The 55,870-nt window shown below is 61.4% G+C and carries 57 protein-coding genes and 2 tRNA genes (1 of these 59 cut by a window edge); 31 read left to right on the top strand and 28 right to left on the bottom strand.

The window, feature by feature from the left end:
* Positions 1-645: the 3' end of a DUF4179 domain-containing protein gene (locus B5F28_RS10315; RefSeq protein ID WP_087295814.1), read on the top strand. 804 nt of this gene lie to the left of the window's left edge; the window shows 645 of its 1,449 coding nt (coding positions 805-1,449); its start codon lies off the left edge, out of view; its stop codon occupies positions 643-645.
* Between the two features lie 151 nt (positions 646-796).
* Here the strand turns inward: B5F28_RS10315 and gmk are convergent, their stop codons facing one another.
* The 3 genes from gmk to B5F28_RS10300 all read right to left on the bottom strand — a co-directional run bounded on the left by gmk (position 797) and on the right by B5F28_RS10300 (position 3,692).
* Positions 797-1,489, bottom strand: coding sequence for a guanylate kinase (gene gmk, locus B5F28_RS10310; RefSeq protein ID WP_087295813.1), 693 nt, complete (start codon positions 1,487-1,489; stop codon positions 797-799).
* Positions 1,490-1,639: 150 nt separating this feature from the next.
* The gene (locus B5F28_RS10305; RefSeq protein ID WP_087295812.1) at positions 1,640-2,110 is read right to left on the bottom strand and encodes an NUDIX hydrolase; all 471 of its coding nucleotides are present in this window, start codon (positions 2,108-2,110) and stop codon (positions 1,640-1,642) included.
* 52 nt (positions 2,111-2,162) lie between these two features.
* A complete protein-coding gene (locus B5F28_RS10300; RefSeq protein WP_087295811.1) occupies positions 2,163-3,692 on the bottom strand; it encodes a YifB family Mg chelatase-like AAA ATPase in 1,530 nt (509 codons plus the stop codon).
* Between the two features lie 231 nt (positions 3,693-3,923).
* On the opposite strand from B5F28_RS10300, the gene B5F28_RS10295 reads away from it, so the two are divergent.
* Positions 3,924-5,636 carry a phospho-sugar mutase gene (locus B5F28_RS10295; protein ID WP_087295810.1) on the top strand — a complete coding sequence of 571 codons (1,713 nt, stop codon included), beginning with the start codon at positions 3,924-3,926 and terminating at the stop codon, positions 5,634-5,636.
* 82 nt (positions 5,637-5,718) lie between these two features.
* Here the strand turns inward: B5F28_RS10295 and asnB (B5F28_RS10290) are convergent, their stop codons facing one another.
* Together asnB (B5F28_RS10290) and B5F28_RS10285 are read right to left on the bottom strand one after the other, a co-directional pair.
* Complete coding sequence (asnB, locus tag B5F28_RS10290; RefSeq protein WP_087295809.1) at positions 5,719-7,572, bottom strand: asparagine synthase (glutamine-hydrolyzing); 1,854 nt, start codon at positions 7,570-7,572, stop codon at positions 5,719-5,721.
* A 21-nt stretch (positions 7,573-7,593) separates the two neighbouring features.
* Entirely contained in the window at positions 7,594-8,814 is a 1,221-nt protein-coding gene (locus tag B5F28_RS10285) for a carboxylate--amine ligase (RefSeq protein ID WP_087295808.1), read from the bottom strand.
* Between the two features lie 188 nt (positions 8,815-9,002).
* Between B5F28_RS10285 and asnB (B5F28_RS10280) the strand changes: the two genes are divergently transcribed.
* The 9 genes from asnB (B5F28_RS10280) to B5F28_RS10245 all read left to right on the top strand — a co-directional run bounded on the left by asnB (B5F28_RS10280) (position 9,003) and on the right by B5F28_RS10245 (position 19,766).
* Complete coding sequence (gene asnB, locus B5F28_RS10280) at positions 9,003-10,835, top strand: asparagine synthase (glutamine-hydrolyzing) (RefSeq protein ID WP_087295807.1); 1,833 nt, start codon at positions 9,003-9,005, stop codon at positions 10,833-10,835.
* A gap of 130 nt (positions 10,836-10,965) precedes the next feature.
* Positions 10,966-12,444 (top strand): UDP-N-acetylmuramoyl-L-alanyl-D-glutamate--2,6-diaminopimelate ligase, encoded by a 1,479-nt coding sequence (locus B5F28_RS10275; protein ID WP_087295806.1) that lies wholly within the window; start codon positions 10,966-10,968, stop codon positions 12,442-12,444.
* A 91-nt stretch (positions 12,445-12,535) separates the two neighbouring features.
* Complete coding sequence (locus B5F28_RS10270; protein WP_087295805.1) at positions 12,536-14,293, top strand: Hsp70 family protein; 1,758 nt, start codon at positions 12,536-12,538, stop codon at positions 14,291-14,293.
* The gene (locus tag B5F28_RS10265) at positions 14,290-15,273 is read left to right on the top strand and encodes a J domain-containing protein (protein ID WP_087295804.1); all 984 of its coding nucleotides are present in this window, start codon (positions 14,290-14,292) and stop codon (positions 15,271-15,273) included. Before B5F28_RS10270 ends, B5F28_RS10265 begins: the two co-directional genes overlap by 4 nt.
* A gap of 56 nt (positions 15,274-15,329) precedes the next feature.
* Complete coding sequence (locus B5F28_RS10260) at positions 15,330-16,730, top strand: peptidoglycan D,D-transpeptidase FtsI family protein (protein WP_247643468.1); 1,401 nt, start codon at positions 15,330-15,332, stop codon at positions 16,728-16,730.
* On the top strand, positions 16,727-16,861 hold the full coding sequence (locus B5F28_RS15310; RefSeq protein ID WP_275532620.1) for a hypothetical protein: 135 nt from the start codon (positions 16,727-16,729) through the stop codon (positions 16,859-16,861). The genes B5F28_RS10260 and B5F28_RS15310 overlap by 4 nt, the downstream gene beginning before the upstream one ends.
* Positions 16,858-18,366, top strand: coding sequence for a recombinase family protein (locus B5F28_RS10255; RefSeq protein WP_087295803.1), 1,509 nt, complete (start codon positions 16,858-16,860; stop codon positions 18,364-18,366). The genes B5F28_RS15310 and B5F28_RS10255 overlap by 4 nt, the downstream gene beginning before the upstream one ends.
* A 108-nt stretch (positions 18,367-18,474) precedes the next feature.
* Positions 18,475-19,170: a hypothetical protein gene (locus tag B5F28_RS10250; protein WP_087295802.1), complete on the top strand. Its 696-nt coding sequence runs from the start codon at positions 18,475-18,477 to the stop codon at positions 19,168-19,170.
* Positions 19,171-19,217: 47 nt separating this feature from the next.
* Positions 19,218-19,766 (top strand): hypothetical protein, encoded by a 549-nt coding sequence (locus B5F28_RS10245; protein ID WP_087295801.1) that lies wholly within the window; start codon positions 19,218-19,220, stop codon positions 19,764-19,766.
* Between the two features lie 118 nt (positions 19,767-19,884).
* Here B5F28_RS10245 and B5F28_RS10240 read toward each other — a convergent pair whose 3' ends face one another.
* A complete protein-coding gene (locus tag B5F28_RS10240) occupies positions 19,885-20,232 on the bottom strand; it encodes a helix-turn-helix domain-containing protein (RefSeq protein WP_087295800.1) in 348 nt (115 codons plus the stop codon).
* Positions 20,233-20,404: 172 nt separating this feature from the next.
* Between B5F28_RS10240 and B5F28_RS10235 the strand changes: the two genes are divergently transcribed.
* The 15 genes from B5F28_RS10235 (at position 20,405) to B5F28_RS10165 (ending at position 34,820) form a co-directional block, all read left to right on the top strand.
* Entirely contained in the window at positions 20,405-21,406 is a 1,002-nt protein-coding gene (locus B5F28_RS10235) for a helix-turn-helix transcriptional regulator (RefSeq protein ID WP_247643467.1), read from the top strand.
* A gap of 59 nt (positions 21,407-21,465) precedes the next feature.
* A complete protein-coding gene (locus tag B5F28_RS10230) occupies positions 21,466-22,206 on the top strand; it encodes a copper homeostasis protein CutC (RefSeq protein WP_087295798.1) in 741 nt (246 codons plus the stop codon).
* A 263-nt stretch (positions 22,207-22,469) separates the two neighbouring features.
* Positions 22,470-23,303, top strand: coding sequence for a PRD domain-containing protein (locus tag B5F28_RS10225; RefSeq protein ID WP_087295797.1), 834 nt, complete (start codon positions 22,470-22,472; stop codon positions 23,301-23,303).
* 93 nt (positions 23,304-23,396) lie between these two features.
* Positions 23,397-23,891, top strand: coding sequence for a PTS sugar transporter subunit IIA (locus B5F28_RS10220; protein ID WP_087295796.1), 495 nt, complete (start codon positions 23,397-23,399; stop codon positions 23,889-23,891).
* 18 nt (positions 23,892-23,909) lie between these two features.
* Positions 23,910-25,523 carry a phosphoenolpyruvate--protein phosphotransferase gene (gene ptsP, locus B5F28_RS10215; protein ID WP_087295795.1) on the top strand — a complete coding sequence of 538 codons (1,614 nt, stop codon included), beginning with the start codon at positions 23,910-23,912 and terminating at the stop codon, positions 25,521-25,523.
* Between the two features lie 4 nt (positions 25,524-25,527).
* Entirely contained in the window at positions 25,528-25,785 is a 258-nt protein-coding gene (locus tag B5F28_RS10210; protein ID WP_087295794.1) for an HPr family phosphocarrier protein, read from the top strand.
* Positions 25,786-25,891: 106 nt separating this feature from the next.
* Positions 25,892-27,334, top strand: coding sequence for an N-acetylglucosamine-specific PTS transporter subunit IIBC (gene nagE / locus B5F28_RS10205; protein ID WP_087295793.1), 1,443 nt, complete (start codon positions 25,892-25,894; stop codon positions 27,332-27,334).
* Between the two features lie 258 nt (positions 27,335-27,592).
* Positions 27,593-27,799, top strand: coding sequence for a 4Fe-4S binding protein (locus tag B5F28_RS10200; RefSeq protein WP_087295792.1), 207 nt, complete (start codon positions 27,593-27,595; stop codon positions 27,797-27,799).
* Positions 27,796-28,446 (top strand): 4Fe-4S binding protein, encoded by a 651-nt coding sequence (locus B5F28_RS10195; RefSeq protein WP_087295791.1) that lies wholly within the window; start codon positions 27,796-27,798, stop codon positions 28,444-28,446. The genes B5F28_RS10200 and B5F28_RS10195 overlap by 4 nt, the downstream gene beginning before the upstream one ends.
* A gap of 3 nt (positions 28,447-28,449) precedes the next feature.
* Entirely contained in the window at positions 28,450-28,743 is a 294-nt protein-coding gene (locus B5F28_RS10190) for an ArsR/SmtB family transcription factor (RefSeq protein WP_087295790.1), read from the top strand.
* 81 nt (positions 28,744-28,824) lie between these two features.
* Positions 28,825-29,763, top strand: coding sequence for a penicillin-binding transpeptidase domain-containing protein (locus B5F28_RS10185; protein ID WP_087295789.1), 939 nt, complete (start codon positions 28,825-28,827; stop codon positions 29,761-29,763).
* Between the two features lie 154 nt (positions 29,764-29,917).
* The gene (locus B5F28_RS10180; protein WP_087295835.1) at positions 29,918-31,012 is read left to right on the top strand and encodes an FtsW/RodA/SpoVE family cell cycle protein; all 1,095 of its coding nucleotides are present in this window, start codon (positions 29,918-29,920) and stop codon (positions 31,010-31,012) included.
* A gap of 111 nt (positions 31,013-31,123) precedes the next feature.
* Positions 31,124-32,401, top strand: a complete 1,278-nt coding sequence (locus B5F28_RS10175; protein ID WP_087295788.1) for a UDP-N-acetylglucosamine 1-carboxyvinyltransferase — start codon at positions 31,124-31,126, stop codon at positions 32,399-32,401.
* A gap of 190 nt (positions 32,402-32,591) precedes the next feature.
* The gene (ftsZ, locus tag B5F28_RS10170; protein ID WP_087295787.1) at positions 32,592-33,752 is read left to right on the top strand and encodes a cell division protein FtsZ; all 1,161 of its coding nucleotides are present in this window, start codon (positions 32,592-32,594) and stop codon (positions 33,750-33,752) included.
* Between the two features lie 84 nt (positions 33,753-33,836).
* A complete protein-coding gene (locus tag B5F28_RS10165) occupies positions 33,837-34,820 on the top strand; it encodes a coiled-coil domain-containing protein (RefSeq protein WP_087295786.1) in 984 nt (327 codons plus the stop codon).
* Positions 34,821-34,888: 68 nt separating this feature from the next.
* Here B5F28_RS10165 and B5F28_RS10160 read toward each other — a convergent pair whose 3' ends face one another.
* From B5F28_RS10160 to B5F28_RS10150, 3 genes are all read right to left on the bottom strand, one after another.
* Positions 34,889-35,467: a hydrolase gene (locus tag B5F28_RS10160; RefSeq protein ID WP_087295785.1), complete on the bottom strand. Its 579-nt coding sequence runs from the start codon at positions 35,465-35,467 to the stop codon at positions 34,889-34,891.
* Positions 35,467-35,688, bottom strand: coding sequence for a YdbC family protein (locus tag B5F28_RS10155; RefSeq protein WP_058967105.1), 222 nt, complete (start codon positions 35,686-35,688; stop codon positions 35,467-35,469). The genes B5F28_RS10160 and B5F28_RS10155 overlap by 1 nt, the downstream gene beginning before the upstream one ends.
* 143 nt (positions 35,689-35,831) lie before the next feature.
* Positions 35,832-36,062: a hypothetical protein gene (locus B5F28_RS10150; RefSeq protein ID WP_087295784.1), complete on the bottom strand. Its 231-nt coding sequence runs from the start codon at positions 36,060-36,062 to the stop codon at positions 35,832-35,834.
* Between the two features lie 120 nt (positions 36,063-36,182).
* Between B5F28_RS10150 and B5F28_RS10145 the strand changes: the two genes are divergently transcribed.
* Both B5F28_RS10145 and B5F28_RS10140 read left to right on the top strand, forming a co-directional pair.
* Complete coding sequence (locus B5F28_RS10145; protein WP_087295783.1) at positions 36,183-36,836, top strand: DUF3267 domain-containing protein; 654 nt, start codon at positions 36,183-36,185, stop codon at positions 36,834-36,836.
* Between the two features lie 20 nt (positions 36,837-36,856).
* Positions 36,857-37,225 carry a nuclear transport factor 2 family protein gene (locus B5F28_RS10140; RefSeq protein ID WP_087295782.1) on the top strand — a complete coding sequence of 123 codons (369 nt, stop codon included), beginning with the start codon at positions 36,857-36,859 and terminating at the stop codon, positions 37,223-37,225.
* 123 nt (positions 37,226-37,348) lie between these two features.
* Here B5F28_RS10140 and B5F28_RS10135 read toward each other — a convergent pair whose 3' ends face one another.
* Positions 37,349-37,972, bottom strand: coding sequence for a TetR/AcrR family transcriptional regulator (locus B5F28_RS10135; RefSeq protein ID WP_087295781.1), 624 nt, complete (start codon positions 37,970-37,972; stop codon positions 37,349-37,351).
* 48 nt (positions 37,973-38,020) lie between these two features.
* Entirely contained in the window at positions 38,021-38,374 is a 354-nt protein-coding gene (locus tag B5F28_RS10130; RefSeq protein ID WP_087295780.1) for a dihydropteridine reductase, read from the bottom strand.
* A 416-nt stretch (positions 38,375-38,790) separates the two neighbouring features.
* Between B5F28_RS10130 and B5F28_RS10125 the strand changes: the two genes are divergently transcribed.
* Positions 38,791-39,795 carry a tetratricopeptide repeat protein gene (locus B5F28_RS10125; RefSeq protein ID WP_087295779.1) on the top strand — a complete coding sequence of 335 codons (1,005 nt, stop codon included), beginning with the start codon at positions 38,791-38,793 and terminating at the stop codon, positions 39,793-39,795.
* A 47-nt stretch (positions 39,796-39,842) separates the two neighbouring features.
* Here the strand turns inward: B5F28_RS10125 and B5F28_RS10120 are convergent.
* From B5F28_RS10120 to B5F28_RS10040, 17 genes are all read right to left on the bottom strand, one after another.
* Positions 39,843-39,918: transfer RNA gene (locus B5F28_RS10120), tRNA-Pro, on the bottom strand.
* Positions 39,919-39,958: 40 nt separating this feature from the next.
* A tRNA-Gln gene (locus tag B5F28_RS10115) sits at positions 39,959-40,032 on the bottom strand.
* Positions 40,033-40,187: 155 nt separating this feature from the next.
* Positions 40,188-41,039, bottom strand: a complete 852-nt coding sequence (locus B5F28_RS10110) for an NAD(P)/FAD-dependent oxidoreductase (RefSeq protein WP_087295778.1) — start codon at positions 41,037-41,039, stop codon at positions 40,188-40,190.
* A 136-nt stretch (positions 41,040-41,175) separates the two neighbouring features.
* Positions 41,176-41,427: a sporulation transcriptional regulator SpoIIID gene (locus B5F28_RS10105; RefSeq protein ID WP_087295777.1), complete on the bottom strand. Its 252-nt coding sequence runs from the start codon at positions 41,425-41,427 to the stop codon at positions 41,176-41,178.
* A 115-nt stretch (positions 41,428-41,542) separates the two neighbouring features.
* Complete coding sequence (locus B5F28_RS10100; protein WP_087295776.1) at positions 41,543-43,414, bottom strand: heavy metal translocating P-type ATPase; 1,872 nt, start codon at positions 43,412-43,414, stop codon at positions 41,543-41,545.
* A 54-nt stretch (positions 43,415-43,468) separates the two neighbouring features.
* Positions 43,469-43,684 (bottom strand): cation transporter, encoded by a 216-nt coding sequence (locus tag B5F28_RS10095; RefSeq protein ID WP_087295775.1) that lies wholly within the window; start codon positions 43,682-43,684, stop codon positions 43,469-43,471.
* Positions 43,685-43,738: 54 nt separating this feature from the next.
* Positions 43,739-44,119 (bottom strand): ArsR/SmtB family transcription factor, encoded by a 381-nt coding sequence (locus B5F28_RS10090; RefSeq protein WP_087183320.1) that lies wholly within the window; start codon positions 44,117-44,119, stop codon positions 43,739-43,741.
* Positions 44,120-44,148: 29 nt separating this feature from the next.
* Positions 44,149-45,702: an O-antigen ligase family protein gene (locus tag B5F28_RS10085; protein WP_158097577.1), complete on the bottom strand. Its 1,554-nt coding sequence runs from the start codon at positions 45,700-45,702 to the stop codon at positions 44,149-44,151.
* A gap of 238 nt (positions 45,703-45,940) precedes the next feature.
* On the bottom strand, positions 45,941-46,363 hold the full coding sequence (locus B5F28_RS10080; protein WP_087295773.1) for an arsenate reductase ArsC: 423 nt from the start codon (positions 46,361-46,363) through the stop codon (positions 45,941-45,943).
* 3 nt (positions 46,364-46,366) lie between these two features.
* Complete coding sequence (locus tag B5F28_RS10075) at positions 46,367-46,705, bottom strand: thioredoxin family protein (protein ID WP_087295772.1); 339 nt, start codon at positions 46,703-46,705, stop codon at positions 46,367-46,369.
* An 18-nt stretch (positions 46,706-46,723) separates the two neighbouring features.
* Complete coding sequence (locus tag B5F28_RS10070) at positions 46,724-47,722, bottom strand: permease (RefSeq protein WP_481808395.1); 999 nt, start codon at positions 47,720-47,722, stop codon at positions 46,724-46,726.
* On the bottom strand, positions 47,719-48,018 hold the full coding sequence (locus tag B5F28_RS10065; RefSeq protein ID WP_087295770.1) for an ArsR/SmtB family transcription factor: 300 nt from the start codon (positions 48,016-48,018) through the stop codon (positions 47,719-47,721). Before B5F28_RS10065 ends, B5F28_RS10070 begins: the two co-directional genes overlap by 4 nt.
* Before the next feature lie 514 nt (positions 48,019-48,532).
* Complete coding sequence (gene lepA / locus B5F28_RS10060) at positions 48,533-50,338, bottom strand: translation elongation factor 4 (RefSeq protein WP_087295769.1); 1,806 nt, start codon at positions 50,336-50,338, stop codon at positions 48,533-48,535.
* 26 nt (positions 50,339-50,364) lie between these two features.
* Complete coding sequence (locus B5F28_RS10055; protein WP_087295768.1) at positions 50,365-51,903, bottom strand: glycosyltransferase family protein; 1,539 nt, start codon at positions 51,901-51,903, stop codon at positions 50,365-50,367.
* The gene (locus tag B5F28_RS10050) at positions 51,900-52,451 is read right to left on the bottom strand and encodes a cysteine hydrolase family protein (protein ID WP_087295767.1); all 552 of its coding nucleotides are present in this window, start codon (positions 52,449-52,451) and stop codon (positions 51,900-51,902) included. The genes B5F28_RS10055 and B5F28_RS10050 overlap by 4 nt, the downstream gene beginning before the upstream one ends.
* A 35-nt stretch (positions 52,452-52,486) precedes the next feature.
* Positions 52,487-53,665: an alanine racemase gene (gene alr / locus B5F28_RS10045; protein WP_087295766.1), complete on the bottom strand. Its 1,179-nt coding sequence runs from the start codon at positions 53,663-53,665 to the stop codon at positions 52,487-52,489.
* A gap of 45 nt (positions 53,666-53,710) precedes the next feature.
* A complete protein-coding gene (locus B5F28_RS10040) occupies positions 53,711-54,439 on the bottom strand; it encodes a tRNA 2-thiocytidine biosynthesis TtcA family protein (RefSeq protein WP_087295765.1) in 729 nt (242 codons plus the stop codon).
* 443 nt (positions 54,440-54,882) lie between these two features.
* Between B5F28_RS10040 and rplM the strand changes: the two genes are divergently transcribed.
* Complete coding sequence (gene rplM / locus B5F28_RS10035) at positions 54,883-55,311, top strand: 50S ribosomal protein L13 (protein ID WP_087295764.1); 429 nt, start codon at positions 54,883-54,885, stop codon at positions 55,309-55,311.
* Between the two features lie 16 nt (positions 55,312-55,327).
* On the top strand, positions 55,328-55,726 hold the full coding sequence (gene rpsI / locus B5F28_RS10030) for a 30S ribosomal protein S9 (RefSeq protein ID WP_058967081.1): 399 nt from the start codon (positions 55,328-55,330) through the stop codon (positions 55,724-55,726).
* Positions 55,727-55,870 lie beyond the last annotated feature (144 nt).

Below are 55,870 nucleotides of genomic sequence, written 5' to 3'. Positions count from 1 at the left end.
GGCGTGGACTGGGCCAGTGTGGCCGCCGCCGCCAAGATCGGCAACCAGCTGCACATTCAGTACAATACCGACAGTGTGCTGGGCGGTGTGAACAGCATTGGCTTCCGTTTGCAGGACGCCTCGGGTCAGATTCTGGACCTGCCGGTTCTGGAGCTGAACATCGGTCCCCGCACCGAGCTGAGTCAGGAGCTGTATTATACCGCCACCAATGAATATGTGCTCTTTTTGCCCGAGGACCGGGATGTGAGCGACATGGAGCTGGTCTACAGCGGCACCACCTATGAGTCCCTGACTCAGGGCGAGTGGTCCACCACCTTCCGGATGGAGCAGGTGAAGGAGCGGCTGCAGAGCAAGCTGAATCTGGACCTGGGCGGCTGGAGCGTGGAGAGCGTGACCATCTCCCCGGTGGCGCTTACCGTGCGCGGCAGCGGCGATATGTGGGATATGGGCAGCGAGATGCCCATGCCGGAAATCACCATCCAGCTGCAGGACGGCACCCAGGTGGAGACCTCCGCCGCCGGTACCTCGGTTTCCGATGAGGGCGTGACACTGAACAGCATGTTCAACGAGATCCTGGATCTTTCCCAGGTGAAGTCGGTTACCCTGAACGGCGAAGCGCTGGATATGGAATACATCACCGAGTAAAATCAAAATCCGCCGGGAAGGCCTGAATGCAGGCACTTCCCGGCGGATTTTTTGTGCAGAGTGGGCAATCGACAGCGGGCAGTTGGCATAGAGAAAGCCCCCGGAAACCTCCGGGGGCTTTCTTATGTGTTGCGGGAAATGACAGAGAAGCTTAGTCCCGGCCGATGGAGAGGATCTCGTCCGCCAGATCGGACTGGGGTGCCAGCTCGCTCTCGATGTAGCTTTCCAGGAAGGCGCGCATGCTGTTGCGGCTGTAACGGTTGCCGTGGATGATCTGGCCCAGGCGGCGCACGGTCTTTTCTACGGTATCATTGATCAGAATGTAATCATACTGACCGGCGCACAGAACCTCTTCCTGTGCGGTTTCCAGCTCAGAGCGGATCTTCTCCTCGGTCTTGGTGGCATCCGAGCGCAGGCGGCGCTCCAGCTCCTCCCAGGAGGGAGGCATGATGAAGATCAGGGTAGCATCCGGGCAGAGGGTGCGGATCTTGGTGGCGCCCACCACATCCACATCCAGAATCACGTTGCGACCCGCCCGGCGCAGCTTTTCCACTGCGTTCTTGGGGGTGCCATAGCCGTTCTGGCCCCGGTAGACATATTCCAGCAGCTGCTGGGAACGGATCAGCTGCTCGAACTCCTGATGAGACACAAAGTAGTGGTCCTCGCCGTCCTCTTCATCCGGCCGGGGGGGCCGGGTGGTCACGGAAACACATTTGCAGGCATTGGGATGCTCTGCAATGTAGTTGGTGATGACGGTGCTCTTGCCTACGCCGCTGGGACCGGAAATGATGACCAGCTGACCATACTCCGCGATTTTATCAAAATAAGTTTTCTCAACGCTCATAACTGAAAGCAACCACCTTTCCAAATAATGTGCAGGGGACCTGTTACCTTCATTATGGTACGTTTTGTGTTAAAAGTCAATAAAAAATGAAAGGATATACGGAAAAGTTTTCGATAACTTACACAACAACCTGTTTTGATTAAAAAATGGTCACAGCGCTAGCGTCCGGCCGTTCAGAACCGCCCCGGCAAGCGCTTCGCCCCGGTAGATCAGCTTGAGCAGAAAGAAGGGCTCCTCCTTCGTCAGCAGCTCCAGAAAGACCCGGTCGCCCTCCCAGAGCCGCAGTGCGGGCACATCCTCCTTTTTCACCCAGGCCAGCTCGCCCTCGTCGCAGTCGGCGAGCTGGCCCTCAAAGCCGTCCGCTGTGAACAGATGCATGTACTCGGTGGGCCATTCGTCGGATACAAAGGTCACGATGCCCCGGCAGCGCCAGCGGGTGAGGGTCAGGCCGGTCTCCTCCTTTACCTCACGCACCAGGCATTCGTCCGGGCTTTCGTTTTCCTCAAACTTGCCGCCCACGCCGATCCATTTGCCGGCGTTGGGGTCCTGGTGCTTTTTTACCCGATGAAGCATCAGGTAGCAGCCGTTCTGTTCAATGTAGCAAAGGGTAGTGTTTTTCATGGGTTCTCCTTATTTTGCCTGAGCCTTTCGGCGCGAATGATGCGGTGCGGCTTTATTTGTCGTACCAGTATTTCCGGTCCAGGCTGCGGTACTGCAGCGCTTCGGCCACATGAGCCGCTCCGATGGTTTTGCTGCCGGAAAGATCGGCAATGGTGCGGCTCACCTTTAAAATGCGGTCGTGGGCCCGGGCGGAGAGCCCCAGCCGGTCAAAGGCAGCCCGCAGGGTGGCGGCGGCTGCGTCGTCCAGGCGGCAGACCTGCCGCAGGGCCCGGCTGGGCAGATGGGCGTTGCAGGTCACACCGGTGGTCTCGAACCGGGCCAGCTGCACCGCACGGGCAGCCAGTACACGCTCCAGAATGGCGGCGCTGCATTCGCCCGGCTCCTCGGCGCTCAGTTCGTCGTAGGCCACGGGGCTTACATCCACGTGCAGGTCGATCCGGTCCAGCAGCGGGCCGGAGATCCGCTGGCGGTACCGCTCCACCGCGCTGGGCGGGCAGGTACAGGGCCGGGTGGGATGGCCGAAATACCCGCACTTGCAAGGGTTCATGGCGGCAACCAGCATGAAGCGGCTGGGGTAGGTGGCGCTGCCGGAGGCCCGGCTCACGGTGACCACCCCGTCCTCCAGGGGCTGGCGCAGCACCTCCAGAGCATCCCGGTGGAATTCCGGCAGCTCATCCAGAAACAGCACCCCATTGTGGGCAAGGCTCACCTCGCCGGGGCGGATCTGTGCGCCGCCGCCCGCCAGGGCAGGGGCGCTCACGCTGTGGTGCGGGCTGCGGAAGGGTCGCTGGGTCAAAAGGCCGCTGTTTCCGGGCAGCAGCCCGGCCACCGAATAGATCTTGGTGCACTCCACCGCCTCGGGGCGGGTGAGGGGAGGCAGGATGCCCGGCAGGCGGCGGGCCAGCATGGATTTGCCGGTGCCCGGCGGGCCGATGAGCAGCACGTTGTGACCGCCCGCGGCGGCGATCTCCAGCGCGCGCCGGGCCATCAGCTGGCCGCGCACATCGGAAAAGTCCAGCCCGTCGGTGTGTCCCTGGCCCGAGAAGGGCGGGCAGACCGCGGCGGTCAGCTGCGCTTCGCCCCGCAGATGGTCCGCCACCTGACGGGCGGTGTCGGCGCCGTAAACCGTCAGGCCCTCGGCCGTGGCCGCCTCGGCGGCATTTTCGGTGGGCACGAACAGCTCGGTCACCCCGTATTCCGCCGCCGCCAGCGCCATGGGCAGAATGCCCTGCACCGGCCGCAGCGCGCCGTCCAGCGACAGTTCCCCGATAAAGGCCTGGTGCGCCCCGGGCGCGGGCAGCTGCCCGGCGGCACACAGCAGAGCCAGAAATACCGGCAGGTCGTAAAGAGGGCCGGTTTTGCGCACGTCTGCCGGGGCCAGGTTCACGGTAATCCGGCTGGAGGGCCAGGAAAAGCCCAGGTTCTTCACCGCGCTGCGCACCCGGTCCGCCGCCTCCTTGACCGCGCTGTCAGGCAGACCCACAATGGAAAGCTGGGGCAATCCGCCGCTGATATCCGCTTCCGCCGTGACGGCGAAGCCTGCCAAGCCCCGCACGCCAAAGCTGTTCACTTTTGCAAACATGCCATCCGCTCCGTTTTTTCAAAAATTTCAGTTCCTTTTTAGTATACTTCCAGCGGGAGAAATGCACAAGGCGCAGCTTCTGTGAAGAATGCGGCATTTTAAAGTGATTAACTTGTTTGCTTGCACAAAAACAAACGGCTCGATTGACTTTTCGAACAGACTCCATTAGAATAAAGATGATAGATACTTTATACAAAAAGTGTCGAAATAAACAAAAAGCAGGTGTGTGCAATGTATAAAAATGAGTACGAGCGCTGGCTGGCGTTTGATCTGGACGACCCGGATCTGAAGCCCGAGCTGGAAAGCGTGAAGGATGACGACGAGGCCATCAAGGACCGGTTCGCCGTGTCGCTGAAGTTCGGTACCGCCGGTCTGCGCGGCGTGATCGGCGCGGGCACCAACCGGATGAATGTGTATGTGGTGCGTCAGGCAACCCAGGGCCTGGCCAACTGGGTCAAGACCCAGGGCGGCACCCAGACCGTGGCCATCAGCTACGACAGCCGCATCAAGAGCGATGTGTTTGCCAAGGCTGCTGCCGAGGTGCTGGCCGCCAACGGCGTGAAGGTGCGCATCTACAAGGCACTGATGCCGGTTCCCGCACTCAGCTTTGCCACCCGTTACTACAACTGCAACGCGGGCATCATGGTCACCGCCAGCCACAACCCCGCCAAGTACAACGGCTACAAGGCCTACGGCCCGGACGGCTGCCAGATGACCGACGAGGCCGCCGATGTGGTCTACGCCGAGATCCAGAAGACCGATGTGCTCAGCGGCGCCAAGACCATGTCCTTTGAGGAGGGCATGGCTGCCGGTCTGATCGAGTATGTGGGTGAGGATTGCTACGAGGCCCTGTACCAGGCCATCGAGAGCCGCAGCGTGCGGCCCGGCCTGTGCAAGACCGCCGGTCTGAAGCTGGTCTACAGCCCGCTGAACGGCAGCGGCCTGGTTCCCGTGACCCGTGTTCTGGGCGACATCGGCATCACCGATATCACCATCGTGCCCGAGCAGAAGGACCCGGACGGCAACTTCCCCACCTGCCCCTATCCCAACCCGGAGATCTTCGAGGCTCTGCGTCTGGGTCTGGAGCTGGCCGAGAAGTCCGGTGCGGACTTGATGCTGGCCACCGACCCGGATGCCGACCGCGTGGGCATCGCCGTGCGCTGCAAGGACGGCAGCTATGAGCTGCTGAGCGGCAACGAGGTGGGCGTGCTGCTGCTGGACTACATCTGCAAGGCCCGCATCGAAAACGGCACCATGCCCAAGGACCCCGTTATGGTCAAGAGCATCGTGTCCACCCCGCTGGCGGACGTGGTTGCCGCCCACTACGGCGTGGAGTGCCGCAACGTGCTCACCGGCTTCAAGTGGATCGGCGACCAGATCGCCCGTCTGGAGGCCGCCGGGCAGGTGGAGCGCTTTATCTTCGGCTTCGAGGAGAGCTACGGCTACCTGGCAGGCAGCTACGTGCGGGATAAGGACGCCATCATCGGCAGCATGCTGATCTGCGAGATGGCCGCCTACTACCGCAGCATCGGCTCCTCCATCAAGGAAGAGCTGGACCGCATCTACGCGGAATACGGCCGCTACCTGAACAAGGTGGACAGCTACGAGTTCCCGGGCCTGTCCGGCATGGACAAGATGGCCGGCATCATGCAGAAGCTGCGCCAGGAGCCCCCGACGGAGTTTGCAGGCTACAAGGTGGTTACCGTGTCCGACTACCAGACCGGCACCCGCACCGAACTGGCCACCGGCAAGACCGAGACCATCGATCTGCCCGCGTCCAACGTGCTGATCTACGCTCTGGAAGGCGGCGCCACTGTGGTGGTTCGTCCCTCCGGCACCGAGCCCAAGATCAAGACCTACTTCACCACCCTGGGCAAGGACCTGGAAGAGGCTCAGGCCCAGAAGGATGCCCTGGCCGAGGCCCTCAAGCCCATCCTGGCCTGAGTGAAACGACAGTAAAACACATAGAAAAATCCCCGAGGAGCGATCCTCGGGGATTTTTTTGCATGTGATTGGAAGGGGAAAATCAGCGCAGCACGAAGAACTGCTCGTACCACAGAATGAAGCTGTAGAAGCTCCAGATCTGGGTCATGCCGCCGTTCTTGCCGCTCTTGTGCTCGTCCAGCAGGCGCAGCAGCTCGGGCACATTGAAGAACTTTTCGGCCACCTCGCCCTCGAACTTCTCCCGCACCATCTGGTAGTACTTGTCCTGCCGCAGCCAGTCGTTCAGCGGCACCGGGAAGCCCAGCTTCTTGCGCTTGGCCACACTCTCCGGCAGCTGCTTGAGGGCCGCACGGCGCAGCGCGATCTTGGTTTCGGTCTTGCTGGACCGGTACCGGGCGGGGATGGAGAGCGCCAGCTCCAGCATCTCCTTGTCCAGGAAGGGCACCCGCAGCTCCAGGCTGTTGGCCATGCTCATCCGGTCCGCCTTCAGCAGGATGTCGTAGAGCATCCAGGTGTGGATGTCCACCCACTGCAGCTGGGTGGGCTCGTCCAGACCGGCAGAGGCGTCAAAGTAAGGCTTGAAGAACTCCTCAGGGGTCTTCTTGTGGTACTGCTTTTTCAGGTACTTGTCTCGCTCGGCGGGGGTGGCGAACACGTAATTGGCCCGCATGCACCGCTGCCAGGGCTCCTTGGCGCCCCGCATCAGGAAGTTTTTGCCCTTGAAGTCCGGCAGAACACCGGCCACCGCGTCCGCGGCCTTGCGCAGGAGACGGGGGGTCTTGTGCTCGTACTCCTCAAAGTGATGGGCCGCGCAGTACAGCGGATAGCCGCCGAACAGCTCGTCGGCGCCCTCGCCGGACAGCACCACCTTCACATAGCGGGCGGCGTTTTTGGTCAGGAAGTACAGCGGCACCTCGCTGGGGTTGGGCATGGGCTCATCCAGATACCACTGGATGGTCTTGTTGGCCTCGAAGAACTCGTCGGCGCTCACCTTGTTGGCGATGCTGGGCACGCCGATCTCCTTGCTGAAGGCCTGGGCATAGGGCAGCTCGGAGTATTTTTCCTCCTCGTAGCCCACGCTGAAGCTCTTCACCTTGGGGGTGCCCTTGGATACCTCGTTCACCACGAAGCTGGAATCCACGCCGGAGGACAAAAAGCAGCCCACCTCCACGTCGGCGATCTGGTGTACCTTCACGCTCTCGGCGAAGGTCTCGGTGATGGCCTTTTCCCAGTCCTCCAGGCTCTTGGTTTCGTCCACGTGGTAGCGGATGTCATAGTACCGCTCCACCTTCAGCTCGCCCTTCTTCCAGGTGAACATGTGCGCGCCGGGCAGCTTGTACACGCCCTTGAACATGGTCTCCTCGTTGGGGATGTATTCGATGGACAGGTACTCGGGCAGACGCTCCTCATTCAGCTCCTTTTTGAAGCCAGGGTGGGGCAGAAAGCCCTTGATCTCGCTGCCGAAGATGAAGTGACCACCCTCGTTGTAGTAGTAATAGGGCTTGATGCCGAAGATGTCCCGCGCGCCGAACAGGGTCTCGTTTGCCTTGTCCCACAGGATGAAGGCGAACATGCCCCGCAGCTGTGCAGGCAGGCCGCTGCCCCATTCCTCGTAGCCGTGGATCAGCACCTCGGTGTCGGAATGGGTGGCGAAGGTGTGCCCGGCGGCTTCCAGCTGGGCACGCAGCTCCATGAAGTTGTAGATCTCGCCGTTGAACACGATGACGATGCTGCCGTCCTCGTTGAACATGGGCTGGCTGCCGCCCTCCAGGTCGATGATGGACAGCCGCCGGTGGCCCAGAGCCACCTGCTCATCCACATAAAAGCCCTCGCCGTCCGGTCCGCGGTGGGCGATCAGGTCCGCCATCTGCTTGATGGTCTTTTTTGCCTCTTCGGCGTTATGCTTTGCACTGGCAAAGCCCACAAATCCGCACATAGTGCCTCCCTTTCCGCCCGGTCAGTCCCGCAGGCTCTTGTTGCCGAAATAGCGCTTGTATTTGCGGTAGTTGTTCAGCTGATTTTTGGCGTACCAGATGGCCCGCTTGAGGGTGAAGTCCTCCTTGCAGAACAGCTGGTGGGTCACCTTGCCCTCCTTCATCAGCCTGCGTACCTCGGCCAGCAGGCCCTGGTCCTTCAGGTACTTCTTGATGATGCCGGTGGGGGCGATCATCCACAAATGACGGGTGTCGGCAATGGTCAGGCCCTGGGGCTTGTTCTCCACCACGTCCTCCACCAGCCACTTGGCCAGGTTGTAGCCGCTGGCGGTCACAAAGAAGCTGGACCGGCCCTGGCGGGGGTTCATCTCGAACAGCTTGTACTGGCCGTCGCGGGAATCGTACTTCATGTCGAAGTTGGAGAAGCCCTCCCAGCCCACGTCCTCCAGGAAGGCCTTCATCCGGCCCATCAGCTCCTCGTCCTTGATGGACAGGATGGCCGCATAGTTGCCGATGCCCTCGGGGGTCTGCTCCTCCAGCAGGGGACGGCCCAGCGCCATCAGGTGGACCTTGTGATCCTTACCGGAATAGCAGTTCAGCACCCGCATGCAGTTGTCGTCGCCGGGGATGTATTCCTGCAGCACCAGGTTGTCCTGGTAGCTGGAGGAGTAGATGGCGGCGCAGATGGCCTCGTACTCCTCCCGGTTGTAGGCCACGAAGACCTTCTTCTTGTGGGGGAAGCGGCAGTTCCAGTAGGCCACGCTGTTGCTGGCCTTGATGATGCAGGGGAACTCGAAGGGCAGCTCCACGGTCTTCCAGTTCTGGTTGGTGCAGCCGAAGGTCTTGGGGTAGGCAAGGCCGTGGGCCTCACAGGCCTGGTAGAAATACTCCTTGGTGTCCAGCTGCTCCACCAGCTCGGGGGTGGGGCAGGCGAACTTGTAAAGGCCCTCCAGAGCGGAGCGGTTGCGGGCCATCAGACCGGTGTAGTTGTCGCCGCAGCTCACCAGCACCAGGGTGCGGCCGGTGTGGGCGGCGGCGAAGTCCTGCAGGGTCTTCACGAAGACCGCGTCGTTTTCCAGATCGGGCTCCACCACGGCCATCTTCACCAGCTTGGAGTTGGCGGTGGCAGCCAGCGCGCCCTTGCCGATGGCAAGGCTGGTCACGCCGTATTCCATATAAAAGCTGCGGGCCATGCCGTAAACGTTGGCGTCGCTGCCCAGCAGCACGGGAAGGATCTGTTCCATAGGTTTTAATTTCACCTGAACTTTCCAAATTATTGGCTTATTTTGTGTTGCTCATAAGCCATTCTATTTTACTTCTTTTCTTTATGAATTGTCAAACAAAAGCAAAGCTTTTAAACCGTTCCCTAATGTAGTATAATAAGAAAATAATTGGGCTACTCTGCCCGTATGAGGGAAAGGACTATCACATCATGTGTGGAATTGTTGGCTTTACCGGCATGCGCGCCGGGCGTGAAGCGATTTTGAAAGCAATGACCGACGCCATCGCCCACCGCGGGCCGGACGGCGAGGGCAGTTATTTCGGCAGTGGGGTGGCGCTGGGCCACCGGCGGCTGTCCATCATCGACCTTGCGGGCGGTGCCCAGCCCATGTTCAACGAGGATAAAAACCTGGCCGTGGTCTTCAACGGCGAGATCTACAACTTCATGGAGCTGCGCGCTCAGCTGGTGGAGGCGGGCCACACCTTCTCCACCGACCACTCGGACACCGAGGTTCTGCTCCACGGCTACGAGGAGTGGGGCGAGGGCATGCTGGCCCAGCTGCGGGGCATGTTCTCCTTTGCCATCTGGAACGAGGCCGAGCAGACCCTGTTCTGCGCCCGGGACCACTTCGGCATCAAGCCCTTTTACTACTACCTCACCGACGAGGGCGAACTGCTCTTCGGCAGCGAGATCAAGAGCTTCCTGGTCCATCCCGGCTTCAAAAAGGAGCTGAACGAGAGCCAGCTGGAGCTGTATCTCAGCTATCAGTATTCCCCGGGGGAGGACACCTTCTTTAAAGGCGTGAAAAAGCTGCTGCCTGCCCACAGCCTGCTGTGGAAGGCGGGCGAGGTGAACGTGAAGCGCTACTGGGAGCCCCGCTTTGAGCCGGAAGAGGGCAAGACCCTCTCCGACTGGGAGAGCCGGGTGGAGGAGGTCATGCGCCAGAGCGTGGCCGCCCACAAGATCAGCGACGTGGAGGTTGGTTCCTTCCTTTCCTCCGGCGTGGACTCCAGCTACATGGCCTACCTGGCCCATGTGGACAAGACCTTTACCGTGGGCTTTGCTAACAAGCAGTACGACGAAACCGACTACGCCGCCGAGTTCAGCAAGTTCATGGGCGTGAAGAACTACGCCTACCGCATCGAGCCGGAGGAGTATTGGGAGAACCTGCCCCGCATCCAGTACCACATGGACGAGCCCCTGGCGGATGCCGCCAGCGTGGCCCTCTACTTCGTGAACCGGGAGGCGGCCAAGCAGGTGAAGGTCTGCCTGTCCGGCGAGGGCGCGGACGAGTTCTTCGGCGGCTATAACATTTATAAGGAGCCCTTCACCGTCTCCTGGTACGATCACATCCCCCTGCCCATCCGGCGGGCCATTGGCGCGGTGGCGGAAAAGCTGCCCCCGGTGCACGGTGTGAACTTCCTGGTGCGGCGCTCCCGCCCGCTGGAGGAGCGCTACATCGGCAACACCAACCTGATGGGCGAGCGGCGCAAAAAACAGCTGCTGAAACACTATACCGGCAGCAAAAAGCCGACCGATCTTTCCAGAATGTATTTCGAAAAGACCGCTGGTCAGGACCCGGTGACCCGGATGCAGTACACCGACCTGCACCTGTGGATGGTGGGCGACATTCTGCTGAAGGCGGACAAGATGAGCATGGCCAACAGCCTGGAGCTGCGGGTGCCCTTCCTGGACAAGGAGGTCTTCGAGGTGGCGCGGCACATCCCGGTGGAGTGCCGGGCGGATGCGGACCACACCAAGATGGCTCTGCGGGGCGCGGCGGCCCGGAGCATTCCGGAAAAGACCGCCGACAAGAAGAAGCTGGGCTTCCCGGTGCCGGTGCGCGCCTGGCTGCGGGAGGAAAAATACGCGGCCATCGTGCGGGAAAAGTTCCAGAGCGAATCCGCCGAAAAGTTCTTCAACACCCGTGAGCTGACCAAAATGCTGGACCAACACATGAGCGAAAAGCGGGACAACTGGCGCCAGATCTGGTGCGTGTTCATGTTCCTGACCTGGTACGAGGAATACTTTGTGAAGCGCTGAGCCTCACACCGCCCCGGCGAAAAGCGGCAAGGCCGCGCCGCCGGGCGCATACATAAAAAGCAGGGGCCTGCCCGAGGTGGGCATGCCCGCTGCGCATTGATCCCAAATCAAGCAGAGGGGGCATTTTACCATGAAATTACAAGAACTGCTCAATGGGCTGGACTACACGCTGGTGCAGGGCAGCCTGGACACCGAAGTGGTGGACATCGCCTACGATTCCCGCAAGGTGCAGCCCGGCTGGGCTTTTGTGTGCATCGTGGGCACCAACCGGGACAGCCACGACTACGCCATGGATGTGGCGGAGCAGGGCGCTTCGGTGCTGGTGATCGAGCACAAGCTGGATGAGCTGCCCCAGGGCGTGACGGTAGTGCAGGTGGAAAGCAGCCGCCGGGCGCTGGCGCTGCTCTCCTGCAACTACTTCGGCCGGCCCGCCGAAAGGCTGATCACCATCGGCGTGACCGGCACCAAGGGCAAAACCACCACCGCCCACATGATCCATTCCGTGATGAACGCGGGCGGCCACAAGTGCGGCATTATCGGCACCAACGGCGTGGCCTACCCGGGCGTGAATCGGGCGCTGGTCAACACCACCCCGGAAAGCTACGAGCTGCAGAAGATGTTCACCGAGATGCTGGCCGCCGGATGCGACAGCGTGGTGATGGAGGTCTCCAGCCAGGGCCTGATGATGGACCGGGTCACCGGCATCCATTTCAAGGTGGGCGTATTCACCAACCTGTATCCGGACCACATCGGCGGCCCCGGCGAGCACGCAAGCTTTGAGGAATACCGGGCCTGGAAGGGCCAGCTGTTCCGCCGGTGCGATGTGGGCGTGGTGAATGTGGACGACAAGAACTGCAGCACCCTGCTGGCGGGCCACACCTGCAAGCTGGTCACCTACGGCATGCACCGCGAGGCCGACTTCCGGGCCAGCGATCTGCACCTGCTGCGGGAGGAGAACTTCCTGGGCATCCGGTTCCATGTGTCCGGCCGGGAGGATATGGATGTGAAGGTGAACATGCCCGGCGAGTTCAGCGTTTACAACAGCCTGGCCGCCATCGCGGTGGGCCGTGTGCTGGGTGTTGCCCATGACGCCATCCACGACGGACTGATGAACATCTCGGTGAAGGGCCGGGTGGAGCTGGTGCCGGTGAGCAAGGACTTCACCGTGCTCATCGACTTTGCCCACAACGAGGTCGGTGCTGAGAGTCTGCTTTCCACCCTGCGGGCCTATGAGCCCAAGCGGCTGGTGGTGCTGTTCGGCTGCGGCGGCGACCGCAGCCGCCTGCGCCGCTACGGCATGGGCGAGGTGGCCAGCCGCAAGGCGGATTTTTTGATCCTCACCGAGGATAACAACCGCTTTGAATCGGTGGACCAGATCATCAAGGACATCAAGATCGGCATCGCCCAGGGCAACCCGGACGTGCCCTATGTGGAGATCCCGGACCGTCTGGACGCGCTGCACTACGCGCTGGATCACGCCCAGAAGGGCGACCTGATCGCGGTGATCGGCAAGGGCCACGAGACCTACCGGGACCGGATGGGCAAAAAGACCCCCTTCCTGGAGCGGGAGCTGATTCTGGAATACGCGGCCCAGATCGGGCTGAAATGACCCCTGCCGCCCGGACGGGCGGCCCAGCCGGGGCGGCTTTGCCAACAAGCAGCCCCGGCCATTCTATCGAAAGAAGGCAGGAAAACGACCTATGGCCATTCTTGGCATCGACCTTGGAACCACCAACAGTCTGGCCGCCGTCTGGAAGGACGGCCGCAGCCAGCTGATCCCCAACGCCTACGGCGAGACTCTGACCCCCAGTGCGGTGAGCATCGATGAGGACGGCACCGTGCTGGTGGGCGCGCCCGCCCGGGAGCGGCTGGTCAGCCACCCGGAGCGCAGCGCCACCGCGTTCAAGCGCAGCATGGGCACCGACCGGGTGTTCACCCTGGCCGGGCGGGAATACAGCCCGGAGGAGCTGTCCGCCCTGGTGCTGCGCCAGCTCAAGCAGGACGCCGAGGCTTTTCTGGGCGAGCCGGTCACCGAAGCGGTGGTCAGCGTGCCCGCCTACTTCAACCATGCCCAGCGGGCCGCCACCAAGCGTGCGGGCCAGCTGGCCGGCCTGACTGTGGACCGACTCATCAACGAGCCCAGCGCCGCCGCCCTGGCCTGCTACGACCCGGAAAAGGGCGACGCGGCCTTTCTGGTCTATGACTTCGGCGGCGGTACGCTGGATGTCTCGGTGGTGGACTGTTTTGAAAATGTGGTGAACATTCTGGCCGTCAGCGGCGACAACGCCCTGGGCGGCAACGATTTCGACGCGGCCATCGCCCACATGTACTGCCAGAAAAACGGCATCGACTATCAGACGCTGCAGCCCCGCCAGCGGGCGATTTTGCTGCGGCAGGCCGAGCAGTGCAAGCAGACCCTGACCCAGTCCCCCATGGCCATGATGGTACTGGAGCTGGAGGGCCTGAAGGGCTCCATGGCCCTCACCGGCCAAATGCTCATTCAGCAGGCCCAGACCCTGTTCAGCCGCATGCGCACTCCGCTGCTGCGGGCCCTGAAGGACAGCGGCCTTTCTCCCAGCGAGCTGCAGGCGGTGGTGCCGGTGGGCGGCAGCTGCAAGATGCCGGTGGTGCGCCAGTATTTAAACCATCTGCTGGGCCAGAAGCTGGCCAATCCCGGCAGCCCGGACACCGTGGTGGCCTTGGGCGCGGGCATGTACGCCGCCATGAAGGAGCGCCGCACCGAGGTGAAGGAACTGGTCCTCACCGATATCTGCCCCTTCACCCTGGGCGTGGGCGTGTACAACCCGGCGGATGAGGACAACCTGCTCATGAGCCCCATCATCGAGCGCAACAGCGCCCTTCCCACCAGCAAGGTGGAGCGGTACTACACCACCAGCGACGGCCAGACCCGGCTGCGCATCCAGGTGTTCCAGGGCGAGGAGATGTACTGCCGCGAGAACCAGAAGCTGGGCGAGCTGGATCTGCCGGTGCCCGCCGCACCCGCCGGAAAAGAGGGCGCGGATGTGCGCTTTACCTATGATATCAACGGCATTCTGGAGGTGGAGGCCACCAGTCTGACCACCGGCCGGACCATCAGCACCGTGCTGGTGGGCCAGGGCAGCGGCCTGACCGAGGAGCAGGCCCGCCGCCGTCTGAAGGAGCTGGAGGGGCTGAAGATCCACCCCCGGGACCAGCAGGAGAACCGCCTGCTGCTGGCCAAGGGCGAGCGCCTGTGGCAGGAAGCTCTGGGCGAGGAGCGCCAGGTCATCGGCCAGGCGGTGCAGCTGTTCGGCGAGGCGCTGGCCAGCCAGGAGAACGGACGCATCCTGCGGGCCCGGGCCCGCATCAAGGACCTGCTGGACCGGCTGGAGGCTGGTCTCTCACTGGAAGGGCTGGATTTTTCCGGCTTTGACGATCCGGACGATAATCCGGATGAGGATGAGGACGAAACGCTATGAGCATCTGGGAGGTTTTGGGCATTGCGCCCACCACCGATAAGGCGGCCATCCGGCACGCCTATGCGCAGAAAACACGCACCTGCCACCCGGAAGAGGACCCGGAGGGCTTTGACGCGCTGCACAAGGCCTTCACCGCCGCCATGCGGGCCGCCCGTCAGGGCGTGAGCATGGCGGTGATGGAGCAGGAGAGCCCGGCCGCCCCTGCGGCGCCCGCGGTCTCTGTGCAGCAAAATAGCGCCGAGGCTCGCCGCGCCGCCGCAAAGGCCGCCCGTGCCGCCCGCCGTGCCGCCGAACAGCAGGCGGTGGAGCAGTATGCCAGCCGGGCCCAGCGCCGGGCGGGCAAGATCATCCAGTTGGGGCAGGGCGAGCAGGAGGAGGGCCAGCAGTTCGACTTCGCGGCGGTGGACGCCGCTCCGGCCCAGACCGCGCCGGAGCAGAAGGCAGAGCCGGATCGCCCGCTCACCCATGAGGAGCAGGCCTGGCGCAACAGCCCCGCCCCGGTGCCCGAGCAGGAGCGGCAGGAACAGCCGAAGCAGGAGGCAAAGCAGCCGGAGCAGCAGCCCATCTACCGGCAGCAGCCCGAATACCAGCCGATGGAGATTGCCTCCAGGCCCCGGTCCGGCAAGGGCTGGCGCGTGGCCTCGCTGGTTCTGGCAGCGGGTGTCCTGCTCCAGCTGGTGCGTGGCGGCTATGTGAGCGCCACGCTGCTGCTCATTGTCCTTTGCTGGTGCGGCATGCAGGGCGTACGGGTGGACTGGACCCAGACCCGGCTCGGCAGACGGATTACGGGCCTGTGGGCCGTGGGCGTGGTGCTGCTTCCCGTGCTTTGGTTCTTCGTGATGACCATCACCTGGGGTCTGCACGGCGCACAGGACGCCGCGCTGGACTACGCGGTGGGCGCCATCTTCCTGAGCGTTCTGGCGGCTCCCTTCGGGCTTTGCTCCACTCTGGTGGCAAGGCAGCGGGCCAACCGCCTGTAAAAACACATCACAGCCCCCCTTCGACTCATATAAATGAGCGAAGGGGGGCGATTTTTTTGCAAAAACAAACACCGCAGGCCGCCCAGGACCGGGGAATGAAGCTTCGCACCCGGTTGGCGGCCGGTTTTTTTGTGGCCGTGTGTTTTTCCACTCTGGTGGGGCGGCTTTGGTATTTACAGATCCATGAATACGATTTTTATGCCCAGCGGGCCGCGGACCAGCAATTGCGGGACAGTGTGGTCCCCGCACCAAGGGGCGACATCCTGGACGCAAACGGTACCCCGCTGGCGGTATCCGCCAGCTGCTGGACCATCCGGGCAGTGCCCCGGGAGATGGCGGACGAGGATGTGGCCGAGGCCTCCGCCGCGCTGGCGCAGCTGCTGGAGTTGGACGAGGCAGACGTGCTGGAAAAGCTGAGCCAGCGCAAAAGCAACGACGCGCTGCTCAAGCGCCGGGTGAATCAGGAAACCGCCGACGCGGTGCGTGCCGCCTGCCTGGAGAACGACTGGCAGGGCATCCTCATCTTGCAGGACACCAAGCGCTGGTACCCGGAGGGGGATTTTGCCGCCAGCCTGCTGGGCTTCACCAACGTGGACAATCAGGGCGTGGCCGGGCTGGAGCTGGAATACAACAGCCTGCTCACCGGGCAGGATGGCCGGGTGCTCAGCGCCAAGAACGCCTGGGGCTACGATATGCCCACCGACTACGACACCTATGTGGAGCCGGTGCAGGGCAACAGCCTGAAGCTCACGGTGGATGTGAACATCCAGCATTATCTGGAAAACTACCTCTCGGCGGCGGTAAAGGAATACAATGTTTCCGCCCGCGGGGTGGGCATCGTGATGGAGGTGGACACCGGCCGCATCCTGGCCATCTCCACAAAGCCGGACTACGACCCCAATGAGCCCCGGGTAATTCAGGACGAAACGGTGCGCGCTCAGGTGGATGCCCTCACCGGCGAGGCGCGGGCCCAGGCCCTCACCCTGGCCCAGCAGACCCAATGGCGGAACAAGGCGGTGAGCGATCTGTACGAGCCGGGCTCAGTGTTCAAGCTCATCACCGCTGCCGCCGCACTGGACGCGGGCGTGGTCACCACTGGCGACAGCTTTTTCTGCGGCGAGTCCTACGGGGTGTCGGGGGTACACTTTCACTGTGCCAACCGCAACCAGCACGGGCCCCAGAATCTGGCCCAGGCCCTGCAGAACAGCTGCAACCAGAGCTTTATTCAGATCGGTCAGCGGCTGGGCAAGGAGGCCTTCTGCGATTACTTCGCAGCCTTTGGCCTGCGGGAGGCCACCGGCATTGACCTGCCCGCCGAGCCCGCCAAGAGCGAGTTTTACACCGCTGACCGGATGGGTCCGGCGAATGGTTTGACCAAAACGCCGCATGCCCGGTTCCCTCAGTGCATAGAATGGCTGCAAAGGCAGCAAAGCGGAAAAGGGGGAGAGGCGGTATGAAGCGGCAGCCGGAGGCGGAGCTGATCTTTGCGGAAAACGGCCCGGCTCTGGAGGAGCTGGTCCGGCAGATTCTTTGCCGGAGCGCTGCGCTCTGGCAGGAGGAGTGGGAACAGGAGGAGGGAAAGCGATGAGCGAGCCCATTGCCCTCTACCTGCGCCTGAGCGCGGCGGACGGCGAGGGCGGCGAGAGCGGGTCCATTGCCAACCAGCGGGCCTTTCTGCACCGGTGGGCCGACGAGAACGGGTATCGGGTGGTGGCGGAATTTCAGGACGACGGCTACACCGGCACCGACTTCGACCGGCCGGGCTTTCAGCGGCTGATGGCTCAGCTGCAGAGCGGCCGCATCCGCTGCTTTGCCACCACCGACCTCTCCCGTCTGGGGCGCAACTGCGGCCAGGCGCTCACTCTGGTGGAGGAAACCTTCCAGCGGCTGGGGGTGCGCTACATCGCGGTGAACGACGGCTACGACACCCGGACCGCCAGTCGGGAAAGTCTGGACCCCAGCGTCTTCAAATTTCTGCTCAACGAGCTGTATGCCAAGGATTGCAGCGCCAAGGTGCTGCGGGCCAAGCGCACGTTGCAGCGGGAGGGAAAGTTTCTGGGCGGGCAGGCCCCCTACGGCTACCGCATCGACCCGGCGGACAAATACCACCTGCTGCCGGAGGAGGACACCGCCCCGGTGGTGCAGCGCATCTACCGGCTGTTTCTGGCTGGCCAGACGCTGGGGCAGATCGCCCGGCGGCTGGAGGCGGAGGGCATCCCGCCCCCGGCGGCCCGGCGGGCAGGGCGGGATGGAGGCCGGTGGAGCACCGCCACCCTGCGGCGCATCCTGACCCTGCCCACCTACCGGGGCGCGCTGACCCAGCATGTGACCGAGATGACCAGCTACAAGGTCCACACCCGGCGGGCGGTGCCGCCCGAGCAGTGGGTGGTGTGCGAAAACGCCCACCCGCCGCTGGTGAGCGGGGAGGAATTCCGGCAGGCCCAGTGTTTGCTGGGCAACCGGCGGTACACGGGGCAAAAAGCGGAGCATCCGTTCAGCGGCCTTGTGTTCTGCGCCGGGTGCGGGGGCCGGATGTACCCCCATCGGGTGGGCCGCTATTGTTATTTCATATGCGGTACATACGCCAAAGACCCGACCCGCTGCACCGCCCACCGGTTGCGGGAGGATAAACTGGAGCAGCTGGTGGCCGGTCAGCTGCGGCCCCTGCTGCAAGCGGCGGCGGACCCGGCCCAGCTGGCGGCCTGTTTGCAGGAGCAGCTGCGCCCCGACCGGCCGGACCCGGCCCGCCTACAGGCCCGGCTGGACCGGCTGGAGGCCCAGCGCCGCCAGGCCTACGCCGACCGGCTGGAGGGCCTGATCGGCGCGGGGGAGTACGCGGCGGCAGCTGCCCGGCTGCAAAGAAAGCAGGAGGAGCTGCGCCGCCAATGGCAGGCTGCGGACCAAACGCCGTCGGGCCCTTCCCGGGACTGGCTGACCCGGCGGGTGGAGCGTCTGCTGGCACTGGAGCAGCCGGACCGGCCCCTGCTGGGCCAGCTGCTCCGGGGGATTTTTGTGCAGGAGGATGGCCGGGTGGAGCTGCGACTGGCCTTTGCTGCGCCCGAATCAAAAAGAAAAAACGCCGTAGGCTCCTGAACGGGAGCAGACGGCGTGATTTTTTTGAAAAAATGGAAGAATATGGACAGGGCCCTGTCCATCGCTGCCGTTATACTGAAACAGTGACCAAAACGAGGGGGGAAGCCCATGTGTGATGTTTGGACCGGGCAGCGGAACCGGCCGCTTCGGCTGCTGGCGGTGGAGCTGGATGAGCAGGGAGAATGGGTCGCCCGGGAGACCAGCGGCCAAACGGAAAAGCGCCCGTTTTTGCTGATGCAGGCCAGCGCGGACCCGGCAAACAGGGCGGAGCTGCTCTATCTGACGGTGGAGATCGGGGCGTATCCGAAGGTGGCGGCGCTGGCCGAATGGGCACAGCAGCAGGGCGCGCTGGTGCTGTGGAATCCGGGCGGACTGAAAAATGCCCGCGTTCTGCCTGCCCGCGGCTGTGTTGTTTTGCAGAGTGCGCTGCGCCCGGAAGAGGAGCAGAGCGCACTGCATGAGCTGTTTTGCACCCCCGGCATGACCACCACGCTGGATCGAAAAACGCTTCTGCAGCGGCTTCGGGCGGCTTCCCGGGCATCGCTGGCGATGGCACAGGCCAGCGGCGACGGGAAAAATCGCAGGATCGCCGCCAGTCTGGCTGCACAGGGCTGGCAGATGCCTAAGGAAGGAACCGTGGTGGTGAGCATCGGGGCCAGTGTGGATTGCCGGCTGGAAGAGGTGATGGAGCTGTGGCACGGAACGGTAAAACGGACCCGGGGTATGGAGATGCTCTGGGGGTCTGCATTCGATATGAAACAGCCGGACAGTCTGCGTCTGGTGCTGCTAACGGCGGAGCCGTGAGCTGCCCGCCGCTTTCGCGCTTTGCCGCCTGGCTGGAGCATACCGGAATGACCGAAGCGGAGAAGGCGGACTGCCTGCTTCGGGCCCGGCAAGGATTCGATCAGGGGGCACAGCTGCTTATGCTGGGTGGACCGCGCACCGAGGAACGCTTTCTGCTGCGGGTATTGGGAGCAAAGCGAGCCCGAAGCCGAGGCCCATGGCAGCTGGGCAGCTGGCGGTTTTGGTCCTGCCCGGCGGGACAAAACCGGCGGGAGTTCCGGAAATGTTTTTTAAACAGGGACGGCAGTTCGAACCCAAAACGGCTGGTGATCCTGTTTGCCGCTTCCGGCCGGGGAGGCAGGCTCCGGGCGATGCAGGTCTGGCGCAGAGCCTGTGCGGGGGATGAGGCTCTTATGGGGGGAATTCCGGCGCTGCTGATTCAAACCAGCCGGGCCAAGCGGTCCGGGCTGCGTGGGTTCCGCCGCCAGGAAAACAGCGAATGGCGTTTGCAGCAGGCGGCAGCGGCCTGCCTGGGGCGGCAGGTGCCGGTGTTCACAGTGACCGCCAGCGGCAGGGAAAGGCTCTGGTATCAGCTGATCAAAAATCTGAACGAATAGCGCAAAAGCGCGGATGCATGCCGGCTGGCTGCATCCGCGCTTTTTGCTGTACTTCAGAATATACTTCACGTGGATATATGTGTGTCCACATGAAAGCGTAGCATAAGGAAAACACTGCTCAGGAATCCAGAAGTGCCAGAGCATCATCCACCAGACGGGCCACTGCCTGGGCCTGGCGAGAGGTGAGCTGCCGCATTCGGTCAGCCACGTGCTGGATGGCGGCGGCGTTATCCGCCTCCTCGTCCGGTCCGGCCAGAAACAGCTCGGCCAGGCTTACGCCCAGTCCGCTGCAGACCCGGGCCAGGGTGTATACGGTGGGGCAGCGCAGACCGCGCTCCACATGGCCCAGAAAGGCTGGGTTCATGCCGCACTCCAGAGCCAGCTTTTCCAGGCTCATGCCCCGTTCCGTGCGCAGCTGACGGATGCGTGCGCCTACCTGCTGTGCGATCGCTTTGCTTTCAGCCATGTCTCTCTCCCTTGTTTGTATATTTTGATTGTGTTTTCTTTACTTTAGTGTATTTGAAACCTGTGTTCAAATTAGTATTGATATTATGGACTATATTGAAAAGTATTAAGTTGACATGTATACTAAAATAGAAAATAATAACAAGTTTTGTTTTACCACGGGAGGGAATGGCGTGAACGATACCGGCGTGGCCCGCAAGCAGCACCGGCTTCTCAGCCTGCAGCAGGAGCTTCTGGCAGGGCGGGTGATCAACAAAAAGGAATATGCCGCCCGCTTTGGTGTGACCGAAAAAAGCATCCAGCGGGACCTGGACGACCTGAAGGCATTTTTTGCCGAAGGGCGCGACGGCCGGGAGGTGGTGTATAATCCCCAGATGAAGGGGTACCGCCTCACCCGGCAGGAGCCCACCAGCCTGACCAACAGCGAGGTGCTGGCCGTGTGCAAGATCCTGCTGGAAAGCCGTTCCATGGTCAAGGAGGAGATGTTCCCCATCCTGGATAAGCTCATCCAGGGCTGTACCCCGGCGGCGCAGCTGCAGCAGGTGGTGGCGCTGATCCAGAATGAGCGGTTCCATTATGTGGAGCCTCACCACGGCCGCCGGTTCATCGAGTCGCTCTGGCAGCTGGGCACCGCCGTGAAGGAGCAGCGGGTGCTGCGCTTTCGATACAGCAAGATGGACGGCACCCTCTGCGACCGGGTAGTGGAGCCGGTGGGCATCCTGTTCAGCGAATATTATTTTTATCTGGCGGCATTCATTCGGGGCATCGACCGGCAGGAATATTTCGACAATCCCCAGGACAAAAGCCCCACCATCTACCGCATTGACCGGATCAGCGGCCTCCAGGTGACCGACGAGCATTTCCGGGTGCCCTATAAGGACCGGTTCCAGGAGGGCGAGATGCGAAAACGCATCCAGTTTATGTATGGCGGCAAGCTGGAAAAGGTGCGTTTTGTCTACACCGGCCCCAACCTGGAGGCGGTGCTGGATCGGCTGCCCACCAGCCGGGTGGTGGGGCACGATCACCGGGGCTACCCCATTGCGGAGGCCGAGGTGTTCAGCGGCAACGGGCTGGATATGTGGCTGAAAAGCCAGGGCGACTGGGTGGAGCTGGAAAAAAGCGGGGAGGAGAACACGGCTTCCGCTTGCTCTGACCCGGCGCATGGTGTACAATAACCCCAAACCACCGCCCCGGCGCCTGCCGGACCGGGGCCAAGCGAAAAGGAGTTAATACCATGGAACATCTGCTGGAGATCTGTGTGGATTCGGTGGAATCCGCCCTGGCCGCCCAGGCGGGCGGCGCCGACCGTCTGGAGCTGTGCGGCAATCTGATCATCGGGGGCACCAGCCCCTCCATCGCGCTGGTGCGCCAGGTCATGGACCAGGTGCACATTCCGGTGAACGTGCTGCTGCGGCCCCGCTTCGGGGATTTCTGCTTCACCCCCGCCGAGCAGGAGGCCACCCTGTGGGAGATCGAGCAGTGCCGCGCCCTGGGCGTGAACGGCGTGGTGCTGGGAGCCCTGTTGCCCAACGGCGCGCTGGACAAGGAATTCCTGGCCCGCTGCGCGGCTGCCGCGGGCGGTCTGCACCGCACCCTACACCGGGCCTTCGACGTCTGCCGCGATCCCTTTGAGGCACTGGAGGATGCGGTGGAGCTGGGCTTTGATACCATTCTCACCTCCGGCCAGCAGGCCAAGGCCGAGCAGGGAATTCCGCTGCTGACCCAGCTGGTGCAGCGGGCCGATGGCCGGGTGAATATTCTGGCGGGCAGCGGCGTGAATCCCGGCACCATGGAAAAGCTGGCTGCCGCCGGCGTGCGTCAGTTCCACTTCTCTGCCAAAAAGGCGGTGGAAAGCCCCATGACCTTCCGCCGTCAGGGCGTGCCCATGGGCCTGCCTGTGGCGGACGAGTACCTGCGGGAATACACCGACCCTGCTCTGGTGCGGCAGGCAAAGGAGCTGCTGGCCAGTTTGTAAGTCACGAATCCTACCAAATTTCAAGACATGAATTGCACAAAATCAAAAAAGAATGTTTGTGCAAACAACAGAAAAGAATTCGATTCTATGGAAAAATATTGACAGTTTGTGAACAGGTTGGTAAGATTTAGCTGACAAGAACAGTGGGTTGTTACTGTACGGCAGGCAAGACCATATTCAAACGTATCTCTTCCGCAGCATGCGGGGGAGCGCTTTGAATATGGTTTTTTTATTGCCTTGGCCGGGGCGAGAGGAATGTGCGAATGAAGGTATTGAAATCCATCAACAATAATGTTGTGTCCTGCCTGGACGAAAACGGCCAGGAAGTGATCGCCATGGGCCGCGGGCTGGGGTTCTCCCTGCGCAGCGGCGATGAGCTGGATGAAGCCAAAGCAGAAAAGCTGTTTCGCATGCAAACGCCGGACGAGGCCCGCCGCCTGACCGACCTGTTTTCCACTCTGCCGCCGCAGCAGATCGAGCTGTGCAGCCGCATTGTGGACCGGGCCACCGAAGACCTGGGCCGCAGGCTCTGCCCCAGCGTCTACCTAACCCTCACCGACCACATCTGTTTTGCCATTGAGCGGCTGCGCCAGGGTACCGTGTTCCAGAACACTCTGCTGGCCGAGGTCCGCACCTTCTATCCCCGGGAGTACGCTCTGGGCAAATACGGCCTGGAGCTGCTGCAGCAGGAGTTGGGCATCCGGTTCCCGGACGATGAGGCTGCCAACATTGCGCTGCATCTGGTGAACGCGGAGTATGAGAACTCCATTAAAGACACCCTGCGCATCACCCAGACCCTGCACGATGTGCTCACCAGTCTGGCGGGCTGGCCCCGGCTGGACCTGGATCAGGAAAGCGGCTTTTACGACGAATTCACCGTTCATCTGAAATTTCTGGTGTTCCGGGCCTTTACCGGCCAGGAGCAGACCCAGAGGGACCCCCAGTTCGTGGAGGCGGTGCGCCGGTGTTACCCGGAGGAATTCCACTGCGCGCAGCAGATCGTGGAAGGACTGGGCAGGCGCAGCGGCACCAAGCTTCCCGCGGAGGAAGGAGCCTATCTGGCTGCCAGCCTGCACCGCACCTGCAGGAAAGTTTGAGCGCGGCGACGCGTAAGCATAATTAACATACCTCGAGCATATTTCGATTTTGTATAACACAAGCAAGATCAAGGAAAGGAAGGAACCATTATCATGGGCATTTTCGACAAACTGTTTGGCAAAAAATCCAGCGACATCACCCTGGGTGCGCCGGTGGCCGGCGAGGCCGTTCCCCTGAATCAGGTGAGCGACCCCACCTTCGGTGAGGAGATCCTGGGCAAGGGCGTTGCGGTGAAACCCACCAGCAACCGTGTGGTCGCTCCCTGCGACGCCACCGTGGACCTGATGTTCGACACCGGCCACGCGGTGAGCCTGAAGGCAGACTGCGGCGCTGAGGTGCTGATCCACGTGGGCCTGGAGACCGTCTCCCTGAAGGGCGAGCACTTCACCACCCACGCCAAGACCGGTGACCACGTGACCGCTGGTCAGCTGCTGATCGAGTTCGACCGGGAGGCTGTTGCCGCCGCCGGCTTCGACACCATCACCCCCATGGTGATCTGCAACACCGCAGATTACAAGGAAGTGAACGCCCACACCGGCGCCGCCGTGAGCGAGGGCGATACCATTCTGACTCTGGTCAAGGAATAAGAGAGGAGCACAAACGCAATGCGTGAGGGTACCGGTAGACCCGTATTTTCCGGCGTGGCCATCGGCCGTGCCTATGTGTACCGCCATCAGCAGGCGGAGCTGCCCGGCTCCTGCGGCGATGCCGCCGCCGAGCAGAAGAAATTCGACGAGGCCCGCGAGACGGCCCGCGCTCAGCTGACCGAGCTGTTTGAAAAGACCAAGCGGGAGATCGGCGAGGAGCAGGCCATGATCCTGGATGTTCAGATGATGATGCTGGACGATCTGGACTATCTGGAGGGCGTGCAGGACATGATCGCCGGCGGCGCAAGCGCTGCCCAGGCGGCTCACGAGACCGGCGACGCCTTCAGCGCAGCCTTTGCCGCCATGGACGATGCCTACATGCAGGCCCGCTCGGTGGACGTGAAGGACATGGCCACCCGCCTGGTGAACATCCTGTGCGGCGGCAAGACCGGCTTCTCCATGGAGGAGCCCGGCATCCTGGTGGCCGAGGACCTGACCCCCAGCGAGACCGTGCAGCTGCCCAAGGATAAGATCCTGGCCTTTGTGACCCGCCAGGGCTCTTCCAACAGCCACACCGCCATTCTGGCCCGCATCATGAACATTCCCTCTCTGGTGCAGGCCCAGATCACCCTGGACGACGAGCTGGACGGCAAGCTGATGATCGTGGATGGCTTCGAGGGCCACTACTACATCGAGCCGGACGAGGCCACCCAGGCTGCCATGGAGAAAAAGCGGGACGAGGCTCAGGCATACCGCCAGCAGCTGGAGGCCTACCGCGGCAAGCCCACTGTCTCCAAGAGCGGCCGCAAGCTGAAGCTGTTCGCCAACATCGGCAACCCGGACGACGTGAAGTACGTGCTGGAGGGCGACGCCGAGGGCGTGGGCCTGCTGCGCAGCGAGTTCCTCTACCTGGGCCGCGACACCTTCCCCACTGAGGAGGAGCTGTTTGAGGCTTACCGCAAGGTGGTGGAGGGCCTGCAGGGCCGCCCGGTGGTCATCCGCACCCTGGACATCGGCGCCGACAAGCAGGTGGATTACTTCGGCCTGGAGCACGAGGAAAACCCCGCCCTGGGCTACCGTGGCATCCGCATCTGCCTCACCCGGGAGGATATCTTCCGGCCGCAGCTGCGTGCCATTTACCGGGCCAGCGCCTTCGGCCCCGTATGCATCATGTTCCCCATGATCATCTCGGTGGACGAGGTGCGCCGCATCAAGGCCTTCTGCGAGACCATCAAGGCGGAGCTGACCGCCGAGGGCATCGCCTTCGGTGAGGTGGAGCTGGGCATTATGATCGAGACTCCCGCCGCCGCGGTGCTCAGCCGCGAGCTGGCCAAGGAGGTCCAGTTCTTCAGCGTGGGCACCAACGACCTGACCCAGTACACCCTGGCCATCGACCGGCAGAACGCCAAGCTAGATGAGTTCTACGATCCTCATCATCCTGCGGTGCTGGCACTGCTGCGCATGATCGCCGAGAACGCCCATGCCGAGGGCATCTGGTGCGGCATCTGCGGCGAGCTGGGCGCGGATCTCTCCCTGACGGAAACCTTCCTGGAAATGGGCTACGACGAGCTGTCTGTATCGCCCGGCCGGGTTTTGGAACTGAGAAAGAAAGTTTGCGAAAGCGAGGTATAATCTGATGAAAGAAATCAAACATGTGATCGCCGATCCTCTGGGCCTGCATGCCCGTCCCGCCGGCCTGCTGGTGAAAGAGGCCGCCAAGAACGCCTGCAACGTGACCGTTGCGGTGAACGGCACTGCCGTGGATGCCAAGCGCATCATGGGCGTGATGAAGCTGGCCGCCAAGCAGGGCATGGAACTGACCCTGACCTTCGACGGCGCTGACGAGGAGGCTGCGGCTGCCTCCATGGCCGAGTTCCTGAAGGCCAACCTGTAACTTTGGGCAAAGGGGGGTGGCCGTGGGCCGGCCACCCCTGTGCTGATAACCCGGGTTCTCCGGCATTCTGGCCGGGCCCGCGATCTGTGTTAGGAGGAATTTACTTATGATGCGATTTTTGCAACGCTTGGGCAAGTCTTTGATGCTGCCCGTGGCCTGCCTGCCGATCGGCGGTATTCTGATGGGCATCGGTTACTGGATCGACCCCTCCGGATGGGGCGCCAACAGCCTGCTGGCCCTGCTGCTCATTAAGGCCGGCGGTATTCTGATCGACAACATGGCCATCCTGTTCGCCCTGGGCGTAGCCATCGGCATGTCCAAGGATCAGGAAGGTACTTCCGCACTGGCTGCCATCATCTCCTGGCTGACCGTGCAGACCATGCTCGGTACCAGCGTGGTGCAGCTGATCCTGGGCGCTGACGCCACTGTTCCCGCGGCGTTCGCCAAGATCAACAACCAGTTCATCGGTATCCTGTGCGGTCTGATCGCTGCCGGATGCTACAACAAGTTCTACAAGACCAACATGCCCGACTTCCTGGGCTTCTTCGCGGGCCGTCGTTTCGTGCCCATCATGACCGTGCTCACCACTCTGGTGGTCTGCATCCCCCTGTACTTCGTATGGCCCATCGTTTACGGCTTCCTGGTATGGGTCGGCGAGAGCGTGCTGGGTCTGGGCGCTGTGGGCGCCGGTATCTACGGCTTCCTGAACCGTCTGCTCATCCCCATCGGCATGCACCACGCTCTGAACAGCGTGTTCTGGTTTGACGTTGCCGGCATCAACGATATTGGCAAGTTCTGGGGCACCATGGAAGGCGGCGTTCTGGGTCAGACCGGTATGTACCAGGCTGGCTTCTTCCCCGTCATGATGTTCGGTCTGCCCGGTGCTGCTCTGGCCATGTACCACACCGCCAAGGACAAGAAGAAGAAGGTTACCGCCGGCATCCTGCTGTCCGTTGCCCTGTGCTCCTTCCTGACCGGTGTTACCGAGCCCATGGAGTTCTCCTTCATGTTCCTGGCTCCCGCTCTGTACGTTGTTCACGCTCTGCTGACCGGCCTGTCCGTTGGCATCGTGGCTGCTCTGCCCATCCGTGCCGGCTTCAACTTCAGCGCCGGTTTCGTTGACTGGTTCCTGAGCTTCAAGGCTCCCTTCGCCATGAACTCCTGGCTGCTGATCCCCATCGGCCTGGTATTCTTCGTTCTGTACTACGTGATCTTCCGCGTGCTGATCACCAAGCTGGATCTGAAGACCCCCGGCCGTGAGGACGACGACACCTCTGCCGAGATGAACATCGAGCTGGGCAGCAGCAACTACGCTGCCATGGCCGCTGCCATCCTGGAAGGCGTTGGCGGCGCTGAGAACGTGACCAGCGTTGACAACTGCATCACCCGCCTGCGTCTGGAGGTCAAGGACCGCCTGCTGGTGGATGAGAAGAAGATCAAGGCTTCCGGTGCCGCGGGCGTGGTTCGTCCGGGCAAGACCAGCGTTCAGGTCATCATCGGACCCAAGGTCCAGTTTGTGGCTGACGAGTTCAAGAAGCTGGTCAAGTAAGCATCTGTTCCCCTACGTGGGGCGCTGAGCCGCGGCTGCCTGGGCCCACAAGGCAGGCCGCATCCGCCCACCCCAACTTCATACAAGCGGTCAAGGCCGCATCCCTGCCAGGCAGCGGATGCGGCCTTGACCGCTTTTTTGCGCAGGGCTTGACAAAAGCGGTAAATTCAAATATATTAGTATTTGCTTAAATACTTAAACGAAAGGCGCGGCCCGGGCCCGGCATCGGCATCCGGGGTGCGCGGCAAGGGGGAGCATATGCCGTCAAAACGTTACGCCCGGGTGGACCGGGACTACTGTGTGGCCTGTGGCTGCTGCGTGAAGGTGTGCCCGATGGATGCCATCGCCGTGTGGCACGGGGTGGAGGCCCGGGTGGACGAAGCCCGCTGTGTGGGCTGCGGCCGCTGCGCAAAGGAATGCCCGGCAGGGGCCATTGAACTGAAGGAAAGGGGGATGCAGCCGTGAAGAAGCAGCAAAAGCATTGGTACGATTATCTGTGGATCGTCACGCCCATCTACCTGGCGCTGGGATTTTTCAACATTCTGTTTGCCTGGCTGGGCATGATCTTCTTCTGCCTGCCGCTGTTCATCGCCATCTTTGGCGGCAGCAAGCTTTACTGCAACCGCTTCTGTGATCGGGGGCAGTTTCTATCGCTGCTGGGCGGCAGACTGAAGCTCAGCGCCAACCGGCCTACCCCGAACTGGATGCGCTCCAGGTGGTTCCGGTACGGCTTCCTGGTTTTCTTTTTCGCCATGTTCTTCCAGATGCTCTGGGTCACTTATCTGGTGGGCTCCGGCGCGCAGAACCTGAGCGAGGCGGTCAAACTGTTCTGGACCTTCCGCCTGCCCTGGGACTGGGCCTACAACGGCGAGGCGGCGCCCTGGGTGGCTCAGTTCGCCTTCGGGTTCTACAGCCTGATGCTCACCTCCAACCTGATCGGCTGGATCGTGATGGCACTGTTCAAGCCCCGCAGCTGGTGTGTGTTCTGCCCCATGGGCACCATGACCCAGCTGATCTGTAAGCTGCGCGCCCCCCGGGAGGACGGCGGACAGACTGCCTGCTCTGTCAACGGATGCGCGGGCTGCGCCGGATGCGGCAAAAAGGAGGCGTAAACCATGCGGGAACAGGCACAGCGGATTGCGGAGCTGATGGGTCAGCTGGCCAATGAGAACCGGCTGCTGATCCTGTGCGCCCTGCTGGAAAAGCCCATGACGGTGGGCGAGCTGGCCGGGGCGGTGCCGGGCATCAGCGGACCGGCGCTTTCGCAGCATCTGCAAAAGCTGCGGGCGGGCCAGCTGGTCCAGGCGGAAAAACAGGGCCAGTTCGTGCGCTACTCCATCAAGGATGAGCGGCTGTATGCGCTGATGGCGCTGCTGAAAAAGGAGTATTGCAGCGAAACCGGTTTATAATTACATTATTAAAAGCGGCGGGAAGCGGAAAAACTGCTTCCCGCCGCTTTTTTAGTCAAATGAAACCATCGGACGGGTCCGGTGGAGCTGGCAAGCTGCGCTTTTGGCCAGTCCAGCAAGATCACGCCCATCCAGGTCATCACGGCGGTGAGCGCCATCGTGAACGGCGGCAAGCTGATGCAGCCCTACGTGGTGGAGCAGGTGGTGAGCCCGCAGGGGGATGTGGTGCAGCAGACCGAACCCACCGTGAAGCGGCAGGTCATCAGCGCGGAGGCCAGTGCCACCATGTGCCAGCTGATGCAGAGCGTGGTGCTGGAAGGGGGCGGCAGAAACGCCTATGTGGCGGGCTATGCGGTGGGCGGCAAATCCGGCACCAGCCAGAAGCTGGACTCGGAGGATGAAAAAGCCCGGGTGGCCAGCTTCATCGGGGTGGCTCCCATCGAGGACCCGCGCATCGCAGTGCTCATTGTGCTGGATGAGCCCCATACCTATACCACCAGCGGCGGTACGCTGGCGGGCCCGGTGGTGGCCCGGGTGATCGAGGACACTTTGGAATATTACGACACCCCCCGCAATTACAGCCAGGCGGAGAAGGAGCGGATGGAGGCATCCGTGCCGGATACCACCGGCAAGAATGCGGAGCACGCGGTGGCTCAGCTGCAGGAAAGCGGCTTTGCGGCCAAGGTTCTGGGCAGCGGCGATTCGGTGGTGGAGCAGTACCCGGCCGCCGAGCAGACCATGCCCCGGGGCAGCACGGTGCTGCTGTATACCGAGGAGGGCATGGAGCTGCTGGCCACCCAGGTGCCCGCCACGGACGGCCAGAGCCTGACCCAGGTGCAGGCCAGCCTGCAGCAGGCAGGGCTGAACCTGCAGGCGGTAGGAGCGGTGCAGAGTGAGGCGGCGGTGGCGGTGAGCCAGAGCCTGCCGGCGGGGGAGAGCGCGGTCATGGGCACGGCGGTCACGGTGGAATTCCGGGACCCCACCACCCCGCCGGACGGCGACGATGTGCAGCCGGAATAGCAGACGGCGCGCCGGTCCATACTGCCACAAAACGAGCCGAAAAAAGGAGGAATGCTCCATGGAGCAGATCCGGCAACACCGGGGCGGGCAGCAGGCCGATCCCGGGCCGACCAAACGTTTTTTCCGGGAGCTGCTGGGCTACCGGCTCCCGCCCATGGACCTGCCCTTTCTGGTGCTGGTTCTTACGCTGGTAGCCTTCGGGCTGGTGATGCTGTACAGCGCCAGCTATGCGGTGGCCCTCTACCGCCGGAATGACGCCTTCGCCTACATCCGGCCGCAGCTGCTGTTCGCGGCGGTGGGGCTGATCGCGTTGTATCTGGCCAGCCGGGTGGACTACCACATCTATCACAAGCTGGCCTGGCCCATGCTGGGCCTTTCGCTGGTGCTGCTGGTGGTGGTGCTCTTCATGCCGGAATACAACGGCTGCAAGCGGTGGATCGTGCTGCCCGGCCTGGGCACCCTGCAGCCCAGCGAGATCGCAAAATTTTCCGTGATCCTCACCTTCAGCCACATCATCTCGCTGAACCACCAGCGGATGAAGCGGTTTTCGGTGGGAGTGCTGCCCTTCGCCGCCATTCTGGGGGTGCTGGCGGTGCTCATGCTGCTGGAGCCCCACCTTTCCGGCACTCTGCTGCTGTTCGGCATCGGGGCGGTGCTCATGTTCGTGGGCGGCACCGGCATGCGCTGGTTTGCCCTGGCGGGCGGGCTGGGCGTGGCGGCCATCGCCGGTGCGGTGATTTTGCTGCCGGATCTGGTGCCCTACGCGGCGGACCGGCTGTCCAGCTGGATTGACCCCTTTTCCGACCCGCTGGGCGATGGACACCAGACCATCCAGAGCCTGTATGCCATCGGCAGCGGGGGAGCCACCGGTCTGGGGCTGGGCAACAGCCGCCAGAAGTACCTGTATGTGCCCGAGCCCCAGAACGATTTTATCTTCTCCATCCTCTGCGAGGAGATGGGCTTCATCGGGGCCTGCCTGGTGATTCTGCTGTTTGTTCTCCTTTTGCTGCGGGGGGCGGTGATCGCTCTGCGCGCGCCGGACAAATTCGGCGCTCTGCTCACAGTGAGCTTTGTGGTCCAGGTGGTGATGCAGGCGGTGCTGAACATGGCGGTGGTCACCAACACCATCCCCAACACCGGCATCAGCCTGCCCTTTTTCTCCTCCGGCGGCACCAGCCTGATGATGCTGCTGGGCGAGATGGGAATCGTGCTCTCGGTGAGCAGGCAGGGCCTGCAGGAAAAATATTAGACGGCCACTTTTTCTCGACAGAAAAACTTTCTCTGCTTTTTTCACATCAAAACCCCCGGTCACATACAGTGGGCTAAACGATTGAAAATCCAGCAAAAAGGGGCGATTGATGTGGGGGAGTATCTGAAGATCACGGGCGGGCGGCCGCTGTTCGGGCAGGCAGTTGTGCCCGCCGCAAAAAACAGCGTTCTGCCGCTGATTGCGGCCAGCATGCTGTGCCGGGGCGAAACGCTGCTGCGGCAGGCGCCGGCCCTGGCGGATGTGGAGCAAAGCCTTGCCATTTACACCGCGCTGGGCGGGCAGGTGCAGCGCCAGGGCCAGGGGGTTCGCCTGCGGGCGGACGGCGCGCAGGGCCGGGGCATTCTGCCGGACGGCCCGGCCCGGTCCATGCGCAGCTCGGTGTTTTATCTGGCCCCGGCGCTGCACCGCTTCGGCCGGGTGCAGATGCCCATGCCCGGCGGCTGCAAGCTGGGGCCACGGCCCATCGACATCCATCTGGAGGGTCTGAGCCGCATGGGCGCACAAACCCAGTGGGAGGACGGTCAGCTGGTGCTCACCGCCCCCCGGGGCCTGCACGGAGTGGACTACGCCCTGCGGCTGCCCAGCGTGGGGGCCACCGAGACCCTGCTCATGGCGGCGGTGCTGGCCAAGGGCGAAACGGTGCTGCGGGGCGCGGCTCGGGAGCCGGAGATCGTGGATCTGGCGGAGTATCTGTGTGCCTGCGGGGCCTCGGTGCAGGGGGCGGGCAGCCCGGTGATTCGGGTGCAGGGCAGGCCGGAGCTGCAGGGCACCGCCTACACTCCCATCCCGGACCGGATCTACGCCGCAACCCTGGCGGCGGCGGTGGCCAGTGCGGGCGGTCAGGTGCGCATCCAGGGCTGCCCGGCGGAATTTCTGGAGCCGGTGCTGGCGGTGCTGGAGCTGGCGGGCTGCGGAGTGCAGCGACTGGACCGGGTCTTTCTGGTGGAGCGCAGCCGCACCCTGAAAGGGGTGGGCCGGGTGTATACTGGGGTGTATCCGGCGTTCTGTACCGATGCCGCCCCGGTGGTGGCCGCGGCCCTGCTGTGCGCCGCGGGCCGCAGCGCCGTGGAGGACACGGTGTTTGAAAACCGTTTCGCCTGTGCCGCCGGCTTTGCGGCCATGGGGGCCCAGGCCTGCCGGGCGGGCCGGGCGGTGGAGATCACCGGGGTGCGGCGGCTTACCGGCACCAGCGTGGAGGGCAGCGACCTGCGAGGCACCGCCGCTCTGGTGGTAGCGGCACTGGCAGCCAGCGGCGAGAGCCGGGTGTCCGGCCTGGAACACCTGCGCCGGGGCTATCTGGGCCTGCCCGCCACCCTGCAAAGTCTGGGGGCAAAGGTGCAGCTGGCGGTGCAGGAGGCCGGGGAGTGACAGCATCTTCCCGAATCCGTGGAAAAAACTGTGAAATGGCCGCATTCTTGCACTTGAATTTATGTGCATTATCTGGTACTCTATTAATAGCTGTATTGATGATTATAGTGGCCTATGTATGCCCGGCACGCTTTGCGCTGGGGCACGGCCTGATCCAATAGACGGAATAATACTTTAGGGGGAAGTTTCAATGGCATTCGTTCTCGATGAAGAGATGCAGAATATCACAAACATCAAGGTAATCGGCGTGGGCGGAGGCGGCGGCAACGCCGTGAACCGCATGGTGGAGGCCGGTCTTCAGGGCGTGGAGTTCATCGCCATGAACACCGACCAGCAGGCCCTGCTCAAGAGCCACGCCACCCAGAAGGTGCAGCTGGGCGCCAAGCTGACCAAGGGACGCGGCGCGGGCGCTGATCCCGAGATCGGCCAGCGTGCCGCCGAGGAGAGCAAGGACGAGATCGCCAGCGCGCTGAAGGGTGCGCAGATGGCCTTCATCACCGCCGGCATGGGCGGCGGCACCGGCACTGGCGCTGCTCCCGTGGTGGCCGAGGTTGCTCACGAGCTGGGCATCCTGACCGTTGGCATCGTGACCAAGCCCTTCGCCTTTGAGGGTCGCCGCAAGATGAGCCTGGCCGAACAGGGCATCACCGCGCTGCTCATGCACGTGGACAGCCTGATCGTGATTCCCAACGAGCGCCTGAAGCTGATCAGCCAGGAGAAGATCACCCTGATGAACGCCTTCGAAGCGGCCGACAACGTGCTGCGTCAGGGCGTGGAGAGCATCTCCAGCCTGATCAACATTCCCGCCTTCATCAACCTGGACTTCGCCGACGTGCGCAGCATCATGAAGGATGCCGGCTACGCCCACATGGGCGTGGGCAGCGCCAAGGGTGCGGGCAAGGCAGAGAACGCGGCCAAGGCGGCCATTTCCAGCCCGCTGCTGGAGACCAGCATCTCCGGCGCCCGGGGCGTTATCATCAACATCACCTCTTCTCCGGACATTGGCCTGGAGGAGGTGGAGCAGGCTTCCAGCCTGATCACCCAGTCCGCTCATCCGGATGCAAACATCATCTGGGGTACCGCGTTCGACGAGAGCATGTCCGACGAGATGCGCGTGACCGTGGTGGCCACCGGCTTCGAGAACGTGGGCAGCAATGTGCCCGTACCCGAGCGTCCGGCGGCTTCCAGCTCCACCGGTATGCCTTCCGCGGTGTTCAGCAGCGATTCCAGCGCCTCCAGCGTGAGCGGTTCCACCGTTTCCGGCAGTGTGGGCGCTTCCTCCAGCACCGAGGATGACGATGACCGGGATTACTTCGATCAGATCATGGGCCTTTTGAACAAGCGCAAATAAACAGTGAAGTTTCGGGCCCCGCGGCATTTTTGTGCCGCGGGGCCGGTGTTTCTTGCGGAAATAACAGCGAGGAGGGGCTGCCCCATGTCAGAGCAGCAAAAACCGGGAGAATTCAAAACAGCGGTGGTGGGCGGCTTCAAAAAGGCCGATGTGCTGGCCTATATTGAACAGCTCGCCGCCCAGAACCAGGCGGAAAAGCAGGCGCAGCAGCAGGCGGCGGACAAGCTGCGTGAGGAAGTGGAGCAGCTGAAAAAGGACAAGCAGCTCCTGGTGGACAAGACCCGGGAGGTGTGCGACAAGCTGGCCGCCCAGGAAAAGCTCACCGCCCAGGAGACCGAGCGGGCCAGCGGGCTGGCAAGCCAGCTGCTCAGCGCCCGGGAAAATGCCGATACTTACCAGAAGCGCCTCTGTGCCAAGGAACAGGAAACGGTGGTGCTGCGGGCCGATCTGCAGAATCTGCAGCAGCTGCTGGCCAGTCGCCAGCAGGAGGTGGAGCAGGCCCGCCAGGCAGTGGAAGCGGAAAAACAGGCCTGCGCCCGTCAGCTGGATCAGCAGCAGGCAAGCTTCCGGGAAAAGAGCGAGCAGCAGGTCGCAGAGCTGATGAAAAACGTGGAGGAGCGGGGCCGCAGTCTGGACCGGCGCTTCCAGGAGCTGGAGGAGAAAAAGCAGGCCCAGCGCCAGCAGCTGGCCGCCGAGCGTCAGCGTCAGCTGGATTACGCCCGCGCCGAGCAGGCGCGCCTGGCCGACAGCAGCCGCCGTGTGGCCGAGAGCATCCGGGAGCTGCGCCAGCAGCTGGCCCAGGTGGATGCCCAGATCAACCAGGCAGCCCAGCAGCTGCAGCAGGCCACCGGCAGCATCTACGACGCACTGGGCGAGACCCAGCAGAGCCTGGACCGGCTGGAAAGCCAGGCGGCCCGGTATCCGCAGCCTGCCCCTGCAGGCAAGCCCCGGCATGGAGCGGCAGCGCCCAAGGCTCCCAAAAGCCCCGAGCAGCCGCCCAAGCCCCCGAAGGCAGCCTCCCGCAGCCAGAACCTTCTGAACCTGCTGGACAAGCTGCTGCAAAAATAATAAATAAAAAAGCATGGAGCGGAGATCCGTTCCATGCTTTTTGTGTTTGTGGGGAAGAGGCGGACCGGTCAGTGGCGGCCGGTGCCCTTTTCCATCAGATAGGTGGCGGTCAGGTCCGCCATGTGCAGCTTCACCGCCATCGGATAGGCATCGTAGGCCTGGCTGATGGCCCAGCTGCCGCCCCGGGCCGCGTCGTCAAAGCCGCCCATGTGCCAGCGGATGGCCACCGCCTCGGCAGGCTTGAGCCGCACGAAGCGCTCGATCAGAAACACACTCTTTTCGCCGTGGCCGAAGGGGAACTGGTCCTCCACATTGAAGGTGGGAACCTTTTCCCACTGGCCGGTGGCCTCGTTCTTCACGTTGCGGGTGCCCGCCTTGTAATAGTTGGCCTTGCACAGATCGTGGAGCAGGGTGCACAGGGTCACGCTCTCCAGATTGTCCACGCCTTCCTCATAAAAGCGGTCCATATAAGCCTTGTACACATTCAGGCTGTGCATCACCAGGCCCTGCTCACAGGCCCCGTGAAACCGGGTGGAGGCAGGCGCGCGGAAGAAGTCGGTGCCGGCCAGCCATTCCAGCAGCTTGTCCACGCCGTGGCGCTGCACCTGGCTGGAAAGCAGGCTGCAAAAATCCTCCTGGTAGCCCATTACAGCTCCAGCTCTTCCAGAATGCCCTTCAGGATGGCCATCTCGTCGTGGCTCAGGCTGATGCCCTTGCCCATCTTGGTGCCGTCCGGGGACCAGTCGCGGATGTCGTATTTGGGCTCGCGGTCGTTCCAGCTCACCATGTTCAGCTGGCGCTCCCAGCCGTTGGCGCTCTGGGACAGCACAGCGATGCGTTCAGTGATCTCATATTTGAATTCTGCCATGGGAAAATATTCCTTCCTTCATCCATGATTCAAAGGAGCACATGGCCCCCTTGGGTGTTATCAGACCTTATTGTAATGGATGAGAGGGAAGAATGCAAGTCCCAACTGGTAAAATCAGGGCGGCGAAGCCGTGAAGCGTGTATTCAGCCCTGGGGAAATTGCTCCTTACTCTTCTGTTTGCTGCGCACAGTGGCGCCATCCTCCACCCAGCCCTCGGGGCCGGGCGCAGCCTGTTGACCGGTGTAGGCAAGATCCGGCTGCAAGGCTCCATCGGCCCGGGCCTTCTGTGCGCTGCGGGAAGGCCCGATGCAGCCGGAGGAGCCGGTTTGACGACGGTCCGGTTTGGGGGATGAAGCGGGTTGTTTGCGTGACATTGCGGTCACCTCCTTGCCCTTAGCCTGCCCCGATGCGGGCGGTGTTATGCCATTGGAATCCCCGGAGAAGATGTGCTATAATGGCGTCAGAAAACACAGAGAAGCAAGGAGGATGGAACAATGGAGCAGCAGCCGGGCCGGAAGCTTTCCCGAAGGGAACAGGCGCGCTTGGAGGATTTTCAGCGCCTGAGCGGGCAGATGAGGCAGCAGGGTTACCGGAGGGTGGACCTGGTGGTGGATGTGGTGCAGGCCAACGTAATGGCAGTGGTGGTCATGCTGCCCTTTCTGGCTGCAGCGGCAGTGCTCTTTTTCGCCTTGAACCCGGTAGGAGAGGTGTACATCCCCTTTTCCGGGATGGCGCTCTGGCTGCTGGCATTTTTGGTGCTGGTGGTGCTGCACGAGGCCATTCATGGTCTGACCTGGGGGCTGATGGCGCCCCATGGCTTCAAGGCCATCGCCTTCGGTGTGATCTGGCAGATGCTCACACCCTATTGCACCTGCAACGACGGCCTGAAGCGCTGGCAGTACCTGCTGGGCGGTTTGATGCCCACCCTGATTCTGGGGTTCGGGCTGGCGGGGCTTGCCACCGCGCAGGGCAGTCTGTGGCTGTTTTCGCTGGCGGAGGTGATGATTCTGGGCGGCGGTGGGGATTTCCTGGTGGTGTTCAAAATGCTGCGCCACCCGCAAAAAGACGGCGCTGTGTACTACGACCACCCTTATGAATGCGGGATGGTGGTCTTTGAACCAGAAAATGGCAATGTGCCTGCCGCCTGAGGAAAGGGGAGTCAAAGGACATGGATGTGGAGCGCTACTGGCGCGCCGCGCTGGCGCAAAATGCACAAGAGATGCGGTCCTTCTTCCGGGAAGATGCGGTGATTCGCTGGCCCAACACCAATGAGCAGTTCACGGTGGAGGAATTTCTCCGGGCCAACTGTGAATACCCCGGCAGCTGGGACGGCCGGATCGAACGGCTTGAACAGACCGGCAGCTTGCTCATCACAGCAGTGCATGTGTATTCCCGTGACAAAACGGTCTCCTGTCATGTGACCTCTTTTTTTCAAATTGAGAAGGACCGGATTGCCGCGCTGGAGGAATACTGGGGCGACGACGGCCCGCCGCCTCGCTGGCGGCAGGAAATGGGCATCGGAAGGGCCATCCGGTAAAGCGGCACAATATAAAAAGGAAAAAGCTCCCCGGCTGTGCGGCCGGGGAGCTTTTTCGTTGGGGAAGAGAAGGGTCAGGGCTCAGGGAGCATGCGGATCACCACATTGCCGGCGTGTTCCACATCAGCGGTGGTGCGGGGGAAGACTGCCTTCACAGAGGGCTATGTCGGGCCGGGCCACACACTGCTGCATGATGGCGCTGATCTTCTGGATGGAATCCACGCAGTCATTCTGCAGCCACTGGTCCACAATGGCCATCAGGCCGTGGATGTAAAAGGCCATCAGATACGCACGATTTTCCTCCGGGACCTGAAATTGCTCCAGAATGGGGGAAAACACATGGCGGAACATCCGCTGGTATACCTGGTCCAGCCGCAGAACGGCGGATTGCTCCATGGCTGTGCGGAACAGCCGCTTGTTCTGCGCGATGTAGCTCAGATAGGGCTCCAGATATTCCGGTGTGATGAAATAGGCCCGCCCGGCGGAAAGAGGCGTATCGCTGGCCGCAAAGGGCTCGGTGCGCTGGCGCATATGGTCAAGAAAACGTTCGGTCATATACTGCACGCTCTCGGCCAGCAGATCACCGATGGTTTCATAATGCAGATAAAAGGTGGACCGGTTGACCCCGGCCTGCTGGCAGATTTCCTTCACGGTGATATAGGGTAAGTCCTTTTTTTCCAGCAAAGCCAGGAAGGCCTCGTCCATCCGTGCTGCGGTGCTGAAATATTTGCTTTCCGTCTTGTTCAAGAAATTGCATCTCCTTTTGTCTGCGGGCAAGGCCCGGCCGGTTTTGGTTTATGCTTCGCTGATCTCTTTTGCCAGCTCCATGATTTCAAAGGCGTATTTCTGTTTGCCCTTGGCCAGCAGGTGTTTGTAAAGCGGGTAGTTCAGGCCCATTCCGGCCAGCCCGACGATGCCGATCAGTACGCCCAGCACGAACATTGCGTTGCTGCCGCTGCCGATGATCCGCATGGAAAGGCACATGCCCACGCCGGTGATGAGGGCAGTGCAGATGCCCAGGGAATAGGTGAAAACGGTTGCGGGCAGCTTTGCCCGGGCGTCCAGTTTGCGCAGCGCGATCACCTTGGAGTGATTCTTCGGTGCGTATTCGTTTGCCAGTTGTTCCGCGTAAATTTTGTCAGTATTCATAGCACATTGGCCTCCTTTGTTGTGATGGCCTTATTGTACCAGTCCTGCGCAAAAGGCGGAACAACACGAACCGGCTGCCGTGTTGGGCACAGTGTGGCAGAAAACGCAAGTTCGATCAAGCAAAATCCAGTGCTGGCGGGTATAATGAGAGCAGAAACGCAGGAGGGATAAAGCATGAGCGAACAATGGCAGAAAAAGATCCAGCATATCGTGGACCGGTGCCGCCGCAGATGTGTCTGGTGGAGGTGGCGGAGGGGGGATTATCTGGTGTTTGAGCACGGCCCCGGAAAAAACTTGGTATCTGTTCTGATGATATCATAAATGAAGGTGCCTGGGTAAAAGCGTGAAGAAAGCTTTTAGGATTCCTTTCCCTGTGAGTGGTGTTTGTGATATGCTAGGGGAAAGGAGGGAGCGCAATGCGGATGTTCGGCTTGTTCAGGAAAAGAGAAATGGATCACAGTCAGAAGGTGGAGGCGGCTTACCTGCGCTGCAATGCGGATGAAAGAAAGGGCTTTTTCCCGGAAGGGGTGTATCAGGCCGATATCATCATACGCTCGTTGGCGAAAATTTATGGAGTTTCGCTGGATGCGCTTGACGAAAATGGTTATTATGAGATATTGACCAGTTATACGGAAGCCATTATCCGCAAGGCGCTTCCCGGAAGCGATGATGAGGTGATCGTACGCGGCTTTCAGGTGCGGCACGGCAGTTTGGCGCGCACGATTGAAATGGCGCGCAGAGCGTTTATGTATACGATGCTTAACCGGTTGGATCGCTCTTTTGCCATCGAAAGCGAAGAGGATATGTTGTTTTTGTGTAAAGTGGCCCGATCAGAGGATGAGAAGACCTCCCCAAAGCAGGACGACATGTTTGCGAGCGAGTATTGCTTTGAAGGGCCTTTGGAGCATGCCATATACGGGAAACTGTATGGTACGGATGATGGGTTTATATGCTGGAGTTCCGGTAACCAGTACCGTGAGCAGTACAGGAAAGGCTTCCGGCTTGTGGAAGAGGGAAAATACGAAGAAGCAATCGCAACATACCGGGCCAGCCTGGAGTTTAACCCCATCGGAATCAGCGCGAGATTTGAAATTTGCGAATGCTTTATCCGTTTGAAAGACTTTTATTCCGCAAAGGAAACGCTGTATGCCATGACACCGTATCTGTTGGAACCGAAGCATCTGGCAAAATTCTATCGAAGACTCGGCTACATTGCGGTGGAGCAGGGGAATGATCTGTGCGCCGCCGGTTGTTTCGTTTACAGCAAGAACTTTGAACAAAATCCCGGAACAGAGCAGGAGCTGCGAAACATTTTCGCAAAAACAGGCGTGCAGCCGAGTCAAATTGTCGGTGATCCGACGATTTATTTGGAGCGGTATCATATTCCGGTGTTGAAAGAACGGAAATTGAGTGAACTCTGAGCGAGGAAATCAAAAAGACCGCTGACTTTTGTCAGCGGTCTTTTTGATGGTCGGAGTGACGGGACTTGAACCCACGGCTTCCTGGTCCCGAACCAGGCGCGCTACCAACTGCGCTACACCCCGATGTAAAAAATAGCAGCAGCGTGCGGGCTGCTGCTATTTCTGGTTGGAGAAGAAGGATTCGAACCCTCACAAACAGAGTCAGAGTCTGTCGTGCTACCCTTACACAATTCTCCAATATTTTCTGCTCTCTGGGGCTGTGCCCTGAGTGCTTTATTATTATACCGTCGGGTTTTGCAAATGTCAACCCCTTTTTTCAAAAAATACCGAAAAAAGAAACGCGGGGACCGCATGGTGATCTGCGGCCCCCGCTGGGTGCGTTGAAAGAAAAATCAGGCGGGGTTTTTGTCCAGATAATCCGCTGCGCTCAGTCCGGCGATCAGGCCTTCGCCCACGGCCTTGGCTACCTGTAGGGGAGCGCCGGTCACGTCGCCCGCGGCGAACACGCCGGGCAGATTGGTGGCCATATTGCGGTCTACCGGCACCGAGCCGTTTTCGATGGCAAGACCGGGCAGCAGGGTGTCCGGCGCAATGGCGCTGCGCAGGATGAACACACCGTCGAAGGCTTCCTGCTTCGGGCCGATCTGGGCCCACTGTACCACCTCTTCGCCACCCACCGCTTTCAGGTTGCCGGGGATAAAACGCACGCTTTCTCGCAGCTCCGGCGGCTGCTTGGCGGCCACAAAGCTTACCTGACAGCCGATGGAATCCAGGAAGTTGGCCTCGTGGGCAGCCTCCGGCGAAAGCCCCCAGACCAGCAGCTTTTTGCCCCGGTAGAGCATGCCGTCGCAGGTGGCGCAGTAGGAAACGCCACGGCCCAGGAACTCCGCCTCGCCGGGCACCGGCTTGGCCCGGGCAATGCCGCAGGCCAGAATCACGGTGCGGCTTTCCAGAATCTCGCCGTTGAAGTTGATCATAAAGCCGTTCCCCATGGGCAGGATGTTGGCCACCCGGCCGGGCAGCGCCTGGATGCCCATCGCCGCCGCATGAGCGGAGAACTGGCGCAGCATCTCCTCGCCGGTCACGCCGGGCATGCCCAGATAGTTGTCCACCTGCTCGGCCTTGGCCAGAAAGCCAGGCGCTGCGCCCAGAACCTGAACGGTCTTGCCGCGCTGATGCAGATTGATGGCCGCCGAAAGCCCGGCGGGGCCGCCGCCGATCACGGCGCAGTCGAATCGATCCATGAAGATCCTCCCTTGTGTGTGAAAACCGCTTTGCCCGCAGGCATCCAGAAGGATCACACAACAGGCCGGGCGGTGATTTTTTTTTATTATACCCGATTTCACACAAAGGGAAAAGGAATCTGGTCACAGACGGTGCTCAGGGTGGGTGTGCATATTTTTTGCGGGTGGCGGCTCCGCCCCGCAGATGGCGTTCCGCCTTGTTCCGTTCCAGCACCACCTGCGCCCGGCGGAACAGCTCCGGGTCCAGTTGGCGCAAACGGGTCGTCACGTCCTTGTGGACGGTACTTTTTGAGATGCCGAAGCGGTCGGCCGCTGCGCGCACTGTTGCGCCGGTGCAGGCGATGTATTCGCCCAGCAGCACAGCCCGCTCCTCCGGGTTGCCTTTCATAACTGCGCATCCCCCCACACATGAGTTTTATTTCATGTGTATGCGGGCGGCAAATGCACTATGCGGACAAAGAAATCCCCCAGAAGAGGCTTTCTTCCGGGGGATGGAACGGTTTTTATTCCGGCTTGACCGGCCGCAGCATGCGGGTGGCGTTCAGCACGGCCAGCACCATCACGCCCACATCCGCGAACACCGCCCACCACATGTTGGCGATGCCCACCGCGCCCAGCAGCAGGCACAAAAACTTCACTGCCAGGGCAAACACGATGTTCTGGTACACGATGCGGCGGCACTTGCGGGCGATGCGCAAAGCCAGCGGCAGCTTGGCGGGGTCGTCGTCCATCAGAACCACGTCCGCAGCTTCAATGGCCGCGTCGGAACCCAGGCTGCCCATGGCGATACCCACATCCGCCCGGCGCAGCACCGGCGCGTCGTTGATGCCGTCGCCCACAAAGGCCAGGGTGGTGTTCGGAGCTTTGGCGTTCAGCAGCTGCTCCAGCTTTTCCACCTTGTCGCCGGGCAGCAGCTGAGCGTGGTAGTCGTCCAGGCCGAGGCGCTGAGCCACCTGATGAGCGGCAGCTTCAGCGTCGCCGGTAAGCATCACGGTGCGGATGCCCTGCCGCTTCAGGCTTTGGATGGCCTGGGCAGAGGTGGGCTTCTCCACATCGCTGATCTGCAAAAAGCCTGCGTAGGCACCATTGATGGCCAGATACACCACGGTAGCGCCCTCGGCGGGCTTGCTGCTCTGAGGGATCTGCACGCCCTGCTGCTCCATCAGACGGGCGTTGCCGGCGGCAACCGGTACGCCGTCCACCTGGGCGGTCAGGCCGTGACCGGCTTCCTCGTGTACCTGCCGGGTGCGGCTGGAATCCAGCGGCTTGCCCCAGGCGGCCCGCAGGCTCTGGGCGATGGGATGGCTGGACCAGCTCTCGGCCAGGGCGGCGGTCTCCAGCAGGGTGTCCTCAGTGAAGCCCTCGGCAGGGAACACGCCGGTCACCTGGAACACGCCCTGAGTCAGGGTGCCGGTCTTGTCGAACACGATGGTTTTTACCTGGGCCAGCGCTTCCAGATAGTTGCCGCCCTTGATCAGGATGCCGCTGCGGGAAGCGCCGCCGATGCCGCCGAAGAAGGTGAGGGGGATGCTGATGACCAGCGCGCAGGGGCAGCTGATGACCAGGAAGGTGAGCGCGCGGCTCACCCAGACGCCCCACTGGCCGGTGAACAGGCTGGGCAGGATGGCCAGCGCCGCCGCGCCGATGCAGACGGCGGGAGTATAGTAGCGGGCGAACTTGGTGATGAAGTTTTCCGCCTTGGCCTTTTTCAGGCTGGAGTTCTCCACCAGCTCCAGAATGCGGGCCACGGTGGACTGGCCGAAGGGCTTGGATACCTTCACCCGCAGCACTTCGTCCTGGTTCACGCAGCCGGAGATCACATCGTCCCCGGGGCTTACCCGACGGGGGCGGCTCTCGCCGGTGAGGGCGCTGGTGTTGATGGTGCCGCTGCCCTCCAGCACAACGCCGTCCAGGGGGATTTTTTCGCCGGGGCGGATCAGGATCACGTCGCCCACGGCCACGGTGTCCGGGTCCACCTGCTGCACGCCTTCACCGGTCTCCAGGTTGGCGTAATCGGGGCGGATGTCCATCAGGGCGGCGATGTTTTTCCGGCTCTTGCCCACCGCGTAGCTCTGGAACAGCTCGCCGATCTGGTAGAACAGCATAACGGCGGCGGCCTCCCGGTACTCCTGCAGGGCCAGCGCGCCCACGGTGGCGATGGCCATGAGGAAGTTCTCGTCGAAGATCTCGCCCTGCACCACGCCCAGGAAGGCCTTGCGCAGCACGTCATAGCCGATGATCAGATAGGGAATGAGATACAGCGCCAACTGTGCGTACCAGGGCAGGGGCACAAAGGCGCAGAGCACCCAAACCGCCGCCAGCGTCGCAATGGAAATCAGGATGCGGCGCAGCATGCGGGTCTGTTTTCTTGTCATAGGTAACACCTCAAGCAGGGCCGAAGGCCCGTTTTGCCGGGGGATAGCCCCGGGTCAGAAATCAATGGCGAAATCCGGGTCGATGCGGCGGCCAGCCTTGTCCACCTCCTTCAGAATGCGGGCAAAGTCTGCCTCCTCCGCGTCGATGACCAGCTTCTGGGCCATAAAGCTGACGGCGGCGCTCTTCACGCCGGGAATCTGGGCCACGGCGGCTTCCACCTTGGCGGCGCAGTTGGCACAATCCACTTCGATGCTGAATTTCTTTTGCATGATTCAAAACTCCTTTATGTTGTGTGTTGTTTCAAAATAATAAGGAAAAGTGAGTCATTCCTCCACATGCTCTGCGCCCATGGAAAGCATGGACCGCACGTGATCGTCGTCCAGTGAGTAATAAACGGCCTTGCCCTCCCGGCGGAACTTGACCAGCTTGGACTGCTTCAGAATCCGCAGCTGGTGGCTCACCGCCGACTGGGAAAGCCCCAGAACCTGGGCGATGTCGCCCACGCACAGCTCACTTTCAAACAGGGCGAACAGCACCTTGATGCGGGTGGAGTCGCCGAAGACCTTGAACAGCTCGGCCAGATCGTAGAGAAACTCATCGTCCGGCAGGTTGGCGCGCACGTTTTCCACCGCGTCCGGGTGAAGGGGCGCGGATTCCACGGCAGGATTTGCCTTGTGCTCCGCCGGATGCTCGTGGGGAGTCATATAAAATCACCTCACATATGAATAAGTGTTCATGTGTTGGTTTTATTATAGCACGCAGTTAGTCGGCTGTCAAGCAAATAGCAAACAAAAACCATCCATTCGGGAACCCAAAAGGGCGAATGGATGGTTTTGTAAAAAGGCATCCACATTACCACCAGCGCGGGAAACAGAAGTGTGCTGCCGAGGAAGAAATACCAGCGATCCAGCGTGATGGGCTGTTGCTCTGCGGGGGCGGCGGAGAAGGCTGCCAGCAGACAGACCGGGACGATCAGCATGGGGGTGGTGATGCTGAAAAAGGCCTGCACCGCATAGCCGATCAGAGCAGTGGCGAGGAAGGGAACGCGGCGGAATGCACTGCGGATGTGAGTGAACAAAAAGCCGCACCAGCAGACAAGACCCAGCAATCCGCCGCAAAGCAGATGCTGCAGGTATTCGTTGTGGGCGGAATCAAAGGTATAGCCGTTCAGTGTGATCAGCGCCTGTGTGTAATAGGGGTTCAGCAGGGCATCTACGCCATCCGCACCAACGCCCACCAGCTTTTGCAGCAGCGGAAGCTTTGCATAGCGCCGGACCAGCACGTCCCATACATCCCAGCGATTGGAGCCCCAGCCGGAGCGCAGCCAGAAGAAGGAATCCAAAGGGCCCAGAGAAAGGCCGAACAGGTTACGCACCAAAAAGCCGCACAGAAGCAGAAGAAGCAAGCCGCCGAACAGCAAGCGAGCCGGCTTGCAGGGCGTTTTTTTCAGACGCGGGCTGATAAAAAACAGAAAAAGCAGCAGTGCGCCGATGGGGAGACAGACAAAAGGCTTTACGAGCACGGCGGAAACGGTTCGAAGCGGCATTCGCAGAGGGAAAAAGTTCAGGAAGATTCCGGTGAGAAAGGCCACGGCGCAAAAGATGGCGCCGATCGCAAACAGGAGCCGTGCGCCATGCCAGGTCAGCCGGCGGTCACAGAAAACAACCGCCAGCATCACCGCCAGCGAAAGCCAGGCGGCATCGGTGCTGGCCATCAGCAGCCCGGTCAGAAGCACCACACAGCAAAGGACCACCCCTGCCCGGCTGCGTCCGCTGCGTGCGTGAAATGCGGTTTGAACCGCCAAAGGCAGACACAGGCATAAATAGGCTGCAAAGAAGTTCAGATTGCCGATCGTGCTCAGATACAAAGAGCCGTTGTCGGGGAGCAGGCTGTAGTAAGTGCCCAGAGGGTCCAGTCCCCAGGCGTTCAGAATGCCCAGCAGAGCAATCAGACAGGAGCAGCCGGTAAACAGACGGCAGAGTCCCTGATACAGCCCGGCGGGACAAAAAAGCCGGGTGAGCAGGTAACAAGCGGTGCAGCAGGCGAACAAGGCCAGGCCGTTTCTGCGCCCGGTCAGGCCCCAAAGGGAGGCGAAGCGGTCCTCGCTGAACAGCCACGCAAGCAGGTAGCTTGCGCACCAGGCGGGCAGCCAGAGCATGCCCGGGCTGACGCGGCCCGGCAGGGGGCGGAATGCACGGAGATCAGTCAGCGCGCTGATCGCAAGGCCCAGAAGCCCCAGCAGAACGAATGCCGTAAGCAACGCGAATTTCGCGTGGATCAGATCCATATAGGTGTTTCGGAGATAAAGAGGGAGCCACAGACAAAGCCCGGACACCCAGATGGCCGCCCAGCTGGAAGCGGGCGAATGCCGAGCCGGAGGCAAGGCGGAAAATTGCATGGTATAACACGTCCTGTTCCATTCAAACTGAATCCATTATAGAATACAACGGCACAGATGGCAATCGGGGCAAACAAAAAGCCTTGCCGGAGCACAGGGCCAGCCGGCAAGGCGTGAAACAGCTGATTTAAAAAAGACCGGGAACAGAGCGGTTCCGGATTCGGCTGCGCAGGTCCAGCACCTTTTGCTCAATGGCCTGGATGGTGGCCTCGAAGGCCTCATCCGGATGGCCGGTGGGGTCCTCCAGGCCCCAGTCCTCCCGGTGGCAGCAGGGCAGGGTGGGGCAGCTCACGTTGCAGCCCATGGTCACCACGATGTCCACCGGGGGCAGCTCGGCCAGCAGCTTGCTGCGCTGAGTCTTTTCCATATCGATGCCGTGCAGCTGCTTCATCAGGCGCACGGCATCCTGATTGATGCGGGGCTTGGTCTCGGTACCTGCAGAATAACTCTCGAAGGCGTCGGCTGCAAGCTTTTTGCCCAGAGCCTCGGCGATCTGGCTGCGGCAGGAATTGTGCACGCAGACAAAGGCCACGCGAATCGTATGGTCCATGGCTTACTCCATTCCTTTCCGGATCAGGTCCTTGACCTCATCCTTGCCGGGCACCCGGCCGTAGCACACCACCTTGCCGTTGACCACCAGGGCAGGGGTGGTCATCACGCCGTAGGCAGCGATCTGGGAAAAATCAGTGATGTGGTCCACCTCGGGGGTAAGGCCCAACTCGGTCATGGCAGCCTTGGCGGCTTCCTCCAGCTGGTTGCACTTGGCGCAGCCGCCGCCCAGTACCTTGACCATCCGGCCGGTGTCGCCGCTTTCCACAGGAGCAGCGCAGCCGGTGCCGCAGCCGCAGGAAGCCTGCGGAGCGTCACTTTTCTTCTTGAAAAACAAACCCATTGTAATAACCTCCTCTGATTAAACAAAAAGGAATTGAGTTGCGTTGAAAAAGTAGCCCACCAGGATGATGCCGGCGGTGCAGATGGCCACAAACAGGGCCAGCAGGCGGGGCTTGATGGCCTTGCGCAGCATAATCATGGAGGGCAGCGACAGGGTGGTGACCGCCATCATAAAGCTGAGGATGGTACCCAGCTGCGCGCCTTTGGAAAGCAAAGCTTCAGCCACCGGAATGGTACCGAAGATGTCCGCGTACATGGGAACACCCACCAGAACCGCCAGGATCACGCCGAAGGGGTTGCTGCTGCCCAGAACGGTCTCCACCCAGGCCTCGGGAATCCAGTTGTGAATGATGGCGCCAATGCCCACGCCCACCAGAATGTAGGGGAAAACCTTTTGGAAGGTGCCCAGCATCTGCTCCTTGGCATAGATCAGTCGGTCCTTGCGGGTCAGGGTGGGGGCCTGAATGTCCACACTGCCCGCCTTGAGGATGAAGTCCTCCACATGGCGCTCCATGTGCAGCGCCTCGATCAGGCTGCCGCCTAGTACAGCGATGACCAGACCCACGATCACATAGGTCACGGCCACCTTGGCGCCGAAGATGCTGGCAAGCAGAATCAGGCTGCCCAGGTCCACCATGGGGGAAGAAATCAGAAAGGAGAAGGTGACACCCAGGGGAAGACCCGCGCTGGTGAAGCCCATGAACAGGGGGATGGAGGAGCAGGAGCAGAAGGGGGTGACGGTGCCCAGAAGAGCGGCGATGCAGTTGGCTCCCAGGCCGTGGAAACGACCGATGATTTTTTTGCTGCGCTCGGGCGGGAAGTAGCTTTGAATGTAGGAGATAAGGAAGATCAGCGCACACAGCAGGATGGTGATCTTAATCACATCGTACAAAAAGAATTGCAGGCTGCCGCCCAGCCGGGAGGCGGTGTCCAACCCAAGCGCGCTGAGCAAAGAGCCGATGGCGCTGTTCAGCCATTTCATGCCCAGGATCTGGTCCTGGAGAAAAGTCCAGATCATTGGCAGCACGCCTCCTTGCATTCACAGTTTTTGCCCAGACCGCCCAGAAAGGACTGCAGAGCCTCCAGAGTTTCCCGGTTCAGGGAATAATGGGACCATTTGCCCTCCTTGCGGGCATTGACCAGACCGCACTCGCACAGAATCTTCATGTGATGGGAAAGGGTGGGCTGGGTAAACTGAAACTGTTCCAGCAGCTTGCAGCCGCACTTTTCGCCATCGGAAAGCATCTGAACGATCTGCAGCCGGTTGGTATCGCCAAGAGCCTTGCAGAGCAGGGCAACATCGGCAGCGACCATGTAAATCACCTCGCATAGAACTTTGTCTATGTGAGAGTATACTGCATAGATAGATAAATGTCAATATGAGAAATGCAAAAGGAGCAGAAAAAATAAAAAAGCCCGGCGGGCAGGAGAAAACCTGCCGCCGGGGAGTTTTGAGTGAATAATGAAGAGTGAATAGTGAAGAAGTAAGGTGTGCCGCACCGCGGCACGGATTTTAATTGGCCGGGCGGAACGGCTTGCGTATCGCACCCCGGTGCCCGGTCGGGTCCGCCAAAAAGGCAGCTGGAGGCTTTTGATGAGAAAAGCCCGATGCGTACCGGCTTGCATATCGTACCCCAATGGCCGGTCGAGTCCGCCAAAGGCAGCTGGCGAATCTTGCTGAGGAAAACCCGGTGCGTACCGGATTGCGTACCGCACCCCAATGGCCGGTCGAGTCCGCTAAAAAAGGCAGCCGGAGGTTTTTGCTGAGGAAAGCCCGATGCGTACCGGCTTGCGTGCTCCACCCCAATCAACGGTCGAGTCCGATAAATCAATCTTCGTCGAGTTTGAGGACGGCGGTGAAGGCCTCGCTGGGCAGTTCTACGCTGCCGAGCTGACGCATCTTCTTTTTGCCTTCCTTCTGCTTTTCCAGCAGCTTTTTCTTACGGGTGATATCGCCGCCGTAGCACTTGGCCAGCACGTCCTTGCGCATGGCCTTCACGGTCTCACGGGCAATGACCTTGCCGCCGATGGCTGCCTGAATGGGAATCTCGAACATCTGACGGGGAATGTTTTCCTTCAAACGCTCCGCCAGACGACGGCCCTTGGCATAGGCCTTGTCCGCATGTACGATCATGGACAGGGCATCCACCATGTCGCCGTTCAGCAGCATGTCCAGCTTCACCAGCTTGGATTCTTTAAAGCCCTTCATCTCGTAATCGTAGCTGGCGTAACCGCGGCTGCGGCTCTTAATGGCGTCGAAGAAATCGTAAACGATCTCGCCCAGAGGCAGCTCGTAGTGCAGGTCCACGCGGGTCGCGTCCAGATACTTCATGTCGATCATGGTACCGCGCCGGTCCTGACACAGATCCATCAGGCTGCCCACATACTCGCTGGGAGTGTAGATGTGCGCATCCACAACCGGCTCCTCCTGCTTGGCGATCCGGCCCGGATCGGGGTAGTCGGAGGGGTTCTCAATCACCTTCACCTCGCCATCGGTCATGGTGATGCGATATTCTACGCTGGGCGCGGTGGTGATCAGATCCAGATCGAACTCGCGCTCCAGACGCTGGGTGATGATGTCCAGATGCAGAAGACCCAGGAAACCGCAGCGGAAGCCAAAGCCCAGCGCCACACTGGTCTCCGGCTCAAAGCTCAGGGAAGCGTCGTTCAGCTGCAGCTTCTCCAGCGCGTCCTTCAGGTCCGGGTACTGGGAACCGTCGACCGGGTAGATGCCACAGAAAACCATGGGGGTCACCTTGCGGTAGCCGGGCAGCGGTTCCGGGGTGGGGTTGGATACCAGGGTCACGGTATCGCCCACACGGGTATCCTGTACAGTCTTGATGCTGGCGGTCAGATAACCTACCTCACCCGCCTGCAGCTTGTCGCAGGGGGTCAGGCTGGTGGCGCCCATCCGGCCCACCTCCACCAGGGTGAATTCCGCGCCGGTGGCCATCATGCGCACGGTGTCGCCCGCCTTCACGGTTCCGTCAAATACGCGGATGTATACGATTACGCCCTTGTAGCTGTCGTAAACGCTGTCGAAGATCAGGGCCTTCAGAGGGGCGTTCTCGTCGCCGGTGGGGGCGGGAATGTCCTGAATCACCTGCTCCAGGGTATCCTCGATGCCGATGCCCATCTTGGCCGATACCCGGGGTGCGTCCAGGCAGGGCAGACCGATCACATCCTCCACTTCCTGAGCCACGCGGTCCGGCTCAGCGCTGGGCAGGTCGATCTTGTTCAAAATCGGCACCAGCTCCAGGTCATGCTCCAGAGCCATGTAGGTGTTGGCCAGGGTCTGGGCCTCCACGCCCTGGCTGGAATCCACCACCAGAATCGCGCCCTCGCAGGCGGCCAGGCTGCGGCTCACCTCGTAGCCGAAGTCCACGTGGCCCGGGGTGTCGATCAGGTTGAACTCGTAATCCTTGCCGTCACGGGCCTTGTAGTTCAGGGTCACCGCGCGGGCCTTGATGGTAATGCCGCGCTCCCGCTCCAGGTCCATGTTGTCCAGCAGCTGGTCCTCCATCTGGCGCTCGTCCACACTGTGGGTCTTTTCCAGAATGCGGTCGGCCAGGGTGCTCTTGCCATGGTCAATGTGGGCAATGATGCAGAAATTGCGGATGTTATCTCTTGCCAAAAACGTCTCCTCCTATATTTTAAACTTTATTGAAATGTGCCTTGCTCTTCGCTGCGGGGCGCGGCCAGCAGGGCGGCCCCGAACAGCAGCAGGCAGCAGGAATAACAAAACGGATAGCGGGCGTTGGCCTCCCACAGGGTGAGGAACACCAGGTTGCCCAGCAGGCAGATCGTGCAGAAGAACAGGCCATGATCGCCGATGCGGCGGCGGTTTAAAAGCCCGCGTACCGCGGCCGCAAAGCCGGATGCCCAGAGCAGCCAGTAAACTGCCTGGCCGAAATCCGCGGTCAGGCCCGCGTGTGTGCCGTCCACACAGAACCATTCGTGCAGCCAGGTGCGCTGCACAGGTGCCAGGTTTACCATCTGGGGTGCGGTGTACAGCCCGTCCGCCCAGTCGGTTTCCGCCTTGGTGAAAAACAGCCAGGCCAAGCTCTGCGGGCTGGAAAGCAGATGCTCCAGATTGGTCCGGATGCGGGCCAGGTTCGCGGCCTTTTTTTCCTCAATGGTGGAGTAGCGGCCGGTGTAGGCAAAGCTTTCGTTGTTGAAGGCGCCGTCGTTTTCCAGTCCCATCATGATCCAGTGGGTGGTGGGGGTGTGCATGGAATCATACAGGGAAAGATCCAGCAGCCCGCAGTTCCACTTGTAGGTGTTGAAGCCGAAAATCACCGCCGCACTGCCCAGGCAGAACAGCAGCAAAGCAGCCAGCGCACTGCGCCAGGCGCGGCGCAAACCGGCCCAGAACCCGGGCCGTAATGCCAGATACACACCAAAGGCCGGGTAGAGCAGCAGAGCGTTGCCCTTCATCAGAAAAGCAGCCCCCACAAGAATACCAAGACCGGCGCAGCCCAGCAGCCGGGCCCTTCGGGAAAGACGGCCCCAGCGGTTCTCCAGAGCCAGAAAGGCCCACAGGCTGACCGCCACCAGCGGCGCGGCCATGGTATCGGTGTAAACAAAGGCGGTGAAGATGTAGTAGGGCAGGAAGATAAGGCAGAGCACAAGCGCCGCCGCCTTGCCCCGGCGGCCCCACAGAAGCCCCGCCGCACCGCATACGCACACCGCCGCGATGAACAGACACAAAGCATTCAGCCCCATGGCCCAGGCCGGACCGGTGGCTCCGGTGAGCAGATACACCGGCCGGTACATCCAGTACAGCACGAACATGCAGAAAACGTTGGTGTCCACACTGGCAAAGTAATCATTGTATAATGCCGGTACGGTACCCTGCGCCAGCTCGGTGGCAGTGCGCAGCACCGCCTCGGTGTCAAAGGGGGAGGTGGTCAGGTCCTGCAACAGCAGAAAACCGCTGCCCAGCTGCAGCACCAGCAACAGCGCCAGACCGCCGCCGAATACTGCCCGCCAGCGGCCGGGGCTGAGTCGGTCCACCAGAGGCAGAAAGCGGCGCAGTGCAAAGGCACCCAGCGCCAGCAGGGCACAAAACGCCACCCTGCGGACACTAAGGTCTAGATGACCGCGCAGCCCAATCACCAGAAATATGCAGGCGAAGGCGGCCAGAAACAGCAGCCATACCGCCCGGCGCAGCCCGGCCTGAACGTTCGGCCCGGTCACCGGCTGCCCTCCGCAATGCGGTAGCCCATGCCCTTCAGAAGGCGCAGGGCGTTTTCGTGGTCCGCCGGGTCACCGGCGGCGCACAAGTCCGACCGCACCGTGATATCCGCGTTCAAAAAGGCCGAGTGCAGCACAATGGCGTTGCTCACCACGCAGATGTTGGTGACCACGCCGCAGACCTCGATCTCCTCCGGTTCGCCGCCGCACAGCGCCCGCACCGCGGCAGGCAGGCCCTCGGCACCGAAGGTGGGCTTGTCCAGAAAAGCCACGCCCGGCAGCACGGTCTGCTCGTATTCCGCCAGCCGGCCATAGAGATGCCAGCCCTCGCTGCCCTTCAGACAGTGGGGAAGGGGCAGAAAGCGCCCCTCCCGGCTGGTCAGATATTCCGCGCCGTGGGTGTCGCGGGTGAACAGTACCTGCCAGCCATCGGCCAGGGCCTGCTTCACCCGCTCCGCCAGAGGGGCTTCCAGGGCGCGGGCGGCTTCAAAGCCCAGCGCGCCGGAAACAAAATCCACCTGATAGTCCACAACACACAAAAGCTTGCTCATAGCGGGCACATCCTTTCGTTTTCACAGCTGCTTTTTTACATCTGTTTCAGATAATCTGCAATGGCCACACACCGGCCCTCCCGCAGGTAGACCCGGGGAACGCGCAGCGCCAGACCGCACATGATCTCGTAGGGAATGCTGCCGACCTTGTTTGCCACATCGTTCAGGCTGTCGGCACCGGGACCGCCGAATACAACGGCCTCGTCTCCCTCCTGCACGTTGTCCAGACCGGTCACGTCCACCATCATCTGGTCCATGCAGACCCGGCCCAGCACCGGTGCGGCATGCCCGCCGATGGAGCAGACGCCCTTGCCGGAAAGCAGGCGGGGATAGCCGTCCGCATAGCCCACGCAGAGGGTGGCCACCTTGCGGGGCGCGTCGGCGGTGAACTGCAGCCCGTAGCTGAGAGCCTGACCGGGCAGCAGCTCTTTCACCTGGCTCACCACGGTCTTTAAGGTAAGCACCGGGCGCAGGCCGTCCAGATGAACCTCGTCGCTGGGGTCACAGCCGTAGAGCACGATGCCCGGCCGCACCAGATCCATGCCCCATTCCGGGTGCTCCACCAGAGCGGCGGAGTTGCAACAGTGCACGGTGCGCAGCTTGTGGCCCCGGGCCTCCAGACTCTCTTTCACCTGCACAAACAGGCTGTGCTGGCGGTTGGTGTATTCCACGTCCGCTGCCGCGTGGCTGTCCGCCACCGCGAAATGCTGGAACATGCCGGTGATCTCCAGCCCCTCCAGACCGAAGCAGGCCTCCAGCTGGTCCAGACAGGCGGGAATGTCCTCCTCGCAGCGGGCAATGAAGCCCAGCCGGCCCATGCCGGTGTCGATCTTCAGATGGCAGCGCACCCGGGCGCCTGCCTCCAGCGCCGCGCTGCTCAGAACCCGGGCATATTCCGGGCTGAACACCGCCTGAGTCAGCCGGTGGCAGGCGAGAGTAGCTGCGCAAGTCGGGTCGGTGTGGCCCAGGATCAAAATCTCACCGGTCACACCGCCGCTGCGCAGGTGCAGCGCCTCGGCCAGACAGCTCACCGCAAACCACTTGGCACCCGCGTCCGCCAGCGTGCGGCAGACGATGCCGTCGCCGTGGCCATAGGCACCGGCCTTGACCACCGCGCACACGGCGGCGAACCCGGCGTGCTGCTGCAGCAGCCGGAAATTATGGGCCAGTGCGTCCAGATCCACCTCAGCCCAGCAATGCTTTTCGAAATTCAAACCAAAACACCTCGATGTTATCGTGTTGAAAGGGGCTGGATGCCGTCAGCCCTTGGCCACAGGGGCCCAGCCATCCAGGTCCGCGCCCTGCATGGCTCCCAGCATTTTCTGGCGGAAGGCCTTGTCCTTGCGGCACATGGCGGCCACGTATTCCTTCATCTCCTGGCGGCGGGTGGCGCCATCCGCCGGACAGGCGCTTTTCACGATCGGAAGCTCTTCATGCTTCACTGCGCGGCGCACGTCGCTCTCGGTGGCAAGGATCATGGGCCGGATCATGGTCAGGTCCTTGCGGGAGAGATAGGTCACCGGAGAGAAGCAGCCCAGCCGCCCCTCGCCCCAAAGATTCATATAAAAGGTCTCGATGGCGTCGTCCAGATGGTGGCCCAGCGCCACCTTGTTGCAGCCCAGCTCCTTGGCGGTGTCGTGCAAAAGGCCACGGCGCATCTTGGCGCAGAGGGCGCAGGGGTTGGGTTCCTTGCGTACATCAAACACGATGGCCCCGATGTTGGACCGCCGGATCTCGAAGGGCACCTCCAGCTTGGCGAAGAGCTCCGCCAGAGGTGCGTAGTCGGTGGACTTGCCGCTGAACTGAGGGTCCAGGCTCACCGCTATCACCTCGAAGGGGATTTTCATGTAACGGCGCAGATGGGCCAGACCCACGGTGAGGGCCACGCTGTCCTTGCCGCCGGAAACGCCCACGCAGATCCGGTCGCCGGGCTCGATCATTTTGTATTCTTGAATGGCTTTGCGCATCAGGCCTTCCAGCCGCTGCATGGCAGTACCACCTTTCGTTTGATATTATATAGTATTATAAAAGAAAGGCTATGCCGCCGGCAAAAAGCCCACCCTATATTATAGCATGCCTTGCCGGTTTGCGAACAAAAAATCCTTCTTTTTGCCGGGCAAAAAAGCGGAAATCCATGGGCGGACTCGGGCGTTCTGCGACCGGCTGCGGCCATTATACCATGCGGCGGGCAGCTTGCACAAACTTTTGCAAAACTTTTTGAAAAAATCGAATTTGAGAAAACGAGAGAAAACAAGAGCCAGAGAGAGAATAAAAGAGTTTGACCAGATTAAATTAAAAATATCGAAAAAAGTGCTTGACGCGGCGGGCAAAGTAAGATATAATCACTCTTGCGTCAAAGTGCGCTTTCAATGGAATGTTTCCCGCGCCCACCGGCGCGACTGTTCAAAACAAATTCAGGAGGAAAATCGACATGAGCACTACTCTCGCTAAACCCGCCCAGATCGAGCGCAAGTGGTATGTGATCGACGCCGCGGGCAAGCCCCTCGGCCGCGTTGCTGCCCAGGCTGCTGTTCTGCTGCGTGGCAAGAACAAGGTTACCTTTACCCCCAACGTGGACTGCGGCGATCACGTAATCGTGATCAACTGCGACCAGGCTGTTCTGACCGGCAAGAAGCTGGAGAAGAAGTACTACCGTACGCACTCCGGTTGGGTCGGCGGCCTGAAGGAGATCCAGTACAAGACCCTGATGGCGGAGAACTCCGACAAGGCTATGTACGTTGCCATTAAGGGCATGATCCCCTCCAACACCCTGGGTGCCAAGGCCATGACCCGTCTGCGCTGCTACAAGGGTGCTCAGCACGAGCAGGCTGCCCAGAAGCCCGAAGTTTACGAGTTTTAATAGGAGGCAATAGAGTATGTACGAGACTAAACCTTACTTCTACGGCACCGGTCGTCGTAAGAATTCCGTTGCCCGTGTTCGCGTTTACAACGGTACCGGCAAGATCACCATCAACGGCCGCGATATCGATGATTACTTCGGCCTGGAGACCCTGAAGCTGATCGTTCGTCAGCCTCTGGCTGTGGCCGAGGTTGAAGGCAAGTTCGACCTGGTCGTTCGCGTTGGCGGCGGCGGTGTTTCCGGTCAGGCTGGCGCTATCCGTCACGGCCTGGCTCGCGCCCTGCTGCAGTACGACGAGAACCTGCGCCCCGCTCTGAAGAAGGCTGGCTTCCTGACCCGCGATCCTCGTATGAAGGAACGTAAGAAGTACGGTCTGAAGGCTGCCCGTCGCGCTCCCCAGTTCAGCAAGCGCTAATCGTTATCAGAAACCTTCAAAAACCCTGGAAATCCTCGGATTTCCGGGGTTTTTCTGTTCATATAAGAACCACAAGCTATGCTTGTGGACGAGAAGAGCACGAGCGTTGAAACGGTAAAAAAAGAACCTCCTTTTGCTACAATA

The organism is Gemmiger sp. An194 (genome assembly GCF_002160145.1).
Taxonomy (GTDB): Bacteria; Bacillota; Clostridia; order Oscillospirales; family Ruminococcaceae; genus Allofournierella.
The sequence above is the reverse complement of the archived record's forward strand: the minus strand, read 5'-3'. Positions and strand labels throughout refer to the sequence as shown.

Coding starts and splice junctions, on each gene's coding strand:
- gmk (WP_087295813.1), bottom strand. CDS start 1,489: ATGAGCGTTGAGAAAACTTATTTTGATAAAATCGCGGAGTATGGTCAG.
- B5F28_RS10305 (WP_087295812.1), bottom strand. CDS start 2,110: ATGAAAAACACTACCCTTTGCTACATTGAACAGAACGGCTGCTACCTG.
- B5F28_RS10300 (WP_087295811.1), bottom strand. CDS start 3,692: ATGTTTGCAAAAGTGAACAGCTTTGGCGTGCGGGGCTTGGCAGGCTTC.
- B5F28_RS10295 (WP_087295810.1), top strand. CDS start 3,924: ATGTATAAAAATGAGTACGAGCGCTGGCTGGCGTTTGATCTGGACGAC.
- asnB (WP_087295809.1), bottom strand. CDS start 7,572: ATGTGCGGATTTGTGGGCTTTGCCAGTGCAAAGCATAACGCCGAAGAG.
- B5F28_RS10285 (WP_087295808.1), bottom strand. CDS start 8,814: ATGGAACAGATCCTTCCCGTGCTGCTGGGCAGCGACGCCAACGTTTAC.
- asnB (WP_087295807.1), top strand. CDS start 9,003: ATGTGTGGAATTGTTGGCTTTACCGGCATGCGCGCCGGGCGTGAAGCG.
- B5F28_RS10275 (WP_087295806.1), top strand. CDS start 10,966: ATGAAATTACAAGAACTGCTCAATGGGCTGGACTACACGCTGGTGCAG.
- B5F28_RS10270 (WP_087295805.1), top strand. CDS start 12,536: ATGGCCATTCTTGGCATCGACCTTGGAACCACCAACAGTCTGGCCGCC.
- B5F28_RS10265 (WP_087295804.1), top strand. CDS start 14,290: ATGAGCATCTGGGAGGTTTTGGGCATTGCGCCCACCACCGATAAGGCG.
- B5F28_RS15310 (WP_275532620.1), top strand. CDS start 16,727: ATGAAGCGGCAGCCGGAGGCGGAGCTGATCTTTGCGGAAAACGGCCCG.
- B5F28_RS10255 (WP_087295803.1), top strand. CDS start 16,858: ATGAGCGAGCCCATTGCCCTCTACCTGCGCCTGAGCGCGGCGGACGGC.
- B5F28_RS10250 (WP_087295802.1), top strand. CDS start 18,475: ATGTGTGATGTTTGGACCGGGCAGCGGAACCGGCCGCTTCGGCTGCTG.
- B5F28_RS10245 (WP_087295801.1), top strand. CDS start 19,218: ATGACCGAAGCGGAGAAGGCGGACTGCCTGCTTCGGGCCCGGCAAGGA.
- B5F28_RS10240 (WP_087295800.1), bottom strand. CDS start 20,232: ATGGCTGAAAGCAAAGCGATCGCACAGCAGGTAGGCGCACGCATCCGT.
- B5F28_RS10230 (WP_087295798.1), top strand. CDS start 21,466: ATGGAACATCTGCTGGAGATCTGTGTGGATTCGGTGGAATCCGCCCTG.
- B5F28_RS10225 (WP_087295797.1), top strand. CDS start 22,470: ATGAAGGTATTGAAATCCATCAACAATAATGTTGTGTCCTGCCTGGAC.
- B5F28_RS10220 (WP_087295796.1), top strand. CDS start 23,397: ATGGGCATTTTCGACAAACTGTTTGGCAAAAAATCCAGCGACATCACC.
- ptsP (WP_087295795.1), top strand. CDS start 23,910: ATGCGTGAGGGTACCGGTAGACCCGTATTTTCCGGCGTGGCCATCGGC.
- B5F28_RS10210 (WP_087295794.1), top strand. CDS start 25,528: ATGAAAGAAATCAAACATGTGATCGCCGATCCTCTGGGCCTGCATGCC.
- nagE (WP_087295793.1), top strand. CDS start 25,892: ATGATGCGATTTTTGCAACGCTTGGGCAAGTCTTTGATGCTGCCCGTG.
- B5F28_RS10200 (WP_087295792.1), top strand. CDS start 27,593: ATGCCGTCAAAACGTTACGCCCGGGTGGACCGGGACTACTGTGTGGCC.
- B5F28_RS10190 (WP_087295790.1), top strand. CDS start 28,450: ATGCGGGAACAGGCACAGCGGATTGCGGAGCTGATGGGTCAGCTGGCC.
- B5F28_RS10180 (WP_087295835.1), top strand. CDS start 29,918: ATGGACCTGCCCTTTCTGGTGCTGGTTCTTACGCTGGTAGCCTTCGGG.
- ftsZ (WP_087295787.1), top strand. CDS start 32,592: ATGGCATTCGTTCTCGATGAAGAGATGCAGAATATCACAAACATCAAG.
- B5F28_RS10165 (WP_087295786.1), top strand. CDS start 33,837: ATGTCAGAGCAGCAAAAACCGGGAGAATTCAAAACAGCGGTGGTGGGC.
- B5F28_RS10160 (WP_087295785.1), bottom strand. CDS start 35,467: ATGGGCTACCAGGAGGATTTTTGCAGCCTGCTTTCCAGCCAGGTGCAG.
- B5F28_RS10155 (WP_058967105.1), bottom strand. CDS start 35,688: ATGGCAGAATTCAAATATGAGATCACTGAACGCATCGCTGTGCTGTCC.
- B5F28_RS10150 (WP_087295784.1), bottom strand. CDS start 36,062: ATGTCACGCAAACAACCCGCTTCATCCCCCAAACCGGACCGTCGTCAA.
- B5F28_RS10145 (WP_087295783.1), top strand. CDS start 36,183: ATGGAGCAGCAGCCGGGCCGGAAGCTTTCCCGAAGGGAACAGGCGCGC.
- B5F28_RS10140 (WP_087295782.1), top strand. CDS start 36,857: ATGGATGTGGAGCGCTACTGGCGCGCCGCGCTGGCGCAAAATGCACAA.
- B5F28_RS10130 (WP_087295780.1), bottom strand. CDS start 38,374: ATGAATACTGACAAAATTTACGCGGAACAACTGGCAAACGAATACGCA.
- B5F28_RS10125 (WP_087295779.1), top strand. CDS start 38,791: ATGCGGATGTTCGGCTTGTTCAGGAAAAGAGAAATGGATCACAGTCAG.
- B5F28_RS10110 (WP_087295778.1), bottom strand. CDS start 41,039: ATGGATCGATTCGACTGCGCCGTGATCGGCGGCGGCCCCGCCGGGCTT.
- B5F28_RS10105 (WP_087295777.1), bottom strand. CDS start 41,427: ATGAAAGGCAACCCGGAGGAGCGGGCTGTGCTGCTGGGCGAATACATC.
- B5F28_RS10100 (WP_087295776.1), bottom strand. CDS start 43,414: ATGACAAGAAAACAGACCCGCATGCTGCGCCGCATCCTGATTTCCATT.
- B5F28_RS10095 (WP_087295775.1), bottom strand. CDS start 43,684: ATGCAAAAGAAATTCAGCATCGAAGTGGATTGTGCCAACTGCGCCGCC.
- B5F28_RS10090 (WP_087183320.1), bottom strand. CDS start 44,119: ATGACTCCCCACGAGCATCCGGCGGAGCACAAGGCAAATCCTGCCGTG.
- B5F28_RS10085 (WP_158097577.1), bottom strand. CDS start 45,702: ATGGATCTGATCCACGCGAAATTCGCGTTGCTTACGGCATTCGTTCTG.
- B5F28_RS10080 (WP_087295773.1), bottom strand. CDS start 46,363: ATGGACCATACGATTCGCGTGGCCTTTGTCTGCGTGCACAATTCCTGC.
- B5F28_RS10075 (WP_087295772.1), bottom strand. CDS start 46,705: ATGGGTTTGTTTTTCAAGAAGAAAAGTGACGCTCCGCAGGCTTCCTGC.
- B5F28_RS10070 (WP_481808395.1), bottom strand. CDS start 47,722: ATGATCTGGACTTTTCTCCAGGACCAGATCCTGGGCATGAAATGGCTG.
- B5F28_RS10065 (WP_087295770.1), bottom strand. CDS start 48,018: ATGGTCGCTGCCGATGTTGCCCTGCTCTGCAAGGCTCTTGGCGATACC.
- B5F28_RS10050 (WP_087295767.1), bottom strand. CDS start 52,451: ATGAGCAAGCTTTTGTGTGTTGTGGACTATCAGGTGGATTTTGTTTCC.
- B5F28_RS10040 (WP_087295765.1), bottom strand. CDS start 54,439: ATGCAGCGGCTGGAAGGCCTGATGCGCAAAGCCATTCAAGAATACAAA.
- rplM (WP_087295764.1), top strand. CDS start 54,883: ATGAGCACTACTCTCGCTAAACCCGCCCAGATCGAGCGCAAGTGGTAT.
- rpsI (WP_058967081.1), top strand. CDS start 55,328: ATGTACGAGACTAAACCTTACTTCTACGGCACCGGTCGTCGTAAGAAT.